Origin of the sequence: uncultured Sphingomonas sp. (genome assembly GCF_964235535.1) — a bacterium.
Lineage (GTDB): Bacteria > Pseudomonadota > Alphaproteobacteria > Sphingomonadales > Sphingomonadaceae > Sphingomonas.
In genome coordinates, this window is sequence record NZ_CAXSBH010000014.1 from 1 (window position 1) to 55,818 (window position 55,818).

Here is a 55,818-nt window from a genome sequence, read left to right on the forward strand (position 1 = left end):
CGCGCCGCCGGGACCGGCCGGGCCCATATTCTGCTGCATCTGGCGCAGCACGGTCTCGGGAATGAAATCGAGCATCTCGACATCGAAGGTCAGCGTCGAGCCGGGCGGGATCGCGCCGTCGCCTGCGCCCTTCTCGCCGTACGCGAGCTGGGGCGGCAGCCAGATGCGGTATTTCGAACCCTTGGACATCAGCTGCAACGCTTCGGAGAAGCCCGGCACCACGCCCGTGACCGGCATGGGGGTCGGCTGCTGCGACTTGTCGAACGTCTTGCCGTTCAGGAACTTGCCCTCGTAATTGACGAGAGCCACGTCCGTCGTGGTCGGCCGTGGAGCGCCCGCTGCGCCGGCCTGAAGCACGCGGTATTGCAGCCCAGACGCGGTGGTGACGACACCGGAGGCGCGTGCGTTGCGGGCGAGGAAATCATCCCCCTGCCGCGCCAGCGCGTAGGCGGAGACGAGCGCAAGCGCCAGACCGAGCCACAACCAGATGAGATAGCCGCGCTTGACGGGGCGTAGCGGTACGGCGGTTATGGACATGATCGCGGCTCCTGGTCGGCGGGATCACACCGGCGGCGCGGTCCGCCGGGGCGACGAACGGACGGCCCGGCGCGCGGAGCCGCAGGTAGACTTACCGGGCGCCGTCGCGCTCGGCGCGCTTACGCTCCAGCTTACGGGCGCGGCGCACGGCGGCCGCGCGCTCGCGGGCGCGCTTCTCCGACGGCTTCTCATAGTGACGGCGCAGCTTCATCTCGCGGTACACGCCCTCGCGCTGCAGCTTCTTCTTGAGCGCGCGCAGGGCCTGATCGACGTTGTTGTCGCGAACCATGATCTGCATAAACGAGTTAGCTCCGAGCGTAATGACGAACGCGGCTGCGGACACATGCCCGCGCCGTTGATTTGCCCGCCTAACAGCGCCTCGCGCCGGAGGCAAGCCATGCTCACCGCAACGGCTGGTCGCGTTGCGCGAGTACGGGCGGCGTGTATGGCGTGCCTCCGTCGCGCGGGATGCGCGCGATCTCCAATTCAAGCGCTTGCGCGCGGGCCGAGGAGGCGGGGTGCGTGCGGCTTCGAAAGATTCCGTGATCGATGTCGCCGCCGTGTTCGCGCCAGAAACGCGGCGCGGCGGCGGGATCGTAGCCGCCGTTGCGCAGCAGGTGCACGCTGAGAAGATCCGCCTCCTCCTCCGTCCGTCTGAACAGGCGCCCGTTGCGTCCAAGTTCCGCCAGCATGCCCCAGCGAGCCCCCGCCGCCTCCAGGCGCGAACGGTGCAGGAGCACCAGATGCGCCAGTTCATGCGCCACGATGACCGCGACCTCCTCGTCGCCATATCGCTCCAGGAAGCGCACCCCGATCTGGACGATGCGCCCATCCGCGCGCGCCGTCATCTTGGGCCCGAGCAGCAGCTCGAACGCGGCCCTGCATCCCGGGCTCGCCGGCACCGTCACCGTCCGGGCAACACCGTTCCGGATCAGGCCCAGTCGGAGCGGCTGGTCCGCCGGGCGGGCGGCGAGGACGGCGACCGCCGCGTCGCGCGTGGCGCTGGTCTGCGCTCCGCCCGCAACCTGCAGCGGCGTCGCGTGGTTGCCGACCGCCGCGACCGCATCGTCGGCCCGCACGCCCGCTACGTCGGCGGCGCTCCCCGGCACGACCAGCTCGACCGCTACCGGTCGCTCAAAGCCGAAGGCGGTGCGCGCCGCGGTGCGGTCGGCGGGGGCGTATTGGTCGAGCGCGTGGAGTACCAGTCCGGTCGCGGGCTGCCGCTCCGCGCATAGCGAGACGTTGCGCGTGACCAGCCGGTGCGCGATCGCCGCCAGCCGTCCGTCGGCTTGCCTCAGCCGCGAGAACCACGCCGCGTCGGGCGGCCCGTCGGCGGCGCGGCCGACATCCGAAAACGCCGCCGCGCAAATCGACAGGGCGGCGAGAATCGGCAGGTAGCGCATTGGGCGAGCCCGTATAGCCGGTCACCGCACCACGCTAGCCCGCGCGACCGGCGGTGACTAAGGCCTCGTCCATGACCCGCCCCGTTCTCCGCTTTTACAACAGCCTGTCCCGCGCGGTGGAACCGTTCCGCCCGATCGACCCTGCGAATGTGCGCGTCTATTCCTGCGGACCGACCGTTTACGATTATGCGCATCTCGGCAATTTGCGTGCGTACGTCTTCACCGACACGCTGGCGCGCACGCTGCGCTGGAGGGATCATCCCGTCACCCATGTGATGAACATCACCGATGTCGGCCACCTGCAATCCGACGCCGACGAGGGCGAGGACAAGATGGAAGCGCGCGCGCGGGAGGCCGGCGGGGATATCTGGACGATCGCGCGGACCTACACCGCCGCCTTCCAGCGCGATCTGGCCGACCTCCGCATCGTCCAGCCCACCCGCATGCCGCTCGCGACCGATCACATTGCGGAGATGATCGCCTTTGCCGAGACGATCGCCGACCGGCACTGCTACTTACTCGATACGGGCCTGTATTTCGATACGTCTACGGTGCCCGATTACGGCCGCCTGGCGCGCGCGCGGGACGACGAGGGCGAGCACCGGATCGACCCGGTCGCGGGCAAACGGCATCCGCAGGATTTCGCGATTTGGCGCCGGTCCGCCGCGCATGAGAACCGACAGATGGAGTGGGACTCGCCCTGGGGTCGCGGGGCACCCGGCTGGCATCTGGAATGCTCGGTGATGAGCAGGCTGTATCTGGGCGAGCGGTTCGACATCCATACCGGCGGCGTCGACCACCGCGAGATCCACCATCCCAACGAGATCGCGCAGAACCAGGCCTATTGCGGCTGCGCGGACACGGGCGCGACGGTCTGGATGCACAACAACTTCCTAGTCGAACGATCGGGCAAGATGTCCAAATCGTCCGGCGAGTTCCTGACGCTTGGCGCGCTGGTCCGCCGCGGGTTCCACCCCCTCGCCTTCCGTCTGATGTGCCTCCAGGCGCATTACCGGTCGGAGATGGAGTTCGGCTGGGACGGCCTGGTCGCCGCGACCGTCCGGCTGAAGCGGTTGGTCCAGGCGACCGCGGCGTCGCGCGCACGCGCGGGTGAGGCGGTCGACGATACGCCCGCGCCGCCGGCGGTCGAGGCGCTGCTCGCCCGGTTCGATGAGGCTGTGTGCGACGATCTAGCCACCCCGCGCGCGCTGGTGGCGCTCGACGAGTTGCTCGCGCTCCGGAAGCTGCCGCCCGCCGCCGTCCTGGTGGGCGTGGGCCGAATGGATAAGGTGCTCGGGCTCGACCTCCTCGCGCTCGACCGCGCCGCGCTGAGGACCCGCCCCGCCGATGCGATTCTCGACGAGGCCGCTGTGGAGGCCAAGCTGGCCGAGCGCCGCGAGGCGCGCGCCGCGCGCGACTTCGCGCGGTCCGACGCGATCCGCGACGAGCTCGCCGCGGCCGAAATCGAGGTCATGGACGGCGACGAGCTCGGCTGGGATTGGAGGCCGCGCGCGTGACGGACATCCCGGCGCTCTATCAAAGGCTGATCCTGTGGGTCGGCGACGGCACCGGCTTGCCCGATGCGATCCTCCACATCCATGCCGGGCTCGCCGTGCTGATGATCGCGCGCGTCGTCACCGGCCGCTCGCTCGCCACCCTAGTGCCCTTCGCGTTCGTCGCGCTGGCCGAGTTCGGCAACGAGCTGCTCGACTTCCTCGCATATGGCATGCGTTGGGGCGACACGCTGAGCGACATCGGCAATACGCTGTTCTGGCCGCTGGTCATCAGCCTGGGCGTGCGCTGGCGGCCCATGACCCGACGCGATCGCCGCGACCTCGAATCCAAGGCGATAGATGCATGAAGGCCGTCCTCCCCGCGCTCGCCCGTCCGCTCCTCGAGGCCCGGCTTCCGGACGATCTGAAGGTCGCCTGGTTCGCATCGCCGCGTGAGGCCGCCGCCGGCATCGCCGACGCCGAGATTGCCTGGGTGGACATGCAGCCGACAAGCCTCGTTGCCGATGCGGTCCGCGCGGGCGGGCCGGGCCTGAGATGGGTATCGACCATCTATGCCGGGCTCGACGCGTTCCCGCTCGACTGGCTACGCGAGCGAGGCGTGATCCTGACCAACGGCGTCGGGATAAACGCGATCGCGGTGGCCGAGTATGCGGTCATGGGCGTCCTCGCCGCCGCCAAGCGGTTCGACGAGGTCGTCCGCGCGCAACGCCGCGGCGACTGGCTGGCCGACGCGCCGGGCAAGATCGAGCTTTTCGGGACACGCGCGATCATCATCGGCTACGGCGCGATCGGCCGACTGATCAGCGAGCGGCTCGCAGCGTTCGGCGTCGCAGTGACCGGCGTCACCCGCTCGGGCGCGTCCGGCACGCTTACCCCCGACGCATGGCGCGAGCGCCTGCCCGAATTCGATTGGGTGATCCTCGCCGCCCCGTCCACGCCCGACACCAAGGCGATGATCGGCACGGCCGAACTCGCGCGGTTCAAGCCCGGCGCTTGGCTCGTCAACATCGCGCGCGGCGACATGGTGGACGAGGAGCCGCTGCTGGCCGCGCTCCGCTCCGGCGCGATCGGCGGCGCGTTCCTCGACCCGACCAACCCCGAGCCATTGCCGCCCGGGCACCCGCTCTGGACCGCACCCAACTGCATGCTGACCATGCATCTGTCGGGCCGCAGCCAGACCAAGATGTTCCAGCGCGCGGGCGAGTTGTTCCTCGCCAACCTCGACGCCTATCGCGCCGGTGGACGCATGAAGAACGTGGCGGATCTGGAAGCGGGGTATTAGGAGAGGCCGCGAAACGGAGAACCGCCATGCCCGCCACCTGGGCTCCCGACAGCTGGATGCGGGCCGAAGCCCGCCAGCTTCCGACCTACCCCGACCCGACCGCGCTCCACGCCGCGACCGAGACGCTGCGCACCTACCCCCCGCTCGTCTTCGCGGGCGAGGCGCGCAACCTCACGGCCGATCTCGCCCGCGTCCAGCGCGGCGAGGCGTTCCTGCTCCAGGGCGGCGACTGCGCGGAAAGTTTCGCCGAGTTCCACCCCGACAACATCCGTGACACCTTCCGCGTCATCCTTCAGATGGCGGTCGTGCTCACCTTCGCGTCCAAGCTGCCGGTCGTGAAGCTCGGCCGGATGGCGGGCCAGTTCGCCAAGCCCCGCTCAGCCCCGACCGAGACCGTGGGCGGCGTCGAGATGCCGTCCTACCGCGGCGACAACGTCAACGACATCGCCCCCACGCTCGCGGCCCGCACGCCCGATCCGGAGCGGATGATCCGCGCCTATTCGCAGTCCGCTGCCACGCTCAACCTGCTACGCGCCTTTGCGCAAGGAGGGTATGCGAACCTCCACCAGGTCCATCGCTGGACGCATGATTTCCTGGGCGCGAGCCTTTGGGGGCGCAAATACCGCGAGACCGCCGACCGTATCGGCGAGGCGCTGGATTTCATGCGCGCTTGCGGCATCGACCCGGAAACCGTGCCGCAACTGGCGCAGACGCAGTTCTACACCAGCCACGAGGCGCTGCTGCTCCCTTACGAGCAGGCGATGACCAGGCGGGACTCGCTCACGAACGACTGGTACGACACGTCGGCGCATTTCCTGTGGATCGGCGACCGCACCCGCTTCGAGGGATCGGCGCATGTCGAGTTCCTGCGGGGGGTCGGCAATCCGGTGGGCGTGAAATGCGGGCCGTCGCTCGATCCCGATATCCTTCTTCGGCTGCTCGACACGCTCAACCCTACCCGCGCGTCCGGCCGCGTCACCCTCATCACCCGCTACGGCCATGACAAGGTGGAGGCCCACCTCCCCCGCCTGATCCGCGCCGTCACGCGCGAGGGCCACCCGGTCGTCTGGTCCTGCGACCCGATGCACGGCAACACGGTGCAGTCCGCCAGCGGCTACAAGACCCGCCCATTCGACCGTATCCTAGCCGAGGTCCGCGCGTTCTTCGCCGTCCACCGCTCGGAGGGCACGCATGCGGGCGGCATCCATGCGGAGATGACCGGCAGCAACGTGACCGAATGCACCGGCGGCGCGGTCGACGTCACCGACCAGTCGCTCGCCGATCGCTATCATACCCACTGCGACCCGAGGTTGAATGCGGGGCAGTCTCTGGAGCTGGCGTTCTCGCTGGCGGAGATGCTGAACGCCGAGATGAGCGAACGCCGGAGCGCCGCGGCCTAACGACCCGCCCTTGACGAATCTCGGCCCGCCCCGTATCCGCATACCTCCGCTCATGGCCCCTTCGTCTAGCGGTTAGGACGTCGCCCTCTCACGGCGAAAGCACGAGTTCGATTCTCGTAGGGGTCACCAAGCCGCCCGTTATTGCCGGAAAGCTGCGAATTAGCGCGCAGAGCCACGACATATCAGCCGCTAAGTGTGTCGTCCGCGGTTCGGGCCTTGCGCGTGCGTGGAGATGTCGCCGGAGCCGTTACCCGACGGGCTCCATATCGGAAACCAAGCGGGGCGTGTTTCCGGGTTGGAAACATCACGGAGGCGCTTGCGCTTGTTCGCCGCAGCGCACAAACTCCCCGCGACAACGCGAGGGCCGAGCTTGGACGTCAACGCATTCAATGAGATGACCGGGCACTCGGGGGAGCTTGAGGGACCCCGCGACTGCTACGCCGCCGTTGCGCTCTGGCTTAGAGAGTCGCCCGACGAATTCCTCCAGACCCGCCGCGCCCAGGCCGAGCTGTTCTTCCGCCGGATCGGCATCACCTTCGCCGTCTATGGCGACGCCGACGCCGGCGAACGCCTGATCCCCTTCGATATCGTGCCCCGCGTGCTGTCGCGCAAGGAATGGACCCGACTGGAAGCGGGGCTGGTCCAGCGCGTGACCGCGCTGAACGCGTTCCTGGGGGATATGTACGGCACGCGCGACATCATCCGCGCCGGCGTCCTTCCGGAGGACCTGATCCTTCGAAATCCGCAGTTCCTGCTTCCCGCGATCGGTCTGAAACCCGCCCACGGCATCTACGTCCACATCGCCGGCATCGATCTGGTCCGCACCGGTGCCGACGAGTTCCACGTGCTCGAGGACAATGTGCGCACCCCGTCGGGCGTCTCATATATGCTCGAGAACCGCGAGGTGATGCACCGCCTCCTGCCCGAGCTCGTCGAGCGCCACCGCGTGGCGCCGATCGAGGAGTATCCGGAGGCCCTGCTTCAAACCCTCCGTTCGGTCGCGCCGCCGCGCTGCACCGGCGATCCGACGGTGGCCGTGCTCACTCCGGGCTTCCACAACTCGGCTTATTACGAACACGGCTTCCTGGCCGACAAGCTTGGCGTCGAACTTGTCGAGGGCAACGACCTGTTCGTGTCCGACGACATCCTGTTCATGCGCACCACGGAAGGGCCCAAGCGCGTCGACGTCCTTTATCGCCGGGTCGACGACGCCTATCTCGACCCGCTCGTCTTCCGCCCCGACTCGATGCTCGGCGTTCCCGGCCTGATGGCGGCGCACGCGGCCGGCAATTTGAGCGTCGCCAACGCGGTCGGTGCCGGCATCGCCGACGACAAGGCGATCTATAGCTACATGCCCGAGATCGTCCGCTTCTACACCGGCCGCGACGCCATCCTGCCCAACGTTCCCACCTGGCGGTGCCGCGAACCCGACGCGCTCGCCCATGTCCTCGACCGGCTGCCCGAGCTCGTCGTCAAGGAGGTGGACGGGTCGGGCGGCTACGGCATGCTCGTCGGCCCCCACGCCACGTCGGAGGAGATCGCCGAGTTCCGCGCCAAGCTCGCCGCCACGCCCGACAAGTTCATCGCCCAGCCCACGCTGGCGCTGTCCACCTGCCCCACGCTCGCCGATGAGGGACTGGCGCCGCGGCATGTCGACCTGCGCCCATTCGTCCTTACCGGCGCGACGGGCACCAAGATCGTTCCGGGCGGCCTGACCCGCGTCGCGCTCCGCCCCGGTTCGCTGGTGGTCAATTCCAGCCAGGGCGGCGGCACCAAGGACACTTGGGTGCTAGATGACTGAGGAACGCGCCTGATGCTGTCCCGCACCGCCGGCGCGCTGTTCTGGACGGGTCGCTATGTCGAGCGCGCCGACTTCGTGTCGCGCCTGGTCGAGGCGACCTTGCGCCTCGCCGCCATGCCGTCCGGTTACGGCGGCGACGTCGCCGCGTGGCGTGGGGCACTGGCGGCGGCCGGGGTGGACGCGCCGTATGCGGTCGCGCATCCCGAGCTCGCGGAGGTGACGGCCCTGCAATATCTGTCGCTCGATCCGCTCAACCCGTCCTCCATGCGCTCATGCATCGAACAAGCGCGCACCAACGCCCGCGCCGTCCGCACCGCGCTGACCGCCGAGGTATGGGAGGCGATCAACACCGCCTGGCTCGAGGTCGAACGTTTCGGCCCCGCGCTCGACGGGCTTGTCACGCTGAACCGCCTGCTCGACTGGGTAAAGGCCGCCGTCCTCTCCTTCGACGGTGCCAACCACCGGACCATGCTACGCGACGACGCCTATTGGTTTATCAGGCTGGGCGCCGCGATCGAGCGCGCCGACAACACCGCGCGGCTGCTCGACGTCAAATATCACCTGCTGCTCCCCCGGACCGAGCCGGTCGGCGGCAGCCTCGATTATTTCCAGTGGACCACCATCCTGCGCACCGTGTCCGCGCTGACCGCCTATCGCCACGTCTACCGGGACGGCGTAAAACCCTGGCTGGTCGCCGACCTGTTGATCCTGAACCGCACCATGCCGCGTTCGCTCAGCACCTGTGCGCACGACTCGGTGCGCTACCTGGACCAGCTCGCCCATGTCCGCGGTCGCCGCGGCCCCGCGCACCGCCAAGCCGTCGCGATCGCATCCCGCCTCTCGAGCGCCAACATCGAGGGCATCTTCGCCGCCGGGCTGCATGAACGCATCCAGGACTTCCTCGACGACAACAATCGCTTGGGCGAGCTCGTCGCCGAACAGTATCTGTTCTGATGCGCATCAGGGTCGATCACCGCACCACCTACCGCTACGACGCTCCCGCATCCGGGCTGGTCCAGCTGCTGCGGCTGCGCCCTTGCGACCATGATGGTCAGCATGTGGGCGACTGGCGGATCGACATCGACGTCGACGGGACCCTGCGCGAAAGCCGCGACGCGTTCGGCAACCGCGTCGCCGCCTTTTACGCCGATGGGCCGCTCTCCACGCTGACGATCGGCGTCGCCGGCGAGGCGGAGATCCAGGACACCGCCGGCCTGATCCGCGCGCCCGAGCCGCTTCCCGCGCCCGTCTACCTTCGTGCGACGACGCTCACGGCCGCCACGCCCGAGCTCGTAGCCTGGGCGCGGCGTTTCGCCGCCGAACCTCCGCTCGCCGCGCTTCACGCCTTGAACGCCGCCATCCACGACGAACTCCGCTTCGAGGTCGGCGCGACCGACAGCGCCACCACCGCCGCGGCCGCGCTCGTCGCCGGCCACGGCGTTTGCCAGGATTTCGCGCACATCTTCGTCACCGCCGCGCGTGCGATGGGGCACCCCGCGCGCTACGTCTCCGGCCATCTCGCCAGGGACGACACGCAGGATGCCGCCCATGCCTGGGCCGAGGCGCTGGTGCCGGACCTGGGCTGGGTCGCGTTCGATCCCGCCAACGGCATCTCCGCGACCGATCGCCACCTGCGCATCGCGGTCGGCCTCGACTATCTGGACGCGGCCCCTATCCGCGGCGCGCGGCGCGGGGGCGGAACCGAACACATGCACGTGACCGTCAACGCCGGCCCCTCGCCACGCCAGTGGCAAGGACAGGACGCCGGCACCTTCCAATCCCAAAGCCAAGGGTGAGACGCCCATGACCTACTGCCTCGGAATGCTCGTGGAAGACGGCCTGGTGATGCTGGCCGACACCCGTACCAATGCGGGCGTCGACAACATCTCCACCTATCGCAAGCTGCGCATCGTCGCGAACCCGCCGGACCGCTTGGTCGCGATCGCGTCGGCGGGCAGCCTGTCGACCACTCAGGCCGCGATGCAGCGGCTGGAGGGCGGTGTCCTAAATCCGGAGACGGGCGAGCTCGACACCTTCCTGACCGTCCCCTCCATCTTCGCCGCGGCCCTGGCGGCCGGCCGTGCGATCCGCATGTCGCGCGACGCCCTGTCGGGGCTGCAGCAGGAGAACGTCAATTTCGATGCGACGTTGCTGATCGGCGGCGCGGTCGGCGACGAGCCGCCGCGGCTGTTCCTCGTCTACGCCGCGGGCAACGTCATCGAGTGCGGACCCGATACGCCCTACCTACAGATCGGCGAGACGAAATACGGCAAACCCATCCTCGACCGGGCCCTTCGTCATTCCTGCCCGATACCCGAGGCGATCAAGATCGCGCTCATTTCCTTCGACTCGACCATGCGCTCGAACCTGGCGGTCGGCCCGCCGCTCGATCTGCTCGTGATCCGAAACGGACAGCGTGGCGGTGAAAGCGTCCGACGCATTACGGACGACGACGAGTATTTCCGGGACTTGGCCCGGCGGTGGTCCGAAGCGCTGGCGCACGCGCGGGCGGAGATACCCGATCCGACCTATTAAGGTCGCGCGGTGGAGCTCGATCGTCGCTTAAGCGATCCGATCCCCGGATCGCCCGTCCATACGTCAGGCCAGACTTTCGACAGCCGCCGTCACCCGCCCGCCCTCCACGGTGATGTGCGGCGCTCGATCGAGGGTGAGCCCGGGCCTGCCCACGCACGTGCCCGTCACGATGTCGAACAGGTAGCCGTGCCAGGGACAGCGGACCGCTCCCGCGACGACGGGCGCGTTGCCCAGCGGTCCCAGCCAATGCGGGAAGACGGTCGCATGCGCCACCAGCCTGCCTTCCAGCGCGACCAACCGAAACGATCGAGCACCCCATTCGAAGAATACCGGTAGCCGCGCCCGCGACTCCACCTCGCGGCCAAGGTCGAGCCGGGCCGGCATATCGGACGCGGCCGTCGACGCGGACAGCATCCGCTCGCGCTCGCGCATCATCGCCTCGTCTTCGTCCCACAACCGCGCATAGATAGCGGCATAGGCCCGGCCGATCTCGTCGAGGCGGTCGGGCCGGGTCTCCGGCACATGGAATTCCACGGACATGTCCGTGACGTGCGGCGCGACGGGCGCCAACTTCACCCTGATCTGCGTACCCGCGCCCTTGCCTTCGAGCGTGGTCGAGACATAGCTGCCGTCGTCGCGGTCCGCTCGCAGCTCGGTCAACTGCTCGTCACGGTTCGCCAGCACGAGCCGCGCGCGCCAGCCCCAGGCACCGCGATCCAGGAGATCGCACGCGATGAAGCTGCCGTCATGCAGATGCGCCAGGTGCTCCCAGTCGTAAACGTTCTCCCACACGCGCCGGAGCGACGCGCCCACGCGCCGACCGTACGTGCCCGCCAGATGTAGTTTGGGTTGAGGAGCGAGGACCATGCGCTAAGGCTAGGGGCGGGTTGGACGGATGGAAAGGCGGCGCGCGTGGGCGGATGGACGATCGGCGTGATCGGTGGGTCGGGACTCTACGCGATCGACGCATTGGAGGAGCCCGAGCGCCGAACGATCGACGGTCCCTTTGGCGAGCCGTCGGACACGTTGCTGTGCGGGCGGATCGGTGCCGTCCGTTTCGTGTTCCTCCCCCGCCACGGCCCCGGCCACCGCCTGCCGCCCGGCGCGGTCAACGCGCGCGCCAATATCGACGCGTTGAAGCGCGCGGGCTGCACCGACGTGCTGGCGATCTCGTCGGTGGGCTCGTTGCGCGAGGAGCTTGAGCCCGGACGTTTCGTCGTCGTCGACCAGTTCGTCGACCATACGGTCGCTCGGCCGTCGAGCTTTTTCGGCCCCGGCCTCGTCGCGCATGTGTCGATGGCGGAGCCCGTCTGCCCGCGCCTGTCCGCCTTCGCGGCCGATGCCACGGCGGCCGCGGGTGCGCCGACGGCGAAGGGCGGCACGTATCTCGCGATGGAGGGACCGCAATTCTCGTCGAGGGCGGAGTCGGCGCTGTACCGACAATGGGGCTGCGACGTGATCGGCATGACCGCGATGCCGGAAGCCAAGCTCGCGCGCGAGGCCGAGCTGCCGTACGCGCTGGTCGGCATGGTTACCGATTACGATTGCTGGCGCTCGGACGTAGCGCCCGTCGAGGTGGCGGACGTGATCGCGCGATTGGGCGCGAACGCGTCGGTCGCGCGGCGGCTGGTCGAGGAGCTGGCACGGCTGCTGCCGCCCGAGCGCACCGCGTCGCCGCTCGACACGGTGCTCGACTTCGCGCTGATCACCGACCCCGCCCACCGCGACCCGGCGCTGGTCGCGACGTTGGACGCCGTGGCCGGGCGCGTGCTCCGCTAGCCGCTGCAACTCGCCCCGCCCAGAACGCAGAAGCGCGCGCAATGCGGGTGATTGAGCGCCACCGGCCGCATCGCCCCCGCCAGCGTCGACCCCATATCGAAACCGGGATCGTAGGGCAGCAACGTGCAGGCGGCGACGCTGAGCCGCGTCTCGCCCCGGCGTTTCACGACCATGCGGCTCGAGGCGCACATAACGGATGCGGGCGACAGGTTCAGGATGGACCAGCAGCCGTCGCTGATCTCCGGAACGTCGGTCGCCACGTCCATCTCCGGAAACAGGACGAGACGCGACGGGTCGGCGCCGTCGATCGGCAGTCCAAGCCCGGCGAACAGCCGAGCATAGGCGATCCGCGCGTCGACCTCCGCCTCGCCCGGCAGCGCGCGGCCGGCGACCGCGAGGCGGAACCCTTCCGACGCCAGCCAGCGGAGACCGTCAACCGCCTTGTCCCACGTATCGGCGCCGCGCTCCGCCTCGTGCACGGCCCGCGAATGATGGTCGAGGCTGACGCGCATCGTCAGCCGGTCGCCATGACGGGCGCGCAATGTCGCGAGCTCTCGCTCGAAACGGCGCATCGGCCGCATCGCGTTGGTGAGCACCAATGCGTCGAAGCCTCGCTCCAGCACCTCGTCCAGCATCGCGACGATGTCGCGGTTCATGAACGGCTCGCCGCCAGTGAAGCCGATCTCGCATACGGGCAAGCGCTCGGCCGCGACCTCGTCGAGATAGGCGGTAACCTCGGCGGCCGTGAGGTAGACCAGCGCGTCGTTCCGTGGCGAGCTCTCGATATAGCAGGTGGCGCAGGCGAGATTGCACAGCGTGCCGGTGTTGAACCAGAGGGTGGTCAGCCCCGTCATCGGCGCGACCGCGCGGCGCTCGCCCTTGGCGGTGACGAGGGGGTCGCGGAACTTGGCCGGGTCGATCGGGCTCCGGTCCGCGCGGCGGAACGGGCTGGCGGCTGCGGCGGGATGATCGACCATGATCCGCATATGGAGTCACGGTCGCCGACCCGCCACTCGCAGGCCTGTTCGCCGCTTCGCTTCCGGCCTAAGCGCGTGCGATGGCCGCGCCTCTTACCGCCAGCCGCATCCTGTTGACGGGCGCCTCCGGACTGCTCGGCGGCGAGTTGGCGGGAAGACTCCTCGACTGCGGGCACCACGTCACCGCGCTCGTCAATCGCAACCGCCAGGTGCGGCGGAACGACGGCCGGCTGCTGCCCGAAGGCAGGATCGCGTTGCTGTCCGGCGACATTACCTGCGCCGACTTCGGGCTGGACGAGGTCGCGGCGGAGGAGGTGGCGTGTGGGCACGACCTGCTGGTCCACTGCGCTGCGGCGACCGGGTTCGACCTCGCCCCCGCCATCCATCGGGCGGTCAATGTGGACGGGACGCGGCACGCGGTCGAATTGGCGCGCCGCGCCCGCCTGCCGTTGCTGCAGGTGAGCACCGCTTACGCCTGGGGCAAGCGCGACGGACCGGTCCCGGAGACGCCGCTCGGCGGCCGGCTCGACCACGCCAACGGTTATGAGGCGAGCAAGGCGGCGGCCGAGGAGATCGTCCGCGCCTCCGGCCTGCCTTGTGCGATCGCGCGCCCCGGCATCGTGGTCGGCGATTGGACGACGGGCGCGATCCGCAGTTTCGACACTTTCTATGCCATATTCCGCCTGCTCGCGACCGGCCGGGTCGGGACGATCCCCGCGACCCCGAATGCGACGCTCGATCTGGTGCCCATCGACCATGTCGCGGCCGGGCTGGTCGACTTGGCCGAGCAGATCCATGAGGCGGACGGCGGCGTGTTTCACCTCGTCTCGGGCGCGCCCGTCTCCGTCGGCCGCTTCCGCGATGCGATTTCCGCCTGGCCGCAGTTCGCAAAGGCCGAGTTGATCGAACCGGCCGCGTTCGATCCGGCCCTGTTGCCGCCGCGCGAGCGCAGGCTCCACGAACGCGTGCTCGGACTCTATGCCAGCTACTTTCGGCACGATCCCCACTTCGCCGACGAACGCGCCCGGGCGTTCACCGGACGGAGCTGCCCGCCGACCGACGACGCATTCCTCCAACGGCTCGCGGCCTACGCGATCGGGGCGGGTTATGTCCCGGCCGAGTGAACCGCGCGTCGCCGTCTTTGCCCGCTATCCGACGCCGGGCCGGGCCAAGACGCGTCTGATCCCGGCTTTGGGCGCGGCGGGCTCGGCGGCGCTTCATCGCCAGCTGGTCGAACGAACGCTTCGTGCGGTGAAGGCTTCCGGGCTGCCGTTCGAACTCCGCACGACGGGTGCGGACGCGGTGGCGTTCCAAGACTGGCTCGGGACCCTGTCGGTAGTCGATCAGGGTGACGGCGACCTCGGCGAACGACTGGCGCGCGCGGGGCCGCCTTATCCCACGCTGTTCATCGGCTCGGACGCGCCCGATCTGTCGCCGGGGCATCTCAGCGCCGCCGCCGCCGAGCTGGATCGCGCTCCCGCCGTGATCGGGCGTGCGGAGGATGGGGGCTATTGGCTGCTCGGCCTCGCGCGCGCGGTGCCCGGCGTGTTCGACGGCGTCGATTGGGGCACGGACGCGGTGTTCGCGCAGACGCTGGCCCGCCTTCGGACGGCCGGGATCGAACCCGTGCTGCTTTCCGAGCTCGCCGACCTGGATCGGCCGCAGGATCTGGCGCGCTGGCCGGACCTCGCCCGATGATCACGGAGGCCGTGGCCGTGGCGATCGTCATCCCCACGCTCGACGAGGCGACGACGCTTCCACGGCTGGCTCGCCTCCTGGCCGCGCTCGATCCGCGGCCGGCCGAGCTGATCCTTGTCGATGGCGGGAGCACCGACGGCACCGCCGATTTCGCCCGGATGTTAGGCTTCGTCGTCGTTGAGCATGCGCCGGGCCGTGCGACACAGGTCAATCGCGGTGTCGCCGAGGCCAATAGCCCGTTCGTCTGCGTGCTCCACGCCGACACGCTACCACCCGACGACTTGGTCGCGGTCGTGCGCCGCACGCTTTCCGACCCGCGGGTGGCGCTCGCGGGCTTCACGCCGCTCCTGAGCGGGCCGGAAAAGGTGCGCTGGGCGACCTCGTTCCATAACTGGATCAAGACCTGGTACGCGCCGCTGCTGTTCCGCCCGCACCTGTTCGTACGCGGCGTGCGCCTGTTGTTCGGCGATCACGCTATGTTTTTCCGGCGCGACCAGTTTCTTGCCGTCGGCGGCTGCGACGAGGGCATAGCCGTAATGGAGGAGGCGGACCTGTGCATCAAGCTCGCCCGATTCGGTCGCGTGCGCCTCGTCAACCGGGTGATCATCACCTCCGATCGGCGCGTCGCCGCGTGGGGCGAGTGGCGGGCGAACTGGCTGTATCTCCGGGTCGGCGTCAATTGGGCGCTGGGCATCAGGAAGCGGCTGGGCGACCATTATCCGCATGTTCGATGACCGTTGGAAGGCTTCCGGGGATACGCTGTCCGGGTCCGGCGGCATGGAACCGCCGGGCTGGACGCCGCCGGATCGATCCTTGCGGAATGTGGACTTAGCTCATTGGTCAAGGGCGGCGTCCGGCGACGCTTTCGTGACGGGCGTGCCTCGACCGACAGCCGGCCGCATGGCGAGGATGCGTCCGCCTGATCGGTCGATCCCGTAGAGAGTGCCGGGATCGGCCTCGTCCCAATCGATCGCCTGGCCCGCTGCCTCGATTGGGTAGGTACCTGCATGGTCGAGCACCGCCCCGCCCTTGGGCAGCGTCACCGCATACAGCTCGGGCCGGTCGTGCCCGGTGAGGTAGAGCCGCCCGTCGGGACCCCAGCCGCCGCCCGACACGCTCATCGGAGCGATGCGGGCGAGCACCGTCACTGGCAAGGCCCAACTCTCGGTCCGTCGCCACTGGTCGTCGAAGCGGACCAGCAGCGTATGGCGATGGTCGCGTCCGGGCTCGCCGCCCTTGCCGTCGTAATTGGCGAACATGGCCCACCACGCGCCCCCGCGCCGGTCGACCCAGGTCAGGGAGCCTATGCCCTGCCCGAGCGATATGGTGCGGCGATGCGCGAGCGTTACGGGATCGAAGAATTCGACCGCGCTCCAGTGCGGCACCGCCGGAAAGTTCGACGCCGCGCAGACCAGGTCGCGCGCGATCACCGCGCAGGAGTTGATATGCGGAAAGCGGGCCTTGTTGCCCTCCCATGCAGCGCGGCGCTCGCCCGTGCGCTTGTCGTACCGCGCGATGCGGAAGTTCGCGACCGCGTAGAGATCGCGCGGGCCAACCGCGACGCCTTGGCGCGCTTCGGGCGCGGGCAGGCGACGTACGGTCTCCGCGGTCGCGCCGCCTGCGAGTGCGGCGGCGAGCAGCACGGCGCGCATCAGAAGTTCGCGGTCACGCCGGCGAAGAACGTCCGGCCGTACTCCGCCGACTCCTGGAGGAACGTCTGCCCAGGCCCGGTCAGCTCGCGGCGGCCGGCGTCGGACAGGTTCTGCCCCTCGGCATAGATCGTCAGCCGCGGCGTGATCCGGTAGCTGATGTTGGCGTCGAAGGTCGATCGCTCCTTCCAATATTGATCGGCATTGGGGATCGTATCGTTGATCGTCTCCAGGAACCCGCCGATATAGTTCCAGGACACGCGGCCCTCGAACCGCCCGCGCTGGTAATAGACCGTCGCGTTGGCGGTGGCGTCGGGTTGCAGGAACAGCCCGGTCACGCGCGGGCCGACCGCGGTGCGGAAGGTGAAGCGCGTGTCGAGGAAGGTAGCGTTGGCGAAGACTCCGAGCCCGTCGAACGGCTGGGGCAGGAAGGTCAGCGCCTGCTGCAGGTTCAGCTCCACCCCGCGGATCGTCGCGGTCTCGGCGTTGCGAGGCGTGGTGACGATTACCGCTTCCGCGCCGCGCCCGACATCGAGCGTCTCGGTCCCGGTCAGCGTGAAGATCTCGTCCTCGATATCCTTCGAGAACAACGCGATCGAGACCACGCCGCCGCGCGGGTAATATTCGAGCGACGCGTCGAACCCCTCGCTTTGGCGCGGCCGCAACCCCGGATTGCCACGCGACAAGGTCGGCTGGCTGCCGTCGAAGCTCAGATTTTCGCTCGCCACCAATGAGGCGTAATCGGGCCGACCGATCGTGTTGGTGTAGGCGGCGCGGACGACGACGTCCTCCATCGCGTTCCAGCGCAGATGCGCGCCGGGCAGCCAATTGTCGTAACCGCCATCGTTCCCGACCTGGCTCAGCACGCCGCGCAGCGCGCGAAACGCCTGGCTCGACACATCGGTCCGCTCGTAACGCAGCCCCGCGAGCAAGGTCAGCGTGTCGATCGTGTAGCTGCCCTGAAGGTAGCCCGCATACACATCCTCCTGGAGCGTGTAGTTGCCCGTCCCCGGCGTCCGACTCGTCGTGAAGCGCGCCCGATTGGCGTCGAAGAAGTCGATCGCTTGACCCACGTCGATCCGCGGCGTCAGCCGGTAGCGGCCCTGGATCAGCTTCTCGGGGCCCTCGCCGTCGACCTGATCGAGCGTGTAAGTGAAGCCGGTGCCCGCGGTGAAGTTGGTCTGGCTGTTGCTAAACCGCCGCCGCGTCGTTCGCGCCACGCCGCCCGCCTTGGCCCGGAGCCCCGCGCCGTCATCGAAGGCGGCGTTCAGGCGGAGCTGCCCGCTCTTCTCGAACGTGCGGAGCGCCTGGTCGCGCTGTTGCTGAAGAAGGAAGTTCGCCGGGTTGCGATTCGCGGCCTCGTTTACGGGCGTGAAGATCGGATAGAAGTCGCTCGTATCGTAGGTGAAGCCGTAATTCGCGCCCTGGGCGTCGCGCGTACGGAACTCGATGGAGGTGTTGGGGACATATAGCCGCCCTTGCGAATAGATCGCGTCGCCGTCGATCCGGGTTCGGTCGCTCGCGTTCCAGTCGAACGCGGTGCGGCCGACGACGATCTCGCGGTTGGTGATCGGCTGATTGAGCTGGATGATGTTGCGGCCGCGCGCGAAGCTACCACCGGTCGGGGTCTGGTTTGCGACGTTGCCGAGCGGTTCTGTGCGGAATTCGATCCGCTCCTCGTCGTCCTGCGTCCGCGCGTAGATGCCGCTCAGCTCCCAACGGAACTCGTCGCCGTTCCGGTATTCGAGCTTGGCGTTGGCCCCCGCGCGCTCCTTGGTGTTGTTGTACCAGAACAGCCGCAACTGGACGGGCACCTGGATGCCGTTGCCGCTCGCCGCGCCCGAGTTCACCGGTACGCCCGCCGCCGTGTACTCACGGACCGACGGGGTCGCGACCTCGACCTGCGGTATGTCGTAATCGAGCTGTTCGTAGCTCGCGCCCAGCACGATGCCCCAACGATCGTCGGGGCCGAACGTCCGCCCGGTAGCAAAGGCGAGGCGGAGCGAGGGCTTGTCGTTCCTGACATCGCCATTCTGCTCGTAGACGCCGTAGGACGCGATGCCGTTGAAGAACGGGCGCTTGGCATCGAAGGCGCTGCGCGTGGCGATGTTGATGATGCCGCCGATCGCGTTCGCATCGTTCTCGGGCTGGACGGTCTTGATGACCTCGATCCGGCCCGCCATCACCGATGGGATGATGTCCAGCGGCACGGTGCGCCCGCCCTCGTCGACCGCCGACACGATCGCGCCGTCGACGGTGGTGCGATTGTAGGTCGACGACAGCCCACGGATCACGGGAAAGCGCGGTTCGCCCTGGTCCTCCTGCACCGATACGCCGGGAATGCGGCGCAGCGCGGCGGCCGTGTTGTGGTCGGGCAGCTTGCCGATGTCGTCGGACGACACCGCGTCGACGATGGCGAACGACTCGCGCTTGGTCGCGATCGACTCCTGCTGCGCACGGCGCTGGCCGGTGACGACGATGTCCGCCGCGCCGGTTCCCTGGTCGGGGCCCGCCGGCTCCTCGGCCGTCCCCTCGACCGGCGGCGCGGGCGTGCCGACCGTCTGCGCGGACGCCGGACAGAGCGGCGCGACCCCGGCGAGCAGCATGGCGAGTGCACGACGCGCATGACGGCAAGGCATCGATCGTTCCCCCGAGACTGACCGAAGAGCTAGGAGTGAGGCGTGACGGGTCGGCGTCGCCGGCCTTGCAGTTTTGTGACCTGCGAGAAGAGGCATCTTCGGGCGCACCATCGCCACTCCAGGGTGCGATCCGACCGCCACCGCTCGGACGACCTCGGACGAGGGATCGAGGTAGCGGAAGGGACCGGTAGGCTTGCATGAGCGTGGTGCTCCGATGCCGCCTTACGACGAATCCATCCGCGGCCGCCGGGCCGTCGGCCCGTTCGCCGAAACCACTTCCCCTACCCCGGAAATTACCCGTTCATCCCCCCGCAGTGTGCGCTAAGGCAGGCGACGGCGCAGTCGAAAACAGGGTCGGTGAAATGAAGTTGATCAAAGGCCATCTCGCCGGGACGCTCGCGACCCTACTGATCGCTACGCCTGCCGCCGGGCAGGACATTCCGGTCCCCACCTCGCCGTCGATTTCGGCCGCGCCTGCCGTTCCTGCCCCACTCCCCACCCTCACCGGTGCCCAAGTCGCCCAGCTCGCCGACCTCCTCGCCAAGGACGCCGTCGCCCAGGGCCTGCGTCAGGTCGCCGCTCCCATCGACGCCGATCCCGACGCCCTGGTCCGCGCCGCACTGGACCATGCCCGCGCCGTTCACGCCGGACGCCTCGACGCGGGCGACTTCCAGCGCAGTTGGGGCATCAAGCCGCAGGGCTACGACCCGTTGCCCGCCTTTGCCGACGCGGTGGCGCGTGATCGACTGGCGGCCTGGTTCGCGTCGTTGCCGCCGCCCTATGCCGGGTACGACGCGCTCGCCGCGGGTCTCGCCCGCTACCGCGCGATCGCCGCGGCAGGCGGTTGGCCGACGCTGACGTCGGCCCCCGCCTATGGCGCGAGCGGCCCCGCGGTCGCGCTGCTCCGCCGCCGCCTTGCCGCCGAGGACCCGCAAGTTTCAGCCACGGGCGATAATTTCGATGCGCCGCTCCTCGACGCGGTTCGCCGCGCGCAGCGGCGCTACGGCCTGAACCCGGCGGGCCAGCTCGGTGCGCAGACGCTCGCCGCGCTGAATGTGCCCGCCCCGGCGCGCGTCCGCCAGATCGCCGCCAATATGGAGCGTTGGCGCTGGCTGCCCGCCCGGCTTGAGCGCAACCGCGTCCAGGTCAACATCGCCGCCGCCGTGCTGACGGTGTTCGACGGCGACGCGCCCGTTATGTCGATGAAGGCGGTGACGGGCCGTCCCGCCAACGAGACGCCGATGCTGGTGTCGACCATCCACTCGGTCGTACTCAACCCGCCCTGGAACGTCCCCACCTCGATCGCCCAGGGCGAGTTGCTGCCCAAGGAGCGCGCCAGCCCCGGCTACCTCAAGCGCAATGGCTTCCGGGTGATGGAGGGCGGGCGGCTCCAGCAATCGTCGGAGAAGAGCGCGCTCGGCCGTTACAAGTTCGATTTCGCGAACGACTTCGCGGTGTATCTCCACGACACCCCCGCCCAGGCGACGTTCTCGCGCTTCGACCGGCTGGCGAGCCACGGCTGCGTCCGCCTGGAAAAGCCCGCCGAGCTCGCCAAGCTGCTCATGAAAACCACGCCCGAATGGCAGCCCGACGCGATCGACGCCACCGTCGCGGCGGGCAAGACGGTGCGCGCCAAGTTGGCGGACCCGGTCGCGGTATACCTGCTTTACTGGACCGCGTTCGCGGGCGCGAACGGCCAGGTCGGCTTCCGCGCCGACCCCTATGGCTGGGACGAGACGCTGGCGAGTAAGGTCGAGGCTCGGTCCGCGCGCCGTGTGCTCGCGGCCAAATGAGGAGAGCTAAAGTGAACCGTCGCATCCCAATCTGGCTTCTGTTCGCCGCCACGAGCCTGTCGCTGACGGCCTGTGCGCGCTCCGAACCCGAAGCCGCCACCGAGAACCTTGCGATCGAGTCATCGGCCGTGTCCGAGGCCGAACCCGCACCCGCCTATCCGGAGCCGTCCGCGCCGCCGGAGCGCGCCGCCGAGGCGAATGCATCGGTTGAACTCCCGCCCGAGGCCGCAGCCGCGCCCGACGAGCAGATGCTTGACGATGCGTCGGCGACCGGCATGACCGCCCGGGCGTCGCGCGGTGAGGAGGAGACGCCGGGCACGGCCGCGACCGGCAACGTCGAGGAGTAGGCTTCCCATGGCCAAGCGCTGGTGGGAGGCCGGGGTGGTCTACCAAGTCTATCCGCGCTCGTTCCAGGACAGCGACGGCGACGGGGTCGGCGACCTACGCGGCGTGATCCGGCGGCTGGGTCATATCGCGGACCTCGGCGTCGATGCGATCTGGCTGTCGCCGATCTTCCCATCGCCGATGGCCGATTTCGGGTATGACGTGGCCGACTATCGGGGCGTCGATTCGTTGTTCGGATCGCTCGCAGACCTCGACGATCTGATCGCGGCGGCGCACGATCGCGGACTCAAGCTGTTGCTCGACTTCGTCCCGAACCACAGCTCGGACCGGCACCCCTGGTTCGTCGACAGCCGCTCCTCGCGCGCCAGCCCGAAACGCGGTTGGTACATCTGGCGCGACCCCGCTCCGGACGGCGGCCCGCCTAATAACTGGACGAGCGACTTCGGCGGCTCGGCGTGGGAGTACGACCCGGCGAGCGGCCAATATTATTACCACGCGTTCCTGAAGGAACAGCCCGACCTCAACTGGCGCAACCCCGACCTCCGCCGCGCGATGATCGACGTCATGCGGTACTGGCTCGACCGCGGCGTGGACGGGTTCCGGATCGACGTGCTCTGGCACATATTGAAAGCGGCGGATTTCCCCGACAATCCGCCCAATCCCGACTACCACCCCGACATGGGCGAGAAGTTCGCGGTGCTCCAACACCACTCGACCGACCAGCCGGGCACCCACGAGATCATCGCCGAAATGCGCGCGCTGGCCGACGGGTACGACTGCGGGGACGAGCGCGTGCTGATCGGCGAGATCTGCCTGCCACTTTCCCGCATGGTCGCCTATTACGGTAGCAACGACGACGGCGTGCACCTGCCCTTCAACTTCGAGCTGATCGAGTCCGTTTGGGACGCACGCAAGCTCGCCCACTTCATCGACGCATACGAAGCCGCGCTGCCGCCGGGCGCTTGGCCCAACTGGGTGCTGGGCAGCCACGACGCCCCCCGCGTCGCGGGCAGGCTGGGCGAGGCTCAAGCGCGCGTCGCGGCGATGCTGCTGCTTACCCTCAGAGGAACGCCGACGCTGTATCAGGGCGACGAGATCGGCATCGGCCGTGTCGATATCGCACCCGAACGGCTCCGTGACCCTCGCGAGCTGCGCGAGCCCGGACTGGGTCTCGGACGCGACCCCGCGCGCACGCCGATGGCCTGGGATGACACGGCGAACGGCGGCTTCACCGACGGCGAGCCCTGGCTGCCGCTCCACGCCGACCAGGCGACGCGCAACGTCGCGGCGCAAGCGGTCGACCCGGCATCGATGCTGGCCCTGCACCGCCGCCTGCTCGCGCTGCGGCGCGCGCATCCCGCGCTCGCGACGGGCGACTATACGGCCGTCGAGGCGGAGGGCGACGTCTTGGCCTATCGCCGGCTCGGCGGCGGCGAGGAATGGCTCGTGCTCCTCAATCTAGGCGATCGCCCGCAGGACTTGCCGGTCGCCGTCACCGAATATGCGACCGTCCTTTCAACCCTACCCGGCGATCCGCCGCTCATCCCTACGCTCTTGCGACCCGACGAGGGGTTTCTACTAATCCGCCGTCAAGGGGACTGACCGTTGCGCGTCGCGATGCTGAGCTCGATATCCTGGCGGACGCCACCCAGGGGCTACGGCCCGTGGGAACTGGTAACGAGCTTGCTGACCGAGGCGTTGGTCGCTCGCGGCGTGGACGTCACACTATTTGCGACCGCCGATTCGGAGACCGCAGGCACGCTCGCCGCGGTCGTCCCGCGCGGCTATTCGGAGGACCCCACCCTCGACGCAAAGGTGTGGGAGATCCAGCACGTCGCCAACGCATTCGAGCGCGCGGGTGAGTTCGACATCATTCACAATCAGGCCGATTTCGTCCCGCTGGCCTTCTCACGGTTGATCGACACCCCGGTCGTGACCACGATCCACGGCTTTTCGTCCGACCGCATCCTGTCCGTCTATCGTCGCTACGACGACCGGGTCGCTTACGTATCGATCAGCGATGCGGACCGATGTCCGGACCTGACCTACGCCGCGACGATCCATCACGGTATCGCCGTTCCCGACTTCCCGTTCGATCCCGTCGGCGGCCCCGACCTGCTTTTCTTCGGCCGCCTTCACCCCGACAAGGGTGCGGGCGAGGCGATACGCGCCGCACGAGCGACCGACCACGACCTGCGGATCGCCGGCCTGATCCAAGACCAGGGCTATTTCGACCGGGAGGTTGCGCCCTATCTGGACGACCAGACCCACTATCTAGGCGTTATCGCCGCGGCCGATCGCGCGCGGACGCTCGGGTCGGCCAAGGCGCTCCTTCACCTGATCGGGTTCGACGAGCCGTTCGGCCTGTCGGTGGTCGAGGCGCTCGCCTGCGGGACACCCGTCATCGCCTACGACCGCGGATCGATGCCCGAGCTGATCGAAGACGGCGTAACCGGCTTCCTGGTCGACGACTTGCCCGGCGCGATCGCAGCGATCGGCCGCATCGACGAGATCGACCGCGCCGCCTGCCGCCGCGCCGCCGAGCGCCGCTTCTCCGTTGACCGGATGGCGGACGAATATCTGTCCCTTTACCGACGGTTGCTGACATTCGGACCGAACGCTGCGGCACGGAACCACCCCTGATCCGAGCTGTTGTTCGAGGGAGCGCCCATTCCGAAAAGGCCGATCCCATGACCGACACCGACACCAGCCGTCGTTCCTTCGTCGCGGGTGCCGCGCTTGCGGGCGCCGCCGTCGCCGCACCGGCGATCGCGCAAGAGCCCAATGCGCCCGGCGCGCCGACCACGCCGCGCGCCGCCGCCTATCCCAAGCCGCCCTTTCCCAACCAGCGCCAGCCGTGGCCCGGACTTGCCTCCAAGATGTCGCCGCGTCCCGACCACGGCGAGACCAGCTACCGCGGCTCCGGTCGCCTCGCGGGCAAGCGCGCGCTGATCACCGGCGGCGACTCGGGTATCGGCCGCGCCGCCGCGATCGCCTATGCGCGCGAGGGCGCGGACGTCGCGATCAATTACCTTCCCGCCGAGGAACCCGACGCGCGCGAGGTTATCGCGCTGATCCGGGCGGATGGCCGCAAGGCGGTCGCGATCCCCGGCGACCTGCGCGAGGAGGCCTTCTGCCGCCGCCTGGTGGCTCAGGCAGCGCGCGAGCTCGGCGGGCTCGACATCCTCGTCAACAACGCCGCGCGCCAGCAGACCAAGCCGACGATCGACGCGATCTCGTCGGCCGACTTCGACGCGACGATCAAGACCAACGTCTATGCCCCGTTCTGGCTGACCAAAGCGGCGGTCGCGCTGATGGGCCCGGGCGCGGTGATCGTGAACACCTCGTCCGAACAGGCGAGCGACCCTTCGGAGGATCTGGTCGACTATGCCCTCACCCGCGCGTCGATCCTGAACTTCACCAAATCAATGGCCAAGCAACTCGCCTCGCGCGGCATCCGTGTGAACGCCGTTGCTCCCGGCCCGTTCTGGACGCCGCTCCAGGTGTCGGGCGGCGCGTCGCCGGAGAAGCTCGTCAAGTTCGGCAGCCAAGCCCCGCTCGGCCGTCCCGGCCAGCCCGCCGAGATCGCCGGACTTTATGTCGCCGCGGCCGACCCGTCGCTCAGCTTCTCCACCGGCCAGGTTTTCGGCGCAACCGGCGGCGGCGGTCAGCCCGCCTGACGAAGAACCGTTCTAGGTCACCGGGCGCTATCCATGTTAGGATCATCTCGGAAGGATCTTCGAAACATGGGCGGCGATCATGATTTTTCGCGTCGGGGTGTCATCGGCGCGGGCGTGGCCGGCATGGCAGTGAGCGGTATAGGCCTTTCCGACGACGGCGAGGCGCAGGCTTCGCTTCCCGCCACGACGGCCACGATGTCCGTATCGCTGACCGTCAACGGCCGGCCCCGCACGCTCGACATCGACCCGCGTACTTCGCTGCTCGACGCGCTCCGCGAGCATCTGAAGCTTACGGGCTCCAAGAAGGGCTGCGACCATGGCCAATGTGGTGCCTGCACCGTGCTGGTCGAGGGTCGCCGAATCAACAGCTGCCTGTCGCTCGCCGTAATGCATGACGGCGAAGCGGTGACGACGATCGAGGGGCTGGGCCGCCCCGGCACGCTCCATCCGATGCAGGCCGCCTTCGTGAAGCATGACGCGTTTCAGTGCGGATACTGCACTCCTGGCCAAATCTGCTCGGCGGTAGGGATGCTCGGCGAGATCGAAGCGGGCGTGCCGAGCCATGTCGCGGCCGACCTGTCGGCCAAGCCCGGCGTGACCGTGGATGAACTGCGCGAGCGGATGAGCGGCAATCTATGCCGCTGCGGTGCCTATTCCAACATTGTCGAGGCGATGGCTGAAATAGCGGGATCGCGCGCATGAGGTCCTTTACCTACGAACGCGCCGCCACTCCCGCCGCGGCGGCCGCGGCGGCCGCGCGGACGCCCGGCGCGCGCTTCATCGCGGGCGGGACCAATCTGCTCGACCTGATGAAGCTCCAGATCGAGACGCCCGCCCACCTGGTCGACGTCAACCGCGTCGGCCTCGACAAGATCGAACCGACGAAGGAGGGCGGCCTCCGCATCGGCGCGCTGGTCCGCAACACCGATCTCGCCAGCGACCCGCGCGTCCGCCGCGACTATGGCGTGCTCTCCCGCGCGCTGCTGTCGGGGGCAAGTGGCCAACTCCGCAACAAGGCGACGACCGCGGGCAACCTGCTCCAGCGCACCCGCTGCCCTTATTTCTACGATACCACCAAGCCGTGCAACAAGCGCCGCCCCGGCACCGGCTGCGCCGCGATCGGCGGCTTCAATCGCAATCTGGCGGTGATGGGCGTGAGCGAGAAGTGCATCGCCACCCACCCCAGCGACATGGCCGTCGCGATGCGCGTGCTCGACGCGACCGTCGAGACGGTCCGCCCCGACGGACAGACGCGCGCGATCGCGATCGCCGACTTCCACCGCCTGCCCGGCGACACGCCGCACATCGACACCAACCTGGGCGCGGGCGAGCTGATCACCGCCGTCATTCTGCCCAAGCCGATCGGCGGCACGCATGTTTATCAAAAGGTCCGCGACCGCGCCTCCTACGCCTTCGCGCTCATCTCCGTCGCTGCCATCATCGAGCGCGGCGGGCGCGGACGGCTCGCATTCGGCGGGCTTTCGCACAAACCCTGGCGCGTCGAAGCGGCCGAGACACGCATCGCCGCCGGCCCGAAGGCGACCGCCGATGTCGTCCTCGCCGGCGCGCAGACCACGTCCCAGAACGCGTTCAAGCTGCCGCTGGTCGAGCGCACGCTCGCCGCCGTCTTCGCGCAAACGAAAGCCTGATCCGCATGCGCTTCGACACCCCCGCCGAAACCAACCCCATCGACCGCATGACGGTGGTCGGCAAGCCGATCGACCGGGTGGACGGCCCGCTCAAGGTCTGCGGCCTCGCGCCCTACGCCTACGAACGCCACGACGTGGTCGCGAACCAGGCTTACGGTTACATCCTCGGCTCCGCGATCGCCACCGGCCGTATCCGCTCGATGGACCTGACCGAGGCCAAGCGCGCGCCCGGCGTGGTCGCGGTCGTCACCCACGCCAACGCGGGCAAGCTCGGCAAGCCCAAGGCGATCACCGCCACGCTGCTTGGCGGGCCCGAGATCGAGCATTTCGATCAGGCCATCGCCATCGTCGTCGCTGAGACCTTCGAACAGGCGCGCGCCGCCGCCCAGCTGATCCGCGTCGACTATGCCCGCGTCGACGGTGCCTACGACCTGCGCGCCGCGATGCCGACCGCCAAGCCCGTCGGCGAGTCCAGCGGCGAGGGCAGCGCGTCGCCCGGCCGCATGGAGGTCGGCGACTTCGACGGCGCGTTCGCGCGTGCACCGGTCACCGTCGAGTCCGAATACTCCACACCCGACGAGAGCCATGCGATGATGGAGCCGCAGGCCACCATCGCCGCGTGGGACGGCGACGAGCTGACGGTGTGGGCGTCCAACCAGATGATCAATTGGGCGGTACGCGACATTGCCCAAGCCCTGCTGATCCCCCGCGACAAGGTGCGCGTCGTTTCTCCCTATGTCGGCGGCGGTTTCGGATCGAAGCTGTGGATCCGGTCGGACACGGTGATGGCGGCGGTCGCGGCGCGGGTGGCTAAACGCCCGGTCAAGGTCGCGCTCACCCGCCGGCAGACCTTCAACAACACGACCCACCGCCCCGCCACCGTCCAGCGCCTGCGCCTGGGCGCGGAACGCGACGGCCGGATCACCGCGGTCGCGCATGAGAGCTGGTCGGGAGATTTGCCGGGCGGCGGCCCCGAGACCGCGCCCTCGCAGACACGGATGCTCTATGCGGGCGCGAACCGCCTGGTCGGCATGAACCTCGCGGTCCTGAACCTTCCCGAGGGCAACGCCATGCGCGCGCCCGGCGAGGCACCCGGCATGATGGCGCTCGAGGTCGCGATGGACGAGCTCGCCGAGAAGCTCGGCATGGACCCCGTTCAGCTCCGCATCGTCAACGACACGCAGGTCGACCCGGAAAAGCCGACCCGCCGCTTTTCCGAGCGCAACCTGATCGGTTGTCTCCGGACCGGGGCCGACCGTTTCGGCTGGGCCAAGCGCAACGCCAAGCCGGGCCAGGTCCGTGACAGCCGTTGGCTCGTTGGCATGGGCGTCGCCTCCGCCTTTCGCAACAACCTGACCATGAAGTCCGCCGCCCGCGTCGCGATCGACCGCGCGGGTGTCGTCACCGTGTCGACCGACATGACCGACATCGGCACCGGTAGCTACACGGTGATCGCGCAGACCGCCGCCGAGATGATGGGCGTACCCATCGACAAGGTGATCGTGCGTCTCGGCGACTCCAGCTTCCCCGTTTCGTCGGGATCGGGCGGACAGTGGGGCGGCAACAGCGCCACCGCGGGCGTGTACGCGGCCTGCGCCAAGCTGCGCGAGGCGGTCGCGGCCAAGCTCGGCTTCAACTCGGCCGATGTCGAGTTCGCCGGCGGCCAGGTCCGATCGGGCAATCGCAGCGTACCGCTGGCCGAGGCGGCGGGCGACGCTGGGCTGACCGCGGAGGATTTCCTCGACTACGGCGACCTGTCCAAGACCTACCAGCAATCGACCTTCGGCGCGCATTTTGTCGAGGCGGGCGTCGATGCGCTGACCGGAGAGGTCCGCATCCGCCGCATGCTCGCGGTCTGCGCGGCCGGCCGCATCCTCAACCCCAAGACCGCGCGCAGCCAGGTGATCGGCGCGATGACGATGGGCGTCGGCGCGGCGTTGATGGAGGAGGCGGTGGTCGACACGCGCTTCGGCTGCTTCATCAACCACGACCTCGCCGAGTATCACGTGCCCGTCCACGCCGACATCCCGCACCAGGAGGTCATCTTCCTCGACGAAGCGGACGACAAATCCTCGCCCATGAAGGCCAAGGGCGTGGGCGAGCTCGGCCTGTGCGGCGTCGGCGGCGCGATCGCCAACGCCGTCTATAACGCCTGCGGCGTCCGCGTTCGCGACTATCCGATCACGCTCGACAAGATCATCGCGGGGATGGCGCCGCTGCCATCGCGAGTGGCGTGACCGGCTGACGCATGACGCTCCAGCCCTCCGGCAGGTACTCGGTCGACATATAATAGTAGAAGTTGCACCCGCCCGCCGCGTCGTAACTCGCGCCCTTCAGCAGCCCGACCGCGACCGTGCCGATGAACACCGGCCCGCCGCTGTCCCCGCTGCGGCACACCGGCCCGCCCACGGTCACCCAGGTCGGCGTGCAGGCCCCGCCGCACAGATCGCCCGACGGCGCGAAGTCCGTCAGCTCGACCTCCGCGCAGCTATAGCCGCTCCGCTCGCCCCGGTGGCACGTGAAGTCGCCTGCGCGCGTGCTTCCCAACTGACGCGTGCCCGTCACCGGCCGCACCTGCGCCCTGGCGGTGTCGGCATGGAAGAACGGCCTGAGCGGTTCGCTCGCCAGATGGAGTTGCACGTCCTGATAGCCCCAACCCCACTGACCTACGAACGTCAGCGGCGCCTCGCGACGGTCCGCCGCGATATGGGCGAGCGCGTCCGGGCAATGCGCGGCCGTGACCACCCCGGCCTGCACGCCGTTCGTGACGACGAACCCGGTCGTGCAGGCATACCGCCGCCCGTCGACCGGGCTGACGCCCACCACGCGCGCACCGCCGTCGACCGCGCTGTCCGCATCGGGCAGATCGACCGCTTGCAGCCGGACGGGCACCCCCGTCATCAGCGTCAGAGCCGTGACCAACGCATCGTGGCCGTACCCGCCGATGTCCGCGCGATTGAGCGTGACCACCATCTCCCCCGTCCGCTGATCGACGCCCAGCCCGGGTGGATGCGGCAGCGCGGCGCGAATCGCCGCCTGATGCCGCTCAATCGCCGCGACCACCTGACCCCGCGTCGCGACCGCGCCCGTGCGGTAGACGACCGGCACGACGATGCCGGCGGCGTAGAGCCGTTCCTCCGCAACGGGCATGGTCCCGGTCAGCAACACGACGACTCGAAAGGTCGGAGAGTGCTCGACCGCGATCCCCGCCAGTCGGCCCGCAAAGCGAACGGCGATCGTGTCAGTCGCGGCGACCGTCTCCTCCAGCGCGCGGAGTCGATATCGCGCCTGATCCGACAACACGCCGTAGCGAGCAGCGTACTCGCCCGCGTCCTGCGCGAGCGCGTCGATCGGCGTTTGAAACGTCTGGGCCGCTACCGGCGCGCTCGCTAGCATTGCAAGCGCCAGCGCGCTTCGAACTCTCCACCCCAGCATGCCGGTCCTGTTCCCCACCACGTATCGGTAGCGGAACCGAGCGCAACGGGCGATGAACGCGACCGGCTTGGTGGACGTCAGTTCGCCGCCCGCTCCCACCAATAGGCGGGCCGCTTCGCCGTTCCCGTCGCGACCTCGTTCATCGTCGTCGCGTCGTACAGCCGCCCGCCGAGCATCACCCGGCTCACCTTGTCGCTGTTGCGGATGTCCGCCGTCGGATCGGCATCGAGCACGACGAGGTCGGCGAGTTTGCCTACCTCCAACGACCCGATATCACGCGCCATGCCCAGCGACCGCGCGGGCACGATCGTTCCCGCCTGGAGCGCCTGCACGGGCGTCATTCCGCCTCGCACGAAGCTGCCGAGCTCCCAATGCGCGCCGATCCCTGCTTGTTGCCCATGCGCGCCGATCGACACCAGTACGCCGCGATCCGCCATCCGCTTGGCCTCGCGCGCGTTGTCGTCGTCGACGAAGTTCGATGCGGGCGCGGTGGTCCGCCGCGCCATGGCGGCGTTGAGTTGGGCGGGCGGCGTATGCGCGCGGAGCAGCGGGTGCCCCGTCCAGTCGACCGCCTGCCGCCAGTAAGGATCGCCCGCCAGCCCGCCGTACGACACGACCAGAGTCGGCGTGTAGTTGACGTTGGTTTGGCTCCAAAACTGGATCACGTCGTCGTAGAACCGCTCGAGCGGGACATTGTGCTCCAGCGTCGAGTTGCCGTCGGCGATCAGGTTCATGTCCATGCCGTAGAGCGAGCCGCCCTCCGCCACGACCTGCATCCCCTCGCGCCGGGCCGCCTCGACCACCTGCTGGCGCTGCTCGCGGCGCGGCTGGTTGTAGTTCTTGACCGAGTTCGCCCCTTGCGCCTTCAACCGCCGCACATGCGCCAGCGCGTCGTCGAGGCTGTTGATCTCGGCATAGACGTTCGCCGCCTTCGCCCCGTAGACGATCTCGCCCGTCGAAAAGATGCGGGGCGCCAGGATCAGGCCCGCGCGCTGCATCTCCTTGGCCGCGAATACCTCGCTCGACCGGTTGGACGGGTCGTGCAGCGTGGTGGTGCCGAGCGCCAGGTTCTGGATCATCGACCAGTTCGCCTGCGGCACGATCTCGTCCTCGCCAGCCGGGCCGTGCGCGTGCGCGTCGATCAGCCCGGGAATGATCGTCTTGCCCGCGACATCGACCACGGTCGCTCCGGCCGGAACCGGCGTCGAGGCGCGCGGGCCTACAGCGATGATGCGGTCGTCGCGGACGATCACCACGCCATCGGCGACGATCCCGCCATCGTCGGCCGACATCGTCACCAGCTTGGCCCCGACCAGCGCGACCGTGCCTCGCGGGCGGGCGGCAGCCATATCCATCGACAGCGACACGCCCGATCGCGGCGGCACGAAGGCGGGCGCGTTCTTGGCGCGCGGCGCGTCGGCGAACAACGCCGCGCGGTCGACGGTGTAGACCGTCGGCCCCAGGCTCCAATGCAGCCGCGCGCCCTGGTTCGACCAATGGATGTAATCCGCCCCGCCCGCGCTGACCTTGGTCACGGGCAGCGACTTGGCCTTGGGCTCCAGCTCGACCGCTTGGCCGCCGGGCATCAGCGGCACGACGAACGCCTCGTAATTCTGCCGGAAAGCGACGAACTGGCCGTCGGGCGAGACCTCGTAATCGTTGGTCAGCTCGCCCGTCGCGTGGACGCGCTTGGCCTCGCCGGACAGATCGGTGCTGACCAGCTGGCGCGTCGACTTCCCGTCCTTGCGCTCGTCGGCGATCATGAAAAGCCGTTCGCCGCCCGCCCCGAACTGCGGCGAGGCCATCTCGCGCGCCACCCGGACGGGCGCGCCGCCCGCCGCCGCCACACGGTACACGCCCGGGTCCTCCGACCAGCGCGGCGAGGTCAGCCCCTCGCTTCCGCGCCGCTCGAACACGATCGTCCGACCGTCCGGCGAGAAGCGCGGCCGAGCATAGTGCCCCGGCGTGGTCGTCACGTCGCGCGCGGTCCCGCCCCCGCTGCCCACGCTGCGGATGCGACCGAGCCCGGTGTCGGTCCAGGCAACGAACGCGATCGTCTTCCCGTCGCGTGACCAGGCCGGGAACAGCTCCATGCCGTCGCCGTCACCCGTCCGCGTCAACCGCCGCGGCGTCCCGCCCGCCATCGGCTTGGTCCACAGCTTGCCCAGCGACTCGAACACGACCTGCCGCCCGTCGGGCGACACCGACGCGAAGCGCGGCATGGCGGTGGCGAAGCGATCGGGCGACACCTGGATCTGCGGATGCGGCGCGGCAATCACGCCCCGGCTGTCGTCAACTCGAAACGGAATTTCCCGACCGTTCGTCCCGTCGGCGTCGACCCGCCTGATCTTGCCGCCCGCCCAGAACAGCACCGACCGGTTGTCGGGCGTCCACGCCATGTTCGGGTAGACACCGGTAACCGCCCAGGTCTCCTGCACGTCCTGATCCAGCGCGTCGTAGATCTTGCGCTCCTCCCCGGAGGCCAGGTCCTTGACGTACAGCTTCGACCGCGTCGCCTCGCGCCGGACGAATGCGATGCGCTTGCCGTCCGGCGACGGCGTCGGGCGGACCGAGCCGCCCTCGCCCGACACCGCGGTCGTCGTCTCGCCCGTGTCGAGGTCGTATCGCTCGATATGAAACAGGTCGGTGTTCGAATCTTGCGCGTATTCGAAGATCGGGCCGGGCGTGACGTTCTTGGTGTAGAAGACCGACTTGCCATCGGCGGCGTAGACGGGCTCGCCCAATTCCTTCTGGTGCGTCTCGCTCGGCCGTTTGACGAGCATGACGCCCGATCCGCCCGAGACGTGGTACATCCACACCTCGCCCGTGCCGAGCGAGCGGCCGGTGGTGAAGTGCTTCTTGGCGACGAGGAAGCGGCCGTCCGGGCTCCAGCTCGGCTGGTTCAGGAGGCGGAACTCCTCGGTTGTGACCTGCCGCTTGTCCGAGCCATCACGGTTCATGATCCAGATATTGTCCCCGCCGCCCCGGTCGGAGGTGAAGGCGATCCGCCTGCCGTCGGGCGAGAAGCGCGGCTGCACCTCCCACGCCAACCCGTCGGCGATCCGCGTCGGCGTGCCCCCCGCGATCGGCGTCGTGTACAGGTCGCCGAGCATCGAGAACGCGATCGTTCGCCCGTCGCGGCTGACGTCGAGGTCCATCCAACTGCCCTCGGCGGTGCGGATCGGCACCTGCCGCACCGTCGCGCCTGGGGGCGCGTTGACGTTCCAGGCAGCGGGCGTGGGCAATGGCGCGGGCACCGGGGTCGTCGCGGCAGCCGGGGTCGGCGAGGCCGCCGGAGGCGCCTGCCCGTCGGGACGGACGACCTGATCCTCGGGCGCCTGCGTTTCCTCGACGGGCCGGGGCAGTTGCTGCTGCGGCGCGACCTGCGCTCCTACCTGATGCGCGGCGAGCGCGATTAGCGAAACGAGCGCGACGGTGCGGTGCTTCATGGATGTCCTTTTATGTTTCGCCGTCCGCTATCGCCGGGCCGACCCGCTTTCGCAACGGGTGACGGAGCGCCGCCCTTCCCTCGCCCCCGCCCGCGCCGCTATGGCCAACGTGATGACGGAAGCCCGCCCCCGCCTCGCGCATCATCTAACCGAGGGTGTCGGGCCGACGATCCTCTTCCTTCCCGGCTACGCATCGGACATGGCCGGCTCGAAGGCGCTCGCGCTCGAAGGGTGGGCGCGCGCGAACGGCCGCGGCTTCCTCCGCTTCGATTACAGCGGCTGCGGCCGGAGCGAGGGCCCGTTCGACGACCGGACCCTGGCCGACTGGCGCGACGACGCGTTGTCGATGATCGACTCGGTCGCGACCGGGCCGGTGGTGCTGGTCGGGTCGTCGATGGGCGGGTGGCTGATGCTGCTCGCCGCGATTGCCAGGCCTGACCGGGTGGTGGGGCTCGTCGGCGTCGCCCCCGCCCCCGACTTTACCGACTGGGGGTTTTCGACCGACGAGAAGATGCGCCTGCTCCAGCACGGGCAAATCGAACGCCCCAACCCTTACGGCCCGGAGCCGACCGTCTACACCCGCGCCTTCTGGCAATCCGGCGAGGCGAACCGCGTCATGTTCGGCGAGATCGCGATCGACGTGCCCGTCCGCCTACTCCAGGGCCAGCGCGATCCCGACGTGCCGTGGGTCCGCACCGCCCAGCTCGCGACGATGCTGAAGTCGAACGACGTGCGTTGCGTGCTGGTCAAGGACGGCGACCACCGCCTGTCGCGCGACGCCGATATCGCGCTCCTGATCGACGCGACCCAGGACGTGATCCGAACCACCGAGGGAGCAACCCGATGATCTACCTCCACACCATGATCCGCGTCAGCGACCCCGACGCGACGATCCGCTTCTTCGAGCTGCTGGGACTGAAGGAGGTCCGGCGCATGGAGAATGAGCAGGGCCGCTTCACCCTCATCTTCCTCGCCACGCCCGAGGACATGAACGCCCCCGGCGAGCGCGCCCGCGCCGAGGTCGAGCTGACCCATAACTGGGACGCTGAGGAGTATGCGGGCGGTCGCAATTTCGGTCATCTCGCCTACCGTGTCGAGAACATCTACGAGACCTGCCGGCGGCTGATGGACGGTGGCGTGACGATCAATCGCCCGCCGCGCGACGGTCACATGGCGTTCGTGAAAACGCCCGACGGCATCTCGGTCGAGCTGCTCCAGCAGGGCCGGCTCGAGCCCGCCGAGCCCTGGGCGTCGATGCCCAATACGGGCAGCTGGTGATGGCGGGGCTGGAGGTCGTCCGCATCCCCGTGCTGAGCGACAACTATGCCTGGCTGGTCCATGATCCCGCATCCGGCGAGACGCTGGCGATCGATCCGGGCGAGGCCGCGCCGATGCTCGACGCCGCTGCGGCGCGGGGCTGGCGTATCGGGCAGGTGTGGGTCACCCATTGGCATCCCGATCATGTCGCGGGCATCCCGGACATCAAGGCCGGGGGCGCGGTCGTGACCGGTCCGGCGGCGGAGGCGGCGCGCATCCCGACGCTCGACCGGACGGTCGGGGAGGCCGACGTGGTCACGCTGGGCGAGCACCGGGCCACGGTGATCGAGACGCCAGGCCATACGCTCGGTCATGTCGTTTTCCACTTCGCCGAGGCCGGGTTGCTGTTCAGCGGCGACACGTTGTTCGCCATGGGATGCGGGCGGCTGTTCGAGGGGACGCCCGAACAGATGTTCGGCAGCATGCGCCGATTGGCCGAACTGCCGGGGGAGACGGCCGTGTATTGCGGGCATGAATATACCCAGTCGAACGGCCGCTACGCGCTCACGGTCGAGCCGGAGAACGCCGAACTGGTCGCCCGCATGGCGCAGGTCGACGCACTCCGCGCCGGGGGCGAGCCGACGGTGCCGACCACGATCGCGCTGGAGCTCGCGACCAACCCGTTCATGCGTGCGCCGTCGGCGGCGGCGCTGGGCGAGCGGCGGGCGGAGAAGGACCGTTTTCGCAGCTAGGCGCGTTATAGGTTGATGCGCATCCTCCCGGTCCTCCTCCTGCCGCTCGCCGCCTGTTCCACTACCCCGCAGGAGGCCGAGCAGGCGGCGGCGGCCGAGCTCCGGACGCAAGAGGCGCTCGCCGTCGAGCTTGCCGGGCTGGTGCCGGGCGAGCCGACCGCCTGCCTTCCCGAACCTGCCCGCGTGCAGGTGTCGAGCAAGGGCTACGGCTCGACGCTCGTGTACCGCGTTTCCAACTCGGTCAAATACCGCAATGACATGAACGGCAGCTGCCCCGGCGCGGGCCGGGACGACATCCTGGTCACGCGGACGACGCAGTCGCGGTCGTGCCGGGGCGACATCGTCCAGACGATCGACCGGGGCTCGCGCTTCCCGACGGGCGCCTGCTCGTTCGGCGACTTCATCCCCTACCGCCGCCCCGCCCGTTAGAGCACGAACCGGCTGAGGTCGGTATTGCGGGCGATGCTCGCGAGCTGCCCCTCGACATAGGCCGTGTCGATCACGAGCGATTGGCCGTTGCGGTTCTCCGCGTCGAAGCTGACCTCCTCCAGCAGCTTCTCCATCACCGTCTGCAGCCGCCGCGCGCCGATATTCTCGATCTGGCCGTTCACCTCGGCGGCGATGCGCGCGACCGCGCGAATGCCGTCCTCGGTGAAGTCGATCGTCACGCCCTCCGTCGCGATCAGCGCCTTATACTGAACGAGCAGCGACGCCTTGGTGTCGGACAGGATCGCGACGAAATCCTCCTCGGTCAGCCCTTTCAGCTCGACGCGGATCGGCAGGCGGCCCTGGAGCTCGGGGAGAAGGTCGCTCGGCTTGGCGACGTGGAACGCTCCCGACGCGATGAACAGGATATGGTCCGTCTTCATCGGGCCGTATTTGGTCGCGACGGTCGTCCCCTCGATCAACGGCAGCAGGTCGCGCTGGACGCCCTCGCGGCTGACGGAACCGCCGCCGCGCTGTTCGGACATGGCGATCTTGTCGATCTCGTCGAGGAACACGATCCCGTTCGCTTCCGCGTCAGCGAGCGCCAGACGGCTGACCTCGTCCTGATCCAGACGCTTGTCGCCTTCCTCGTCGACCAGCTTGTCCCAGGCCGCGCGTACCGTCAGCTTGCGGCGCTTGAGCTGGTTGCCCCCGAACGCCTTGCCCATTATCTCGCCGAGATTGATCATCCCCATCTGCTGACCGCCGGGCAGCTCGAAGGGCATTTGCGGGGTCTGCTCCAGCTCGATCTCGATCTCGGTCGCATCCAGATGGCCGTCGCGGAAGCGTTGCTCGAACGCGGCGCGCGTCGCCTCGCTGGCGCCCTTGCCGGTCAGCGCGTCGAGGAGACGCGTCAGCGCGGACGCCTCCGCCTTGTCCTTGACGGCAGCGCGGCGGCGCTCCTTCTCCAGCCGGATCGCCTCCTCGACCAGGTCGCGGGCGATCTGCTCGACGTCGCGGCCGACATAGCCGACCTCGGTGAACTTGGTCGCCTCGACCTTCACGAACGGCGCGTCGGCAAGCTTGGCGAGGCGGCGGCTGATCTCGGTCTTGCCGCAGCCGGTAGGTCCGATCATCAGGATGTTCTTGGGCGTGACCTCGTCGCGCAACTCGCCGGTGAGCTGCTGCCGTCGCCAACGATTGCGCAGCGCGACGGCGACCGCGCGCTTGGCGTCTCCTTGCCCGATGATGTGCGCGTCGAGCGCGGCGACGATCGCCTTGGGGGTGAGCTGGTCGTTCATTCTTCTTCCTAAAACCCTCTCCCGCTTTCGCGGGAGAGGGACAGGCGCGAAGCGCCAGGGTGAGGGCCGGACCAGCGTGAGCAAGGAAGAAGGTCCCTCACCCGACCTCGCTGCGCTCGGCCACCCTCTCCCGCGAAGGCGGGAGAGGGGTAGGTCAGGCGGCGTCCAGCGCCTCCACGGTGAGGCGGTCGTTGGTGTAGACGCAGACCTCGGCGGCTATGCCCATCGCCTTGCGCGCGATCGTCTCGGCGTCGGACTCGTACGCATCGATGGCGCGGGCGGCGGCGAGCGCGAAATTGCCGCCCGACCCGATCGCCGCGATCCCGCCCTCGGGCTCCAGCACATCGCCGTTGCCCGTCAGGATCAGCGTCACCTCGCGGTCGGCGACGATCATCATCGCCTCCAAATTGCGGAGATACTTGTCGGTCCGCCAATCCTTGGCGAGCTCGACCGCGGCGCGCATCAGCTTGCCCTGATGGCGCTCTAGCTTGGCCTCAAGCCGTTCGAACAGCGTGAACGCATCGGCGGTCGCGCCCGCGAAGCCGCCGATCACCTTGGCGTTTTCGCCCAGTGTGCGGACCTTGCGCGCGTTGGGCTTCATGATCGTCTGGCCGGCCGAGACCTGGCCGTCGCCGGCGATGACCACCCGGCCGCCCTTGCGGACCGAGCAGATGGTGGTGCCGTGCCAGACAGGCGCGGCGGTGTGATCGGAACTCATGAGCCGCGATGTAGGATGCGCCCGGGGCGGCGCAACGGCGTCACCGGCTATGCTCGCGCAGGTAGGCGGCGCTATCGGCGAGCGTCGGGACGCGGCCGCGCAACGGCCGTGCGAGGCTGATGACCAGGTCGGCATGGCCCCGGCCGGGATAGAGCTTGAGCGTCGGCGACGCGCCCGCCGCAAGGAGCCGGGCGGCCAACGCCTCGCTTTGGCGCGGGCGGACGGTGGTGTCGGTCGTACCGTGGGCGAGCCAGAGCGGCGGCGCGTCGGCCCGTGCATAGGTGATCGGTTGCGTCTCGGCCGGGCGCGACCACGCGCCGAACGCCGCGCGGCTGCGCGCGTCGTCGAGGGGCAGGAAGTCGTATGGTCCGGCTAAAAGCGCGCCCGCTCGGATGAAGCCGGGTTCCACGCCGACGCCGCGCAGCCAGCGCGGATCGAGCGCGAGCAGCGCGGCGATGTGCGCGCCCGCCGAATGGCCCGCGACCGTGACGCGCGCGGGGTCGCCGCCATAGCGGGCGATATTGTCCCGCACCCAGCGCAGCGACGCCGCGCCGTCCTCGACGAAAATGGGAAACCGCACCTTGGGGACGAGCCGGTAGTCGGGCACGACCGCGACGAAGCCCTCGCCCGCATAGGCGCGGCCCGCGAAGGCGTACCCCCCACGCGAGCCCGCCGACCATGCGCCGCCATAGAAGAACACCACCACGGGGCGCTTGGCATCGCCCGACCCGCGCGGCGCATAGACGTCGAGGCGTTGGCGGGGATCGTCGCCATACGGCACCGCCGACGCGACCCGTACGGGGCCACCAAGAGGCCGGACCGCGCCGTCCAGGTTGCTGAGCGCGGCGGGGCCGCAACCGGCGAGCGTCGCCAACAGCCCGGCCAGGAGGGCACGGCGGTTCATGCGGGTCTTCAACGCTCCAATCCCTTCGCCTTACCCCAGCTCCGCGCGAGCGTGTAGCCGAGATAACCGGTGCCGAAGAGCGCGTAGAGCGGTTCGGGGATAGCGCCAAGGTAAGCCGCGGTGGCGCGCGCGACCGCCTCGGCCGCGGACGGGCTGACCGCCGCCAGCAGGCCGACGGGAATGGCCCAGAGCAGCAACGCATACATGACGTAGAGGAAGCCCGGCCGCGCGCGGCAGGTCCAGGGATCGGCGGTGAATGTGGGAGCATGCTCTCCGGTAAGATGTTGGTTTTCCAATGAACGATCCTCAACAAGTTGACACTGGTTGACGCGTGCACGCGTGTTCAACTTAGCGATGTCGAACAGCGCCGCCGTCCCCTTCGACTATCCGAGCCGGTTCGCGAGCCAGCCATACAGGAAGGCTTCGTTCGCCGGGCGTCGCTCGGCGAGCGTCAGGTAGCGTTCGCCCTGGAGCGCCTCGACCGCCTTCAACAGCACCTGCTCGCCGCCCCGCCCGCGACGGAGCGCGAAGGCGTCGAGCGCGGCGAGCGTGGTCGGGCCGACCTGCCCGTCGACGCGAAGATCGGGAAAGTCGCTGGCACCCCGGTTGAGCGCGTTGAGCGCGCGCTGGAGGAACGCGGTGGCGGTCGCGGGTCCCATGTTGGCGGCGGTATCGAACAGCTCGGCCGCGACCAGCGGCGCGCGCGCGGCGACGCGGTCGTAAGCAGGGCGGAACCAGTAGAGGCGGCGGTAGATGTCGGCGGCGGTGTCGCGCGGAAGCGCGCGCATCGGGCCAGAATAGCCCTCGGCGCGGGCGACCGCCTCGGTGACGCCCCAACAGGTCGCGCCGCCCCGGTCGGCGGGGTGGTGGACATAGCCGCCCTCGCGGTCGATGAGGTCGTCGATCAGGTCGTTCAGGTTCATGGTCGTGCTCCGGTTCGGTGAGAACGGAGGGTGAACATGAGTCGGAGGTTGTAGGACAGGGCAAAATGCAAGATCGCAAGCGAGCTTGCGATCTCCCGAGCATTTTGCCCGGCCGGCGTCGTGCCAACGACGTCCGACGGCGCGGCTTCGCCGCGACGGGGCTTGTCGAACGGGACGCCCGACAGTCCCATATCCCCCTCCCCGGCGAAGGCCGGGGTCCAGCCGGTGTACGCTCGCGGACGTCGAGAGGCTGGGCCCCGGCCTTCGCCGGGGAAGCGGCCGGGATGGGCGGCTCGGTTGGAGAGAGTTGGCGGCCTTGGGCAGGCATGGGCAAAGCCCATGCCGTCGGTCGCGGCTTCAGCCGCGCCGGCCGGTCGAGCGCAAGATGGCGAAGCCATCTTGCTGGCTCGACTTGGTCGGGGCGACAGGATTCGAACCTGCGACCCCCACACCCCCAGTGTGATGCGCTACCAGGCTGCGCTACGCCCCGACCGAACCCGGGCGGATACGCGCGCGTCGGCGGTCATGCAAGAGTGGAGGCGATTGTCGTCGCCCCAAAGCCGTCACTCCGGACTTGGTCCGAGGTCCATCGCCCACGCATTCCCTCAGCTTGCCGGGATGCGCGCACCGATGGATGCCGGAACAAGTCCGGCATGACGAGGGACGGAGTGACCCTATCCCCCGATCAACGTGCGCCAGTGCTCGGCTTGCCAGCCCTCGACGCGGACGTCCTGGACGCCGTGCGCCTGGAGCGCGCGGCCGAAGGCCTTTTGATGCGGCAGCTCGCCGTGCGCCGCGATCGCCTCGGGGCTCGCCCAGCTTTCGCAGATGCGGACCAGGTCCGGATCGCTCACGTCGAAGGCGAAGGAGTAGAACTCGCATCCCTCCTCCGCGTTACAGTCCGCCATGTGCTTGGCGAGCAGCGAGCGGGCCTTTTCACCCTCGCCCGCGCCCAGCTTAATATGTCCGGTCACCAAGATCATCGCCGTCCTCCCCGTTATTCCCGCGCCGTTGCGCGCGCGCCGTGCCGGTGATAGCGGGCAGCGCTTAATCGGGCGATGTTTTTCCCCCGGCCCTTTCACCGGACGAGTCATGTTCATCACACCCGCTTACGCCCAGATCGCCGGTGCGGCCGACCCGGGCGGCCTCGGTTCGATCCTCGGCCTGATGCCGCTCATCCTCGTCTTCATCGTGTTCTATTTCCTGATGATCCGGCCGCAGCAGAAGCGCGTGAAGGCGCTCCAGACCGCCGTCGCCGCCGTGAAAAAGGGCGATCAGGTCGTGACCGCCGGCGGGATCGTCGGGCGCGTGACGCGCGTCGAGGACGCGCATGTCGAGGTGGAGATCGCGCCGAACACGCGCGTGCGCGTCGTCAAGGCGACCTTGACCGACATAGTGGGGCCGAACGCGAAGCCGGCGAACGATTGATGCTCGACTTCACCCGCTGGAAGGCCCTGCTGACAGGCGGGGTGCTGGCGCTGTTGTGCCTGCTCGCGGTGCCGAGCTTCGTGCCCGAGCGCTATCTGGGCAGCTGGGCCGAGCGACTGCCGCGGATCAATCTGGGGCTCGATCTGGCGGGCGGCAGCTACCTGCTGCTCGAAGCCGATACGCGAGACCTGGCGAACACGCGGCTGGAGGCGTTGCGCGATCAGGTCCAGACGGAGATGCGCCGCCAGCGCCCACGCATCGACGTGGGCGACATCTCGACGCGCGGCGGGGCGATCTCGTTCATGCTGCGCGATCCGACCCAGGTCGACGCGGCGCGCGAGCGGCTGCTGGGGATCACCGGCTCCGGCGCGGGGATGACGGGACAGCGCGAATACGACATCTCGGTCGTCGACCAGAGCCGCTTCGTGATCCGGCCGACCAGCGCGGGGCTGGCGCAGGCGGTCGATCAGGCGATGGGCGACGCGACCGACGTGGTGCGGCGGCGCATCGACGAACTCGGCACGCGCGAACCGACGATCGTGCGCCAGGGCGCCAGCCGCATCGTCGTGCAGGTGCCCGGCCTCCAGGATCCGCAGGCGCTCAAGGATCTGCTCGGCCGGACCGCGCGGCTGGAATTCAAGCTGGTTGACGAGACCGCGAACCCTGCCGAACTGGCGCAGGGCCGCGCGCCGGTGGGAAGCCAGGTGCTGGCCTATCCCGGCAATCCGATTGGGGCGCCGGTCATCGCGGTCAAGCGGTCGACGATCCTGACCGGCGACCGGCTCATCGACGCGCGCCAGGGATTCGATCCGCGCGACAATTCGCCCGACGTTTCGATCTCGTTCGACAACGAGGGCGGCCGCCGCTTCGCGCGCGTGACGCAGGCGAACGTGGGCAAGCCGTTCGCGATCATCGTCGACAACCAGGTGATCTCCGCGCCCAACATCAACGAGCCGATCCTGGGCGGCAACGCGTCGATCTCCGGCTCCTTCACCGTCGAGAGCGCGAACCAGCTCGCCATCGCGCTGCGGTCGGGCAAGCTGCCCGTCGCCTTGAAGGTGGTCGAGGAGCGGACGGTCGGCCCCGATCTGGGGCAGGATTCGATCAACAAGGGCGCGATCGCGGGATTGATCGCGACCGCGCTGGTGATCGGGTACATGCTGCTCACCTATGGGCGCTTCGGCGTGTACGCGACGGCGGCGCTCGTCCTGAACATCCTGATGATCCTGGGCGCGATGGCGTTGTTCAACGCCACCCTGACGCTGCCGGGGATTGCCGGGTTCGTGCTGACGATCGGCGCGGCGGTGGACGCCAACGTCCTGATCAACGAGCGCATCCGCGAGGAGCAGCGGCGCGGGCGGTCGATCATCCAGTCGGTCGAGCTCGGCTACAGGGAGGCGAGCCGCGCGATCTTCGACGCCAACGTGACCAACGTGATCGCGGCCGTCATCATGTTCTTCTTCGGATCCGGGCCGATCCGCGGGTTCGCCGTGGTGCTGACGATCGGTATCGTGACGTCGGTCTTCTCCGCCGTTACCGTCACCCGGCTGATGGTGGCCGGTTGGCTGAAGACGCGCCCGCGCGAACTGGTGATCTGAGGTATCCGATGCGTCCCCTGAAACTGATCCCCGACGACACCAACATCGACTTCCTGCGCTGGCGGATGCTGGCGATGGGCGTGTCGGTCCTGCTCATCATCGCGTCGATCGCCTTGGTAGCCACGCGCGGGCTGAACCTGGGCGTCGATTTCGTGGGCGGCCAAGTGGTCCGCGTGACGCTGCCCGGGCCGGTGCCGGTGGAGCAGGTGCGCACGCGGGTGGACGCGCTGGGCCTAGGCGACGCGGCGGTGCAGCAGTTCGGGTCGCCGCGCGACGTGTCGATCCGGCTGCCGCTGCCCGCGACCGGCGGCGAGGAGGCGGCCAACGCCGCCGCCGACCGGGTACGCGCGGCGCTGACGCGCGCGTTCCCCGGCGCGAAGATCGCATCGGTCGACACGGTGTCGGGCAAGGTATCGGGCGAGCTGTTCTCGAAGGGCGCCTGGGCGCTCGCGCTCGCGATGCTCGGCGTCTCGCTTTATATATGGCTCCGGTTCGAATGGCAGTTCGGCGTGGGCGCGCTGTTCTCGCTGTTCCACGACGTGGCGCTGACGCTGGGCTTCTTCTCGCTCACCTGGCTCGAGTTCGACCTCAACATCGTCGCCGCGATCCTGACCATCATCGGCTATTCGCTGAACGACACGATCGTCGTCTACGACCGGGTGCGCGAGAACCTGCGTAAATACCGCCGGATGGAGATCATCCCGCTCCTGAATTTAGCGACCAACGAAACGCTGTCGCGCACCATCGTCACGTCCTTGTCGCTGATCATGGCGCTGACGGCTTTGGTCGTGTTGGGGCCGGCGGTGATCTTCGGCTTTTCGCTCGCCATGCTGCTCGGCATCGTCATCGGCACCTATTCGTCGATCTACATCGCCAACCCGATCCTGATCTGGACGGGGGTAACCGGCGCGACCTTCGTGGCGGACAAGGCCGCGACGGGTCTCGCCGCAGGGGCGGAGCGCGTCGGGCCGCGTCCGAAAGCCTGATGCACGTAGAGCGGAACGCCGCCTCTCCCGGGCCGATCGTGGCCGGTTTCGGCCCGCGCGGCTTTCGGGTGGGCGAGGAGCATCACCGCGCGCTGCTGCTGACCGTGGCGCAGGTGGTCGCCTGGACGCCCCCGCCCCTCGCCGAGCTGCGCGCCGACGCGCTGGCGATGTTGGTCGAGAGCGGGCCGGAGTTCATCCTGCTCGGCACCGGCGCGTCGCTGGAGCGACCCGCGCCCGCGCTCACGCGCGAACTGGAGGCGGCTGGGATCGGTTTGGAGGCGATGGACAGCCGCGCCGCCGCGCGCGCCTGGGGCGTGCTGCGCGGCGAGGGTCGGCGGATCGCGGCGGCGCTTTACCCTCTCGACTGAACGAGCTCGGCGAGGTGCGCGCGTAAGCTCAGCGCGTTCGCCTCCCAGGTGAAGCGCGCGGCATGGGCCCGAACCGCGTCGGGCACGGGCGGGTCGGCGAGCAGATCGGCAATCGCGCCCGCGAATGCGGCGGGATCGCGCGCGGCGATGCGACCCGCGTCGGGCGCGGTCACCACCTCGCGCGCGCCGCCCGCTCCCGTGATCACGATCGGCACGCCGCAGGCCAGCGCCTCGACCCAGGCGTTGGCTAGCCCTTCGGAGGCGGATGCGAGCGCCATGACGTCGGCGGCGGCGAGCAGGTCGGGGAGGTCGTCGTGCGGGACCGAGCCGAGCAGCCGAACCCGGTCGCTAACCCCGAGCCGGCGGATCAGCGCCTCCAGCCGGGATTGCTCGGGGCCCTCCCCCGCAATTCGGAGCGAGACGCCGGGCGACGCCGCCACCGCTTGGATGACGAGATCGTGCCCCTTGCGCGGGATCAGCGCCCCTGTCGCGACGACCAGCGGCCCGTTGACGCCGAGCGCGGCCTTGGCGGCGGCGCGGTCGACTGGGACGAAGCGGTCCTGGTCGACCCCGGTATAGTGGACGCGGATGCGTGTCGCCGGCATCCCCAGCGCGACCATGTCGTCCCGCATCGCCGCGGACACCGCGAGCAGCCCATCCGCCCCGCGTCCGGCGGTCAGCACTTGAGCGGCAGTCTCTGGGCTCCGCCCCCAATGATGGATATCCGCGCCGCGGGCTTTGATCGACACCGGCACCCCATATCGCCGCCCGAGCGCCACCGCCGCCACCCCGTCGGGAAAGAAGAAGGATGCGTCGATCACGTCGAACGCCCCCCGCAACGGGTCGAGCACGGGCGTTACCGCGCGGACGAGCGCGCGAGCATGGAACCGCCCGCCGGTGAGCGGCAGCGCGAGAAAGCGCGGTCGATGCACATCGAGCCCTCGCCAATTTTCGCGCCCGGGCAAGCCCACGAGCGGGGCCTGGCGAAAACGCGCGATCGGCCCGGGCGCGAGACCGACCGGCGCGACCACCGTCACTTCCGTATCGGGCAACCGCGCGAGCCCGCGCACCTGCCGCTCGACGAACACGCCGAAGTTGGGTCGGCTCCGGTCAGGGAACAACGTGGAGAGGGTGAGGACACGGAGCATCGTATTGCGCCCAGTCGGTCATGTCGCTGGCACAGGCCGGTGCTCGATCATCGCCGACACGATCTCGGCCATGCCGGCCAGCTGACGTAAGACCCCGGCGGAAGCCGTCCGGGGCTTGACGTCGATCAGGCATAACGCGCCGATGCGGGTTCCGTCACTCGCAATTACGGGGTGGCCGACATAGCTTCGGATCTGCGGAGCTCCCGTGACGAGCGGATTGGCCGCAAACCGGCTGTCTTCCGCAGCGTTGGCGACCACGAACGTCCCACCCTGACTGATGGTGTAGTTGCAGAACGCCTGCTCTCTGGGAGTGCTTTCCACCTCGATCCCCTCGCCCGACTTTATCCATTGCGTGTCCTTGTCGATGAAGGTCAACAAACAGACGGGAAAAGCGGTGGATGCGGCGAGGTGCTTGGTCACCAGATCGAACTGCCGTTCGCGTTCGGCGTTGTCGAGTTGCGTGCGCCCCAGAATGTCGAGCCGGTGCTCCTCGTCCAGCGGCACGGGATAGCCGAAATGGACAAGCGCGGTTTCGACGGAGATCGGCACCGCCTTTTCAGGCTTGGGATTACTCCCCATCGCGGCGATCTGACGTTTACGGGCCAGCTGGAACGCGTCGTAAGCCGAAGCGACCTTATTGAAGAACGACTCCGGGTCTTCCGCAAGTTCGCGCTTGCTCAGGCATGCGGACGCACCGAATTTCTGCAGCTTCGTAGTCAGAAGGATGTTTTTAGCCGTTTGATCCGATACCGTGATCGCGCACGTGCTGGACGGCTGACCGATCAACTCCAGCAGCCCTATCCCGTCGATATAGGGCATGCATAGATCGATGGTCGCGATGTCCGGCCTTAGTAGCGTGATCATCTCGGCGCCGGAGCGGGCGTCGCCGGCGACGCCGACGACGTTGAAGCCGGGTCGATCGCTGAAAGCGTTCTCTAAAACGGCCTGCATCGTTCGTGAATCGTCAACGATCACGACCCGCTTTTTAGTCTGCGGCACTACGTCCATCATCAACCCTAGCACTCAACAAATTCGCGTCGACGGGCAGATAGTTGGGCCGGCGAGCGCGACGATATCGAAGTACGAAAATCATATTGATCAATAATGAAGGCTCCAGCAGCGCGGAACCTATTCCCCTGCCGAGGTCATGAATCCCGTCATGGTGACGGATTGGTCGAGAGTGATGACTCGACGTTCGCTTAGGGTCGACAGGGACATCGTCGAAAACGGCCGTCCCCTACGGCAGCACGACGTCGCGGACCGCCGATCAGCGTTCGAAGACGGATTTCGGCCCTTCGACCAGCACGGTGCGGCCGTCCTCCGCCGGGGCGGGCGTGGCGATCGGGCGCTAAGGCTCACGGTGCGCGACCGCGACGCCGTCTTCCAGATACAGCTCGCGGTCGCTGCCCTACACATACAGGCAGAAGCTGGATGCCGAAACCCGCTTGATCGCAACCGATGCTCCAGATCGAGAATAGTTCATTGGACGCTGCGGATCACAGTGAGACGGACAGTTGCAGTTGCATTTACGACGCGGTACGCGGCTGCTGTTATAGTGTTCAAGTTGCGACGAAGGGTGGACGTGTAGTGTCGGCAGGGGGCTCGCTATAATGAATAAATATAAGATTATTATGGATCGACAAGCGTGGACAGCAAGTCTGAGACGGAGTCCTTACGTTAATGGGATCCTAACTGCATTATTATTAATGATGTTTGGATTATGGAACGGAGGAGAAATACTATATCCTGACACTATCGAGTATCTAAAACGTCCGGCCAACCTATTCGCCAAAACAATGCCAGCGATCTTTGATAATGACTTCAGTCGTGACTTCGATCCCACAATCGGAAAGTATGCGACTGAAATACCTAGCGAGCCGGTAAAGGATCAAGTACATCGCCCTGAACGAATTTTAGCGGGGCGGTCGCCCTACTGGGGAACATACGCTTACCTGGTATACAGTATGAGCGGCTTCTTTGGAATAATGGCTGCAAGCGCATTGATGCTTGGTATATCGATTTCCTTCGCTTGGTCTCGTGGATTCGGGCTAAATTTCGGAGTGGCATATTATACGCTCGCCATTATTCTCTCGACGTGCACGTCAGCCGGCGTCTTCGTCGCTTTTATAACGCCAGATATCCTCGCCCCCATAATGATCCTTTCATTCGGCCTGCTTCTTTCATGTTGGAGAAAGCTGACTTTATTGGATCGGATAATCTTTTGCGGGATGGCCAGCTTGGCGACCGTAAGCCATGATAGTCACCTCGCGGTCGCCATGGTCATCATCGCCTTGTACGTCGCAGCACACGTTTTCGCGCGCAAGCGCGTCGGGGACCTTCGCCTGACGACAAGCGCTCTGCCGCCCGTGATTGGGATCTCGGCCGCGATGCTGTTATCTCATGTGGCCATCGTACAGACGGGTCGACCGCTGGCCCGCTTTCCGTTCATCATGGCGCACCTGTCCGACCTACCTGCCGGAAACGCCTTCCTTGCGGAGGCATGCCCGGACGCCGATTACGAGATTTGTAATCACCTGCCGCAGCTCAGCCGAGGAACGTGGATCGAATTTCTCTTTGCTCCTCGATCCGAAGGTGGTGTCTTCATGGCGTCATCGGAACCCGTGCGGGATTTGATCGTGAAGGAGCAGGGACGAGTGCTTCTGGATGCGCTGCAAGCTCGGCCGCTCGAAATCGGCGGTGGACTGGTGCAGGATGCTGTACGCCAGTTCTTCGTGTTCGACTTATCCGAGTTGACGCCCTCCGATCGAATGGTCGACATTCAAGGATCGTTTCGAGACGACATCATCGATCATTTCCGTCGGACACGCATCGTACAGCACCCTGACTGGTTTCGTACTTACGACAGAATACAATCGGTGGTGGCATTTGGTGCAATCGGTCTCTTTACAATTATTGTTTGGAAGTACCGTCGGCAACTTGTCGAACGTGATCGAGCTTTAGGCGAGTTTATTTTAATAATCGTGGTCGGAGTGAGCGCGAACGCTGTCATCTGCGGGTTAGCCACTCCTTCCCTCGGCCGCTTCCAGGCTAGAGTGGTGTTCTTGCTCGTGTTTGTTGCTTTTGGATTATTCATAAAAACAAGAGATCGTGCCTGGAGAACGTTGTCATAGTTATTAGAGTGGATTCGTGCCCTCTGTATTAAGGAGGATCCACATAGCCACAATTCTCGATCCGGACTCCATGTCGGATCGAGACGACCGTTGTCGGCGTGATCCCGGTGAACTTTCGCGTTATGCCGGGAACCGCTGCCCCTTCTCGTCATGCCGCTCACCGGTTCACGCAACTCATCGAACCCGGCTCGTCCCCGGATAGGCGAACAGCAGGTCGGCCCCCTTCCCCGCCGTCACCCGCTCCGCTCCGGTCACCGTCACGCACTCGCCCTCGTGGAAGGGCACGCCCGCGACCTCGCCCGCGCCCTTGACGGGCACCAGCCAGCCGGTCGTGCCTTCCGGCAGAGCCACCTCGCGGCCCGCCGACCAGCGTTCGAGGACGAATTTCGGTCCCTCGACCAGCACGGTGCGGCCGTCCTCCGCCGGGGCGGGCGCGGCGATCGGGCGGTACGGCTCGCGCTTGGCGACCGCGACGCCGTCGTCCCGATGCAGCTCGCGGTCGCTGCCATAGTCATACAGCCGGTAAGTGGTCTCGGAGTTCTGCTGGATCTCGATCACCGTCAGCCCGCCGCCGATCGCGTGGATCGTGCCGGACGCGCAGTAATAGAAGTCGCCCGCCTCGACCGGCTGCCAGTGGAGCAGCTCCTCGATCGATCCGTCCCGCGCCGCCGTCCGCAGCTCGTCCTCGCTGACTTCCCGCTTGGTGCCGAGCGCGATCACCGCGCCGGGTTCGGCGGTCAGCACCGTCCAGCATTCGTCCTTGCCGCGCGGCAGGCCGCGAGCGTGCGCCTGCTCGTCGTCGGGATGGACCTGGACCGATAGCTTCTCGCCCGTGAACAGGTACTTGATCAGCAGGTCGGGGGTCGTGTCGCCTGGCTGCTGAAACCATACCTCGCCCACCGGCTCCGCCCCCGCGGCGGGATCGGGAAAGCCGGGGAACAGCTGGTGGCGACCCCAGGGCTTGTCGACGCGGTGGGTCTGGAGCTTGACGGCGGGCATGGGCGAAACTCCGATCGGTGAGCCCCGTCTTCTACATCGCCCGGTCGCGCAGGGCTAGAACGGGTACGCGCCGTCGGCTAGAGGCTGACCGTATGCGTATCACCCAGTCCAAACTTGTCCTGCTCGCCCTGTCGGCGGCCGCCGCCCTGCCCGTCGCCGGTTGCGCCGGCACCCGCGCCAAGGGCGATACGCCCTATATCGCGCGCGATGTCGGCACGCTCTATTCCGCCGCACGGGGGCGGCTCGACCGCAAGCAGTATAAGGACGCGGCGGTGCTGTTCGACGAGGTCGAGCGCCAGCATCCCTATTCGGTCTGGGCCAGGCGGGCGCAGCTCATGAGCGCGTTCTCCTATTACCTCAACACCGACTATACCGAGTCGATCCAGTCGGCGCAGCGCTTCCTGTCGGTCCATCCCGGCAACCGCGACGCGCCCTACGCCTACTACCTGATCGCGCTGTGCTATTACGAGCAGATCAGCGACGTGACACGCGACCAGAAGATCACGCGCCAGGCGCTCGACGCGCTGGGCGAGTTGTCGCGCCGCTACCCGAACACGCGCTATGCGTCCGACGCGCGGCTGAAGGTCGATCTCGTCAACGACCATCTCGCGGGCAAGGAGATGGAGGTCGGGCGCTTCTACCAGACGCGTCGCCAGTGGCTCGCCTCGACGCTCCGCTTCCGCAAGGTGATCGACGATTATCAGCAGACGACGCACACGCCCGAGGCGCTGATGCGGCTGACCGAGGCGTATCTGGCGCTCGGCGTCCGCGCGGAGGCGCAAAAGTCGGCGGCCGTGCTCGGGCGCAACTATCCGGGTACCGACTGGTATCAGCGCGCCTACAAGCTGGTCGGCGACAACCCGGCCGTGGCGATCGCGCCGGTCGCGCCGGGCATGCAGGTCATCGCGCCGGGCGCGCCCGCGACGCAGGGCAACAGCGCGCCGACGGGCGAGGCGAGCGGCGGCGCTCCGGCGGCGGCCGGTCCGACGCGGCCCGGAACGGTAGGCCCGAGCGGCGGGTCGACCACGACCACACCGGGCGGCGTGACGCCGGGAAGCTGATCCTTCTAACCCTCTCCCGCCTTTGCGGGAGAGGGACAGGCGCGTGAGCGCCAGGGTGAGGGGCGGACCTCTCCAGGAAGTGCCCTCACCCGACCTCGCTACGCTCGGCCACCAGTGTCGGGTAGACAGCGCCCCGCGCTGTTTAGGTCATGCCGGGGGCATGACCGACCCGACACTCCCGCGAAAGCGGGAGAGGGAAAGGAGGTGGTGGGACAAAAGGGGATCACTTCCGCCGCCCAAGCGTCTACACGGGCGTAGATGCTGACCGGGATCTCCATTCGCGACGTGGTGCTGATCGAGGCGCTGGACCTAGAGTTCGGCAACGGCCTCGACGTGCTGACGGGCGAGACGGGCGCGGGCAAGTCGATCCTGCTCGACGCGCTGGGGCTGGCGCTGGGTGCACGCGGCGATAGCGGGCTGGTCCGGCACGGCGCGCCGCAGGCGGTGGTGACCGCGACCTTCGACCCGCCCACGCCGGCGCTCACGGCGATGCTCGACGAGAACGGCGTGGAGGTCGAGCCGGGCGAGCCGTTGCTGATCCGGCGCGTGGTCAAGGCGGACGGCGGCAGCCGCGGCTTCGTCAACAACCAGCCCGCCTCGGCCGGGCTGCTGCGCGACCTCGCGCCGCTGCTCGTCGAGATCCACGGGCAGCATGACGATCGCGGACTGCTCAACCCGCGCGGGCACCGCTCGCTCCTCGACCTGTTCGGACGCGTGGAAATCGCGGAGACGGCGCGCGCGTGGGAACGGGTGCGCGCGGGCGAGGCGGCGCTGGCGGCGGCGCGCGCGGAAATCGACACGGCCGCGCGCGACCGCGAATGGCTGGAACACGCGGTCGGCGAGTTGGCGACGCTCCGACCCGAGCCGGGCGAGGAGGAAGCGCTGGCCGACAAGCGCCGCGGCATGCAGCGCGCCGAAAAGATCGCGGCCGAGCTGTCGACGATCGAGGAATGCCTGGAAGGGTCGACGGGCGGGCTCTCCTGCCTGCGCCAGGCGGCGCGGGTGCTGGAGCGGGTCGCGGAGGATCACGAGGCTCTCGGCGAGGCGCTGGCGGCGGTCGATCGCGCGGTGATCGAGGCGGCGGTGGCGGAGGAGCGCTTGCGTGAGGCGCGCGTCGCGTTGGCCTACGACCCGCGCGAGCTGGAGGCGGACGAGGCGCGGCTGTTCGAGCTTCGCGCGATGGCGCGCAAGCACCGGGTGCAGCCCGACGAGCTTGCCGCGCTGCACGAGCGGCTGAGCGGACAGCTGGATCGATTGGAGCAGGGCGAACAGGGCATCGGCGCGCTGGAGGTGGTCCTCGCGACCGCCCGAGCGGACTACGACAAGGCGGCGGACGCGCTCACCAAGCGGCGGACCGCGGCGGCCAAGGCTCTCGACAAGGCGGTGGCGGGCGAGCTTGCGCCATTGAAGCTGGACGCCGCGCGGTTCCGGACGGCGGTGGCCGCGACCCCGCCCGACGGATGGAGCGCGGCGGGCAAGGATCGGATCGAGTTCGAGATTGCGACCAACCCCGGCGCGCCGTTCGGGGCACTGACCAAGATCGCGTCGGGAGGTGAGCTGTCGCGCTTTATCCTGGCGCTGAAGGTCGCGCTGGCGGAGAAGGGCGGCGCGGCCACCATGATCTTCGACGAGATCGACCGGGGCGTCGGCGGCGCGGTGGCGTCGGCGATCGGCGAGCGGCTCGCGCGGCTGGCGGAGACCACACAGCTGCTGGTGGTGACGCACAGCCCCCAGGTCGCGGCGCGAGGGGCGCGGCATTTCCTGATCGCCAAATCGAGCCAGGGCACCGTGACGCGCACCGGCGTCCGCGCGCTGGCCGAGGCCGAACGCCGCGAGGAGATCGCGCGCATGCTGTCGGGCGCGACCGTCACCGACGAGGCTCGCGCGCAGGCCGGACGCTTGCTGGAGACGGCGTGATCTGTCACCCGGCGGGCGGGATCGGGGGATACGGATGTGACGGATATCGGGGCGCGGGCAGGCGGCCGCGTCGTCACGCTCGACGTGGTCCGGGGCGTGGCGGTAATGGGCATCCTGCTGGCCAACTTGCCGGGGTTCGCGCTGCCCGCAGCCGCCTATACGTCGCCGCTGCCCTGGGGCGGGATCGATCTCGGCGACCGGATCGCCTGGGCGCTGACCTACGTTCTTGTCGAGGGCAAGATGCGCGGGCTGTTCTCGTTCCTGTTCGGCGCGTCGGTCCTGCTGGTGATCGAGCGCGCGCGGGCGGCCGGCGACGACGAGGCGGGGGTGCATTTCGCGCGCATGACGTGGCTGTTCCTGTTCGGGATCGCGCATCTATACCTGGTCTGGTCGGGCGACATCCTGCATCATTACGCAGCAATCGGCGCGATCGCGTTCCTGTTCCGAAACCTGTCCGTCCGTGCCCTCGTAATCGCGGGGCTGTGCCTAGTGAGCGTTCAGGTGCTGCTGTTCGTGGGCATTACGGTCACGGCCTTCCTCCTCCCGGGAGGCGGGGCGACCGAGATGTTCGGGACGGGCGACCGCGGCGCAATGTCAGCGGAGATACGCGCCTTTCGCGGCGGATGGCTCGACAACGTCGCGCATAACATCGCAAATGACGCGTTCACGCCGATCGGACTGTTCCTGGTCGGCGGCTTCGAAACGCTCGGCTATATGTTGTGGGGCATGGCAGGTCTCCGATCGGGGATGCTGACGGGTGCCTGGCCCCGCGCGCGATACCTACGGTGGGTGCGATGGACGCTGCCGATCGGCTGGGCCGCGTATGCCTCATTGGCCTGGCTGGTGATCGCTCGCGGGTTCGACGGGCGTTATATCGCGGTCGCCTCGTTCGGCGCGTCGACCCCGCTCCGGCCCGTCCTGATCACCGGCTATGCGTGCGTGATCGTTCTGGCGGTCCGCCCTGGCGGATGGCTGACCGAGCGGGTCGCGGCGGTCGGTCGGGCGGCGTTCACCAACTATCTGGGCACGAGCGTACTGATGACCTTCGTCTTCCACGGCTGGGGACTGGGACAGTTCGGGCGGGTCGGGCGCGCGGAGATGTATTGGCTCGCGCCGCTCGCTTGGGCGCTGATGCTCCTATGGTCCAAGCCGTGGCTGGACCGATATCGGTACGGCCCGCTCGAATGGCTGTGGCGCAGCCTTGCGCGGCTGGAATGGCAGCCGCTACAGCGTCAGCGCTGACCGAAGGTCGTCGGCGTCCGGCGGCCGAACCCGCCCGTTGCCGGCCGGCGCTCGGCGAGCGGGTTGGCCTCGCGGTCGAGCAAGGTCAGCGTCTGTTCGAATAGCGAACGCAGCGTAACGACGTGCTGCAGCGCATCGTCGGGGGTGTCGCGCGTTTCCACGCAGTCGCGCGCGATCGTCTCGATCGCCTCGGCGAGCGCGGCGAGCGGTTCCGCGCCGAACTGGCGCGCTTCCCCCTTCAGGGTGTGCGCCGGGATAACCATCGCCGCAGCCGACTGCGCGCGCATCGCCGCCTCGATCGCAGCGACCGACTTGACGCCGTCCTCGCGGAAATAGCCCAGGATGCGGACGAACCCGGCACCGAGTTCCGACCTGGCCTTCGCATAGACCGTCCAGTCGACCAGCGTGCTTCCCTCGAACGACACCAGCATCTCCTGTCCGCCGGCTTCGGATAGCGCGGCGGTCCCTGTCCCGGGCCTACGCCGATGAGGTAAACAGAATGTTGCCGCCGTGCGGTTTTGCGACAGCGCGAACGCGCCGAAATCGCGGGCCGTTCAGTTGCGATCCTGATCGAACGGATTCTTGGGCGCGCGCATCGTAAGGCGCAGCGGCACGCCGTCGAAGTCGAGATCGCGGCGCATCGAGTTCAGCAGGTAGCGCTCGTAGCTGGCGGGCAGCTGGTCGACGCGCGTGCCGAAGATCACGAACGAGGGCGGGCGCGTCTTGACCTGGGTGACGTAGCGCAGCTTGACGCGCTTGCCGCCGGGCGCGGGCGGTGGGTTGGCATCGATCGCGCGCTCGAACCAGCGGTTGAGCTCGCCCGTGCCGACGCGCTTGGACCAGGCGGCGCGCGCCTGGAACGCCGCGCCGATCAGCTGGTCGATACCCTTGCCGGTCGCGCCCGATACGGTGACGACCGTCACACCCTTGACCTGGCTCAGCCCGTCCTCGAGCGCCTTCTTCACGCCGTTGAACAGCGACGACGCGTTCTCGGCCACGTCCCATTTATTGAGCGCGATGATGAGCGCGCGGCCTTCCTCCAGAACGCGGTCGGCGATGCGCAAGTCCTGCGCCTCCAGTCCCAGCGTCGCGTCGAGTAGCAGCACGACCACTTCGGCGAAGTCGACCGCGCGGAGCGCGTCGGCGACCGACAGCTTCTCAAGTTTGTCCTGGACCTTGGCGCGCTTGCGCATGCCCGCCGTGTCGATCAGGCGGACGGGACGGGCGACGCCCTCGCGGTCGCGCCATTCCCAATCGACCGCGATCGAGTCGCGCGTGATCCCCGCTTCCGGCCCGGTGATCAGTCGGTCCTGGCCGAGCATCCGGTTGATCAATGTCGACTTGCCCGCGTTCGGCCGCCCGACGATCGCGAGCTTCAGGATCGCGTCCGGATGTTCATCGTCGCTCTCGGGTTCGACCTCCACCTCTTCGGGGATGTGGGGGAGGATGCCCTCGAACAGCTCCACCATGCCCTCGCCGTGTTCGGCGGACAGCTCGACCGGATCGCCGAAGCCGAGCGACAGCGACTCCAGGATGCCCTGCTCGCCCGCCTTTCCCTCCGCCTTGTTGGCGACGAGGATCACGGGCGTGTCGGACGCGCGCAGCCAACGAGCGATCTCCTCGTCGAGCGGGACAAGGCCTACCCGAGCGTCGATCATGAACAAGGCGGCGTCCGCCTGACCCACCGCCGCCTCCGTCTGCTGGCGCATGCGTCCCGGCAGCGTGTCGGGATCCTCATCCTCATAGCCGGCGGTGTCGATCACGCGGAAATCGAGCCCGACCAGATGCGCGTCACCCTCACGCCGGTCGCGCGTGACGCCCGGCCGATCGTCGACAAGCGCAAGCTTTTTGCCGACGAGGCGGTTGAACAATGTGGATTTGCCGACGTTCGGGCGGCCGACGATGGCGATGACGGGGAGACGGAACATGGCGCGCGCTTACGCTACGCGCGGCGTGGCGTCACCCTTGGAGCCCTCTCCCGCCTACATACCCTCTCCCGCGTAGGGCTACGCCCGCCTTCGGCTCCGCGGGAGAGGGAAAGACGCGCAAAGCGCGGCGAGGGTGAGGGGCGAACCTTCCCGGGAGAGGTCCGGC

The 55,818-nt window shown here is 68.4% G+C and carries 51 protein-coding genes, 2 tRNA genes and 1 pseudogene; 33 read left to right on the forward strand and 21 right to left on the reverse strand.

Annotated features, from left to right (window positions below; genetic code table 11):
• From ACFE7F_RS06430 to ACFE7F_RS06440, 3 genes are all read right to left on the reverse strand, one after another.
• The coding region (locus ACFE7F_RS06430) for an FKBP-type peptidyl-prolyl cis-trans isomerase (RefSeq protein WP_375403024.1) at nt 1-537 on the reverse strand (537 nt) is incomplete at its 3' end.
• Between the two features lie 91 nt (nt 538-628).
• Nucleotides 629-835, reverse strand: coding sequence for a 30S ribosomal protein S21 (rpsU, locus tag ACFE7F_RS06435; protein WP_375403077.1), 207 nt, complete (start codon nt 833-835; stop codon nt 629-631).
• Between the two features lie 103 nt (nt 836-938).
• On the reverse strand, nt 939-1,940 hold the full coding sequence (locus tag ACFE7F_RS06440; RefSeq protein WP_375403025.1) for a M48 family metalloprotease: 1,002 nt from the start codon (nt 1,938-1,940) through the stop codon (nt 939-941).
• A 71-nt stretch (nt 1,941-2,011) separates the two neighbouring features.
• Here ACFE7F_RS06440 and cysS point away from each other — a divergent pair, with 71 nt between their 5' ends.
• The 9 genes from cysS to ACFE7F_RS06485 all read left to right on the forward strand — a co-directional run bounded on the left by cysS (nt 2,012) and on the right by ACFE7F_RS06485 (nt 10,472).
• Nucleotides 2,012-3,457 (forward strand): cysteine--tRNA ligase, encoded by a 1,446-nt coding sequence (cysS, locus tag ACFE7F_RS06445; protein WP_375403026.1) that lies wholly within the window; start codon nt 2,012-2,014, stop codon nt 3,455-3,457.
• Nucleotides 3,454-3,801, forward strand: coding sequence for a hypothetical protein (locus tag ACFE7F_RS06450; RefSeq protein WP_375403027.1), 348 nt, complete (start codon nt 3,454-3,456; stop codon nt 3,799-3,801). The genes cysS and ACFE7F_RS06450 overlap by 4 nt, the downstream gene beginning before the upstream one ends.
• Nucleotides 3,798-4,736 (forward strand): D-2-hydroxyacid dehydrogenase, encoded by a 939-nt coding sequence (locus ACFE7F_RS06455; protein WP_375403028.1) that lies wholly within the window; start codon nt 3,798-3,800, stop codon nt 4,734-4,736. Before ACFE7F_RS06450 ends, ACFE7F_RS06455 begins: the two co-directional genes overlap by 4 nt.
• 26 nt (nt 4,737-4,762) lie before the next feature.
• Nucleotides 4,763-6,136 carry a class II 3-deoxy-7-phosphoheptulonate synthase gene (locus ACFE7F_RS06460; RefSeq protein ID WP_375403029.1) on the forward strand — a complete coding sequence of 458 codons (1,374 nt, stop codon included), beginning with the start codon at nt 4,763-4,765 and terminating at the stop codon, nt 6,134-6,136.
• A gap of 54 nt (nt 6,137-6,190) precedes the next feature.
• Nucleotides 6,191-6,265 (forward strand) — tRNA-Glu (locus tag ACFE7F_RS06465).
• Nucleotides 6,266-6,530: 265 nt separating this feature from the next.
• Nucleotides 6,531-7,937, forward strand: a complete 1,407-nt coding sequence (locus ACFE7F_RS06470; protein ID WP_375403078.1) for a circularly permuted type 2 ATP-grasp protein — start codon at nt 6,531-6,533, stop codon at nt 7,935-7,937.
• A gap of 12 nt (nt 7,938-7,949) precedes the next feature.
• Nucleotides 7,950-8,891 carry an alpha-E domain-containing protein gene (locus tag ACFE7F_RS06475; protein ID WP_375403030.1) on the forward strand — a complete coding sequence of 314 codons (942 nt, stop codon included), beginning with the start codon at nt 7,950-7,952 and terminating at the stop codon, nt 8,889-8,891.
• Nucleotides 8,891-9,733: a transglutaminase domain-containing protein gene (locus tag ACFE7F_RS06480; protein ID WP_375403031.1), complete on the forward strand. Its 843-nt coding sequence runs from the start codon at nt 8,891-8,893 to the stop codon at nt 9,731-9,733. Before ACFE7F_RS06475 ends, ACFE7F_RS06480 begins: the two co-directional genes overlap by 1 nt.
• A 7-nt stretch (nt 9,734-9,740) precedes the next feature.
• Nucleotides 9,741-10,472: a peptidase gene (locus tag ACFE7F_RS06485; protein WP_375403032.1), complete on the forward strand. Its 732-nt coding sequence runs from the start codon at nt 9,741-9,743 to the stop codon at nt 10,470-10,472.
• A 63-nt stretch (nt 10,473-10,535) separates the two neighbouring features.
• On the opposite strand, the gene ACFE7F_RS06490 is transcribed toward ACFE7F_RS06485, so the two are convergent.
• The gene (locus tag ACFE7F_RS06490) at nt 10,536-11,339 is read right to left on the reverse strand and encodes a Rieske (2Fe-2S) protein (protein WP_375403033.1); all 804 of its coding nucleotides are present in this window, start codon (nt 11,337-11,339) and stop codon (nt 10,536-10,538) included.
• 45 nt (nt 11,340-11,384) lie between these two features.
• Between ACFE7F_RS06490 and mtnP the strand changes: the two genes are divergently transcribed.
• The gene (gene mtnP, locus ACFE7F_RS06495; RefSeq protein ID WP_375403034.1) at nt 11,385-12,251 is read left to right on the forward strand and encodes an S-methyl-5'-thioadenosine phosphorylase; all 867 of its coding nucleotides are present in this window, start codon (nt 11,385-11,387) and stop codon (nt 12,249-12,251) included.
• Here the strand turns inward: mtnP and ACFE7F_RS06500 are convergent.
• Nucleotides 12,248-13,228, reverse strand: a complete 981-nt coding sequence (locus ACFE7F_RS06500; RefSeq protein WP_375403035.1) for a radical SAM protein — start codon at nt 13,226-13,228, stop codon at nt 12,248-12,250. The genes mtnP and ACFE7F_RS06500 overlap by 4 nt on opposite strands.
• 80 nt (nt 13,229-13,308) lie before the next feature.
• Between ACFE7F_RS06500 and ACFE7F_RS06505 the strand changes: the two genes are divergently transcribed.
• From ACFE7F_RS06505 to ACFE7F_RS06515, 3 genes are read left to right on the forward strand one after another with little or no spacing between them, the layout of a single operon-like run.
• Complete coding sequence (locus tag ACFE7F_RS06505) at nt 13,309-14,352, forward strand: SDR family oxidoreductase (RefSeq protein ID WP_375403036.1); 1,044 nt, start codon at nt 13,309-13,311, stop codon at nt 14,350-14,352.
• Nucleotides 14,336-14,926 (forward strand): TIGR04282 family arsenosugar biosynthesis glycosyltransferase, encoded by a 591-nt coding sequence (locus ACFE7F_RS06510; RefSeq protein WP_375403037.1) that lies wholly within the window; start codon nt 14,336-14,338, stop codon nt 14,924-14,926. The genes ACFE7F_RS06505 and ACFE7F_RS06510 overlap by 17 nt, the downstream gene beginning before the upstream one ends.
• Nucleotides 14,923-15,660: a glycosyltransferase gene (locus ACFE7F_RS06515; protein ID WP_375403038.1), complete on the forward strand. Its 738-nt coding sequence runs from the start codon at nt 14,923-14,925 to the stop codon at nt 15,658-15,660. Before ACFE7F_RS06510 ends, ACFE7F_RS06515 begins: the two co-directional genes overlap by 4 nt.
• 99 nt (nt 15,661-15,759) lie before the next feature.
• On the opposite strand, the gene ACFE7F_RS06520 is transcribed toward ACFE7F_RS06515, so the two are convergent.
• Together ACFE7F_RS06520 and ACFE7F_RS06525 are read right to left on the reverse strand one after the other, a co-directional pair.
• Nucleotides 15,760-16,578: a hypothetical protein gene (locus ACFE7F_RS06520; RefSeq protein ID WP_375403039.1), complete on the reverse strand. Its 819-nt coding sequence runs from the start codon at nt 16,576-16,578 to the stop codon at nt 15,760-15,762.
• The gene (locus ACFE7F_RS06525) at nt 16,578-19,214 is read right to left on the reverse strand and encodes a TonB-dependent receptor (protein ID WP_375403040.1); all 2,637 of its coding nucleotides are present in this window, start codon (nt 19,212-19,214) and stop codon (nt 16,578-16,580) included. The genes ACFE7F_RS06520 and ACFE7F_RS06525 overlap by 1 nt, the downstream gene beginning before the upstream one ends.
• Nucleotides 19,215-19,576: 362 nt before the next feature.
• Between ACFE7F_RS06525 and ACFE7F_RS06530 the strand changes: the two genes are divergently transcribed.
• From ACFE7F_RS06530 to paoC, 8 genes are all read left to right on the forward strand, one after another.
• Complete coding sequence (locus ACFE7F_RS06530; protein WP_375403041.1) at nt 19,577-21,007, forward strand: murein L,D-transpeptidase; 1,431 nt, start codon at nt 19,577-19,579, stop codon at nt 21,005-21,007.
• 11 nt (nt 21,008-21,018) lie between these two features.
• Nucleotides 21,019-21,354, forward strand: a complete 336-nt coding sequence (locus tag ACFE7F_RS06535) for a hypothetical protein (RefSeq protein ID WP_375403042.1) — start codon at nt 21,019-21,021, stop codon at nt 21,352-21,354.
• 7 nt (nt 21,355-21,361) lie between these two features.
• Complete coding sequence (locus ACFE7F_RS06540) at nt 21,362-22,954, forward strand: alpha-amylase family glycosyl hydrolase (RefSeq protein WP_375403043.1); 1,593 nt, start codon at nt 21,362-21,364, stop codon at nt 22,952-22,954.
• A 3-nt stretch (nt 22,955-22,957) separates the two neighbouring features.
• Entirely contained in the window at nt 22,958-23,995 is a 1,038-nt protein-coding gene (locus ACFE7F_RS06545; protein ID WP_375403044.1) for a glycosyltransferase family 4 protein, read from the forward strand.
• Between the two features lie 47 nt (nt 23,996-24,042).
• Nucleotides 24,043-25,032 (forward strand): SDR family oxidoreductase, encoded by a 990-nt coding sequence (locus tag ACFE7F_RS06550; protein WP_375403045.1) that lies wholly within the window; start codon nt 24,043-24,045, stop codon nt 25,030-25,032.
• A gap of 66 nt (nt 25,033-25,098) precedes the next feature.
• Nucleotides 25,099-25,734 (forward strand): aldehyde dehydrogenase iron-sulfur subunit PaoA, encoded by a 636-nt coding sequence (gene paoA, locus ACFE7F_RS06555; protein ID WP_375403046.1) that lies wholly within the window; start codon nt 25,099-25,101, stop codon nt 25,732-25,734.
• Nucleotides 25,731-26,681: an FAD binding domain-containing protein gene (locus ACFE7F_RS06560; protein WP_375403047.1), complete on the forward strand. Its 951-nt coding sequence runs from the start codon at nt 25,731-25,733 to the stop codon at nt 26,679-26,681. Before paoA ends, ACFE7F_RS06560 begins: the two co-directional genes overlap by 4 nt.
• Before the next feature lie 5 nt (nt 26,682-26,686).
• On the forward strand, nt 26,687-28,918 hold the full coding sequence (paoC, locus tag ACFE7F_RS06565; protein ID WP_375403048.1) for an aldehyde oxidoreductase molybdenum-binding subunit PaoC: 2,232 nt from the start codon (nt 26,687-26,689) through the stop codon (nt 28,916-28,918).
• Here paoC and ACFE7F_RS06570 read toward each other — a convergent pair.
• Both ACFE7F_RS06570 and ACFE7F_RS06575 read right to left on the reverse strand, forming a co-directional pair.
• Nucleotides 28,878-30,077 (reverse strand): hypothetical protein, encoded by a 1,200-nt coding sequence (locus tag ACFE7F_RS06570; protein ID WP_375403049.1) that lies wholly within the window; start codon nt 30,075-30,077, stop codon nt 28,878-28,880. The two genes, paoC and ACFE7F_RS06570, sit on opposite strands and share 41 nt — an antisense overlap.
• Before the next feature lie 116 nt (nt 30,078-30,193).
• On the reverse strand, nt 30,194-33,565 hold the full coding sequence (locus ACFE7F_RS06575) for an amidohydrolase family protein (protein ID WP_375403050.1): 3,372 nt from the start codon (nt 33,563-33,565) through the stop codon (nt 30,194-30,196).
• A gap of 112 nt (nt 33,566-33,677) precedes the next feature.
• Between ACFE7F_RS06575 and ACFE7F_RS06580 the strand changes: the two genes are divergently transcribed.
• Genes ACFE7F_RS06580 through ACFE7F_RS06595 form a run of 4 tightly spaced genes read left to right on the forward strand, consistent with a single transcriptional unit; the run spans nt 33,678 to nt 36,003 of the window.
• The gene (locus ACFE7F_RS06580) at nt 33,678-34,412 is read left to right on the forward strand and encodes an alpha/beta hydrolase (protein WP_375403051.1); all 735 of its coding nucleotides are present in this window, start codon (nt 33,678-33,680) and stop codon (nt 34,410-34,412) included.
• On the forward strand, nt 34,409-34,843 hold the full coding sequence (locus tag ACFE7F_RS06585) for a VOC family protein (RefSeq protein ID WP_375403052.1): 435 nt from the start codon (nt 34,409-34,411) through the stop codon (nt 34,841-34,843). The genes ACFE7F_RS06580 and ACFE7F_RS06585 overlap by 4 nt, the downstream gene beginning before the upstream one ends.
• Entirely contained in the window at nt 34,843-35,574 is a 732-nt protein-coding gene (gene gloB / locus ACFE7F_RS06590) for a hydroxyacylglutathione hydrolase (RefSeq protein WP_375403053.1), read from the forward strand. The genes ACFE7F_RS06585 and gloB overlap by 1 nt, the downstream gene beginning before the upstream one ends.
• A 15-nt stretch (nt 35,575-35,589) precedes the next feature.
• Nucleotides 35,590-36,003 carry a hypothetical protein gene (locus ACFE7F_RS06595; RefSeq protein ID WP_375403054.1) on the forward strand — a complete coding sequence of 138 codons (414 nt, stop codon included), beginning with the start codon at nt 35,590-35,592 and terminating at the stop codon, nt 36,001-36,003.
• On the opposite strand, the gene hslU is transcribed toward ACFE7F_RS06595, so the two are convergent.
• The 7 genes and pseudogenes from hslU to ACFE7F_RS06630 form a co-directional block, all read right to left on the reverse strand.
• Entirely contained in the window at nt 36,000-37,301 is a 1,302-nt protein-coding gene (gene hslU, locus ACFE7F_RS06600; RefSeq protein ID WP_375403055.1) for an ATP-dependent protease ATPase subunit HslU, read from the reverse strand. The two genes, ACFE7F_RS06595 and hslU, sit on opposite strands and share 4 nt — an antisense overlap.
• A gap of 154 nt (nt 37,302-37,455) precedes the next feature.
• On the reverse strand, nt 37,456-38,019 hold the full coding sequence (hslV, locus tag ACFE7F_RS06605; RefSeq protein WP_375403056.1) for an ATP-dependent protease subunit HslV: 564 nt from the start codon (nt 38,017-38,019) through the stop codon (nt 37,456-37,458).
• Nucleotides 38,020-38,059: 40 nt separating this feature from the next.
• Entirely contained in the window at nt 38,060-38,935 is an 876-nt protein-coding gene (locus tag ACFE7F_RS06610; RefSeq protein WP_375403057.1) for an alpha/beta hydrolase, read from the reverse strand.
• Nucleotides 38,932-39,174, reverse strand: a pseudogene (locus ACFE7F_RS06615) (3TM-type holin); the annotation flags it as partial. The pseudogene ACFE7F_RS06615 and the gene ACFE7F_RS06610, both read right to left, overlap by 4 nt.
• A gap of 132 nt (nt 39,175-39,306) precedes the next feature.
• The gene (locus tag ACFE7F_RS06620; RefSeq protein ID WP_375403058.1) at nt 39,307-39,846 is read right to left on the reverse strand and encodes a glycoside hydrolase family 108 protein; all 540 of its coding nucleotides are present in this window, start codon (nt 39,844-39,846) and stop codon (nt 39,307-39,309) included.
• Between the two features lie 413 nt (nt 39,847-40,259).
• Nucleotides 40,260-40,336, reverse strand: a tRNA-Pro gene (locus tag ACFE7F_RS06625).
• A gap of 184 nt (nt 40,337-40,520) precedes the next feature.
• Nucleotides 40,521-40,829: a putative quinol monooxygenase gene (locus ACFE7F_RS06630; RefSeq protein ID WP_375403059.1), complete on the reverse strand. Its 309-nt coding sequence runs from the start codon at nt 40,827-40,829 to the stop codon at nt 40,521-40,523.
• A gap of 109 nt (nt 40,830-40,938) precedes the next feature.
• Between ACFE7F_RS06630 and yajC the strand changes: the two genes are divergently transcribed.
• Genes yajC through ACFE7F_RS06650 form a run of 4 tightly spaced genes read left to right on the forward strand, consistent with a single transcriptional unit; the run spans nt 40,939 to nt 44,226 of the window.
• Nucleotides 40,939-41,274, forward strand: coding sequence for a preprotein translocase subunit YajC (yajC, locus tag ACFE7F_RS06635; protein ID WP_375403060.1), 336 nt, complete (start codon nt 40,939-40,941; stop codon nt 41,272-41,274).
• Entirely contained in the window at nt 41,274-42,872 is a 1,599-nt protein-coding gene (gene secD / locus ACFE7F_RS06640) for a protein translocase subunit SecD (protein ID WP_375403061.1), read from the forward strand. Before yajC ends, secD begins: the two co-directional genes overlap by 1 nt.
• An 8-nt stretch (nt 42,873-42,880) precedes the next feature.
• Nucleotides 42,881-43,858 carry a protein translocase subunit SecF gene (gene secF / locus ACFE7F_RS06645; RefSeq protein ID WP_375403062.1) on the forward strand — a complete coding sequence of 326 codons (978 nt, stop codon included), beginning with the start codon at nt 42,881-42,883 and terminating at the stop codon, nt 43,856-43,858.
• Nucleotides 43,858-44,226 (forward strand): Mth938-like domain-containing protein, encoded by a 369-nt coding sequence (locus ACFE7F_RS06650; RefSeq protein WP_375403063.1) that lies wholly within the window; start codon nt 43,858-43,860, stop codon nt 44,224-44,226. Before secF ends, ACFE7F_RS06650 begins: the two co-directional genes overlap by 1 nt.
• Here the strand turns inward: ACFE7F_RS06650 and ACFE7F_RS06655 are convergent.
• Together ACFE7F_RS06655 and ACFE7F_RS06660 are read right to left on the reverse strand one after the other, a co-directional pair.
• The gene (locus ACFE7F_RS06655; protein ID WP_375403064.1) at nt 44,211-45,374 is read right to left on the reverse strand and encodes a glycosyltransferase; all 1,164 of its coding nucleotides are present in this window, start codon (nt 45,372-45,374) and stop codon (nt 44,211-44,213) included. The genes ACFE7F_RS06650 and ACFE7F_RS06655 overlap by 16 nt on opposite strands.
• A gap of 18 nt (nt 45,375-45,392) precedes the next feature.
• Nucleotides 45,393-46,382 carry a response regulator gene (locus ACFE7F_RS06660; protein WP_375403065.1) on the reverse strand — a complete coding sequence of 330 codons (990 nt, stop codon included), beginning with the start codon at nt 46,380-46,382 and terminating at the stop codon, nt 45,393-45,395.
• A gap of 602 nt (nt 46,383-46,984) precedes the next feature.
• Between ACFE7F_RS06660 and ACFE7F_RS06665 the strand changes: the two genes are divergently transcribed.
• Nucleotides 46,985-48,505: a hypothetical protein gene (locus tag ACFE7F_RS06665; protein WP_375403066.1), complete on the forward strand. Its 1,521-nt coding sequence runs from the start codon at nt 46,985-46,987 to the stop codon at nt 48,503-48,505.
• A 174-nt stretch (nt 48,506-48,679) separates the two neighbouring features.
• Here the strand turns inward: ACFE7F_RS06665 and ACFE7F_RS06670 are convergent, their stop codons facing one another.
• A complete protein-coding gene (locus ACFE7F_RS06670; RefSeq protein ID WP_375403067.1) occupies nt 48,680-49,504 on the reverse strand; it encodes a class I mannose-6-phosphate isomerase in 825 nt (274 codons plus the stop codon).
• Between the two features lie 92 nt (nt 49,505-49,596).
• Here ACFE7F_RS06670 and ACFE7F_RS06675 point away from each other — a divergent pair, with 92 nt between their 5' ends.
• The 3 genes from ACFE7F_RS06675 to ACFE7F_RS06685 all read left to right on the forward strand — a co-directional run bounded on the left by ACFE7F_RS06675 (nt 49,597) and on the right by ACFE7F_RS06685 (nt 53,724).
• Complete coding sequence (locus ACFE7F_RS06675) at nt 49,597-50,565, forward strand: outer membrane protein assembly factor BamD (protein WP_375403068.1); 969 nt, start codon at nt 49,597-49,599, stop codon at nt 50,563-50,565.
• 258 nt (nt 50,566-50,823) lie between these two features.
• A complete protein-coding gene (recN, locus tag ACFE7F_RS06680) occupies nt 50,824-52,482 on the forward strand; it encodes a DNA repair protein RecN (RefSeq protein WP_375403069.1) in 1,659 nt (552 codons plus the stop codon).
• A 36-nt stretch (nt 52,483-52,518) separates the two neighbouring features.
• Nucleotides 52,519-53,724, forward strand: coding sequence for a DUF418 domain-containing protein (locus ACFE7F_RS06685; protein ID WP_375403070.1), 1,206 nt, complete (start codon nt 52,519-52,521; stop codon nt 53,722-53,724).
• On the opposite strand, the gene ACFE7F_RS06690 is transcribed toward ACFE7F_RS06685, so the two are convergent.
• Both ACFE7F_RS06690 and der read right to left on the reverse strand, forming a co-directional pair.
• Entirely contained in the window at nt 53,715-54,155 is a 441-nt protein-coding gene (locus ACFE7F_RS06690; RefSeq protein WP_375403071.1) for an Hpt domain-containing protein, read from the reverse strand. The genes ACFE7F_RS06685 and ACFE7F_RS06690 overlap by 10 nt on opposite strands.
• Before the next feature lie 123 nt (nt 54,156-54,278).
• Nucleotides 54,279-55,652, reverse strand: a complete 1,374-nt coding sequence (der, locus tag ACFE7F_RS06695) for a ribosome biogenesis GTPase Der (protein ID WP_375403072.1) — start codon at nt 55,650-55,652, stop codon at nt 54,279-54,281.
• Between the last annotated feature and the right edge of the window lie 166 nt (nt 55,653-55,818).

Bases quoted from the DNA above. Each gene is read 5' to 3' on its own strand.
- ACFE7F_RS06560 (WP_375403047.1), top strand. From the start codon at position 25,731: ATGAGGTCCTTTACCTACGAACGCGCCGCCACTCCCGCCGCGGCGGCC.
- ACFE7F_RS06670 (WP_375403067.1), bottom strand. From the start codon at position 49,504: ATGCCCGCCGTCAAGCTCCAGACCCACCGCGTCGACAAGCCCTGGGGT.
- ACFE7F_RS06630 (WP_375403059.1), bottom strand. From the start codon at position 40,829: ATGATCTTGGTGACCGGACATATTAAGCTGGGCGCGGGCGAGGGTGAA.
- ACFE7F_RS06475 (WP_375403030.1), top strand. From the start codon at position 7,950: ATGCTGTCCCGCACCGCCGGCGCGCTGTTCTGGACGGGTCGCTATGTC.
- ACFE7F_RS06550 (WP_375403045.1), top strand. From the start codon at position 24,043: ATGACCGACACCGACACCAGCCGTCGTTCCTTCGTCGCGGGTGCCGCG.
- ACFE7F_RS06650 (WP_375403063.1), top strand. From the start codon at position 43,858: ATGCACGTAGAGCGGAACGCCGCCTCTCCCGGGCCGATCGTGGCCGGT.
- ACFE7F_RS06510 (WP_375403037.1), top strand. From the start codon at position 14,336: ATGTCCCGGCCGAGTGAACCGCGCGTCGCCGTCTTTGCCCGCTATCCG.
- ACFE7F_RS06525 (WP_375403040.1), bottom strand. From the start codon at position 19,214: ATGCCTTGCCGTCATGCGCGTCGTGCACTCGCCATGCTGCTCGCCGGG.
- ACFE7F_RS06520 (WP_375403039.1), bottom strand. From the start codon at position 16,578: ATGCGCGCCGTGCTGCTCGCCGCCGCACTCGCAGGCGGCGCGACCGCG.
- ACFE7F_RS06540 (WP_375403043.1), top strand. From the start codon at position 21,362: ATGGCCAAGCGCTGGTGGGAGGCCGGGGTGGTCTACCAAGTCTATCCG.
- yajC (WP_375403060.1), top strand. From the start codon at position 40,939: ATGTTCATCACACCCGCTTACGCCCAGATCGCCGGTGCGGCCGACCCG.
- gloB (WP_375403053.1), top strand. From the start codon at position 34,843: ATGGCGGGGCTGGAGGTCGTCCGCATCCCCGTGCTGAGCGACAACTAT.
- ACFE7F_RS06575 (WP_375403050.1), bottom strand. From the start codon at position 33,565: ATGAAGCACCGCACCGTCGCGCTCGTTTCGCTAATCGCGCTCGCCGCG.
- paoA (WP_375403046.1), top strand. From the start codon at position 25,099: ATGGGCGGCGATCATGATTTTTCGCGTCGGGGTGTCATCGGCGCGGGC.
- ACFE7F_RS06620 (WP_375403058.1), bottom strand. From the start codon at position 39,846: ATGAACCTGAACGACCTGATCGACGACCTCATCGACCGCGAGGGCGGC.
- recN (WP_375403069.1), top strand. From the start codon at position 50,824: ATGCTGACCGGGATCTCCATTCGCGACGTGGTGCTGATCGAGGCGCTG.
- ACFE7F_RS06530 (WP_375403041.1), top strand. From the start codon at position 19,577: ATGAAGTTGATCAAAGGCCATCTCGCCGGGACGCTCGCGACCCTACTG.
- ACFE7F_RS06595 (WP_375403054.1), top strand. From the start codon at position 35,590: ATGCGCATCCTCCCGGTCCTCCTCCTGCCGCTCGCCGCCTGTTCCACT.
- ACFE7F_RS06500 (WP_375403035.1), bottom strand. From the start codon at position 13,228: ATGGTCGATCATCCCGCCGCAGCCGCCAGCCCGTTCCGCCGCGCGGAC.
- ACFE7F_RS06660 (WP_375403065.1), bottom strand. From the start codon at position 46,382: ATGGACGTAGTGCCGCAGACTAAAAAGCGGGTCGTGATCGTTGACGAT.
- hslU (WP_375403055.1), bottom strand. From the start codon at position 37,301: ATGAACGACCAGCTCACCCCCAAGGCGATCGTCGCCGCGCTCGACGCG.
- ACFE7F_RS06470 (WP_375403078.1), top strand. From the start codon at position 6,531: ATGACCGGGCACTCGGGGGAGCTTGAGGGACCCCGCGACTGCTACGCC.
- paoC (WP_375403048.1), top strand. From the start codon at position 26,687: ATGCGCTTCGACACCCCCGCCGAAACCAACCCCATCGACCGCATGACG.
- secF (WP_375403062.1), top strand. From the start codon at position 42,881: ATGCGTCCCCTGAAACTGATCCCCGACGACACCAACATCGACTTCCTG.
- ACFE7F_RS06455 (WP_375403028.1), top strand. From the start codon at position 3,798: ATGAAGGCCGTCCTCCCCGCGCTCGCCCGTCCGCTCCTCGAGGCCCGG.
- ACFE7F_RS06665 (WP_375403066.1), top strand. From the start codon at position 46,985: ATGAATAAATATAAGATTATTATGGATCGACAAGCGTGGACAGCAAGT.
- cysS (WP_375403026.1), top strand. From the start codon at position 2,012: ATGACCCGCCCCGTTCTCCGCTTTTACAACAGCCTGTCCCGCGCGGTG.
- ACFE7F_RS06585 (WP_375403052.1), top strand. From the start codon at position 34,409: ATGATCTACCTCCACACCATGATCCGCGTCAGCGACCCCGACGCGACG.
- ACFE7F_RS06505 (WP_375403036.1), top strand. From the start codon at position 13,309: ATGGCCGCGCCTCTTACCGCCAGCCGCATCCTGTTGACGGGCGCCTCC.
- ACFE7F_RS06570 (WP_375403049.1), bottom strand. From the start codon at position 30,077: ATGCTAGCGAGCGCGCCGGTAGCGGCCCAGACGTTTCAAACGCCGATC.
- ACFE7F_RS06440 (WP_375403025.1), bottom strand. From the start codon at position 1,940: ATGCGCTACCTGCCGATTCTCGCCGCCCTGTCGATTTGCGCGGCGGCG.
- ACFE7F_RS06490 (WP_375403033.1), bottom strand. From the start codon at position 11,339: ATGGTCCTCGCTCCTCAACCCAAACTACATCTGGCGGGCACGTACGGT.
- secD (WP_375403061.1), top strand. From the start codon at position 41,274: ATGCTCGACTTCACCCGCTGGAAGGCCCTGCTGACAGGCGGGGTGCTG.
- hslV (WP_375403056.1), bottom strand. From the start codon at position 38,019: ATGAGTTCCGATCACACCGCCGCGCCTGTCTGGCACGGCACCACCATC.
- ACFE7F_RS06675 (WP_375403068.1), top strand. From the start codon at position 49,597: ATGCGTATCACCCAGTCCAAACTTGTCCTGCTCGCCCTGTCGGCGGCC.
- ACFE7F_RS06580 (WP_375403051.1), top strand. From the start codon at position 33,678: ATGACGGAAGCCCGCCCCCGCCTCGCGCATCATCTAACCGAGGGTGTC.
- ACFE7F_RS06515 (WP_375403038.1), top strand. From the start codon at position 14,923: ATGATCACGGAGGCCGTGGCCGTGGCGATCGTCATCCCCACGCTCGAC.
- rpsU (WP_375403077.1), bottom strand. From the start codon at position 835: ATGCAGATCATGGTTCGCGACAACAACGTCGATCAGGCCCTGCGCGCG.
- ACFE7F_RS06485 (WP_375403032.1), top strand. From the start codon at position 9,741: ATGACCTACTGCCTCGGAATGCTCGTGGAAGACGGCCTGGTGATGCTG.
- der (WP_375403072.1), bottom strand. From the start codon at position 55,652: ATGTTCCGTCTCCCCGTCATCGCCATCGTCGGCCGCCCGAACGTCGGC.
- ACFE7F_RS06460 (WP_375403029.1), top strand. From the start codon at position 4,763: ATGCCCGCCACCTGGGCTCCCGACAGCTGGATGCGGGCCGAAGCCCGC.
- ACFE7F_RS06690 (WP_375403071.1), bottom strand. From the start codon at position 54,155: ATGCTGGTGTCGTTCGAGGGAAGCACGCTGGTCGACTGGACGGTCTAT.
- ACFE7F_RS06480 (WP_375403031.1), top strand. From the start codon at position 8,891: ATGCGCATCAGGGTCGATCACCGCACCACCTACCGCTACGACGCTCCC.
- ACFE7F_RS06655 (WP_375403064.1), bottom strand. From the start codon at position 45,374: ATGCTCCGTGTCCTCACCCTCTCCACGTTGTTCCCTGACCGGAGCCGA.